Consider the following 57,671-nt stretch of genomic DNA (forward strand, 5'->3'; position numbering starts at 1 on the left):
GTGGCCCGCGCGAGGCGGCGGCCTTGCTGGCCGGGCTCGACGGACGGTTCGTGCTGCCCGGACCTTCGGGCGCGCCGACGCGCGGCCGACCCGACGTGCTGCCGACCGGGCGCAATTTCTTTTCGGTCGATACCCGCGCGGTGCCGACCGCTGTCGCCTGGGATCTGGGGCAGCGATCGGCGCAATTGCTGGTCGACGATTATCTCCAGCGCGAGGGCAACTATCCCCGCGCCATCGCCCTGTCCGCCTGGGGCACGGCGAACATGCGCACCGGCGGCGATGATATTGCGCAGGCACTGGCGCTGATGGGGGTGCGACCGCGCTGGGAATGGAGTTCGGGGCGGGTCGTCGGGTTCGAGATGATGACGCTCGCCGAGTTGGGGCGGCCGCGCGTCGACGTGACATTGCGCGTCTCCGGCTTCTTCCGCGATGCCTTTCCCGAACAGATCGACCTGATCGACAGCGCCGCCCGCGCGGTGATGGCGCTCGATGAACCGGACGAGGATAATCCCGCCGCCGCCCGGCATCGCGCCGAACAGGCGGCGCTGGTGGCGGATGGTGCCGATGCGGCGGAGGCCGCGCGCCGCGCCGGTGCCCGTGTGTTCGGATCGAAACCCGGCGCCTATGGCGCGGGACTGCAGGCGATGATCGACGAGAAGATCTGGCACAGCCGCGCCGATCTGGCGAACGTCTATCTCGACTGGGGCGGCTATGCCTATGGCGCGGGGGTGGAGGGGGACAGCGAACGCAGCCTGTTCGCCACCCGCCTGGCCCAGGCCGACGCGGTCGTCCAGAATCAGGATAATCGCGAGCATGACCTGCTCGACAGCGACGATTATTATCAGTTCGAGGGCGGCATCGCCGCCGCCATCGAACATCTGAAGGGCACAAGGCCGCTCAGCTATCATAATGACCATAGCCGCCCGGAGCGGCCGGTGATCCGCACGTTGGAGGATGAGATCGGCCGCATCGTCCGCGCCCGCGTCACCAACCCCAAATGGATCGCCGGCGTCATGCGCCATGGCTATAAGGGCGCGTTCGAGATCGCCGCCTCGGTCGACTATCTCTTCGCCTTCGCCGCCACCACCCATGCGGTGCGCGACCATCATTTCGACGCCGTCCACGCCGCCTTCATCGAGGATGAAGCCGTGCGCGCCTTCATGGCCGACGCCAATCCCGCTGCCCTGCGCGAGACCGCTGCCCGGCTGGCCGAGGCGCTGGAACGCGGCCTGTGGAAACCCAGATCGAACAGCGCGGGCATGCTGCTCGCCGAGCTTGCAGGAGAGTGACGATGGTCGAACGCACCGACGAACAGCATGCGGAAAAGATGAAGAAGAAGCAGGCCGCCCATGACAAGATCATGGCGACCAAGACCCAGGAAAAGGGCCTGCTGATCGTCCATACCGGCAAGGGCAAGGGCAAGACCACGGCGGCGCTGGGCATGGTCGTCCGGATGATCGGCCATGGCAAGAAGGTCGGCGTGGTCCAGTTCGTGAAGGGCGCGATGACCACCGGCGAGAAGGCGGTGTTCGATGCCTTTCCCGAGCAGGTCGAGTTCAAGCCGATGGGCGAGGGCTTTACCTGGAACACCCAGGATCGCAGCCGCGACATCGCGCTCGCGCGTGAGGCGTGGGACGAGGTGAAGCGCATGGTCGCCGACCCCGACTATGCCCTGGTGCTGGCCGATGAACTCAACATCGTGCTGCGCTACGATTATCTGCCGCTGGACGAGGTGCTGGCGGTGCTGACCGGCAGGGACGCGATGAAGCATGTCGTCGTCACCGGCCGCAATGCGCCCGAGGCGCTGATCGAGGCGGCCGATCTGGTCACCGAAATGACCATGATCAAGCATCCCTTCCGCAGCGGGGTGAAGGCGCAGGCCGGCATCGAATATTGATGCAGGCCTTCGATCCCGATTTCTGCGTGACGCTGACGGAGCTGCTGACCTGGCGCCGCGACGTGCGCCATTTCCGCACCGATCCGCTGGACGAGGCGATGGTGCTGGAGCTGCTGACGCTGGCGCAACTGGCGCCGTCGGTCGGCAACAGCCAGCCCTGGCGCTTCGTCCGGGTGCGGACGCCACCCCTGCGCGCGGCATTGGCCGATCATGTCGATGCCGAGCGGGAGCGGGCCACCAGCCAGATCACCGACGCGACCCGACATGATGCCTATCGCGCGCTGAAGCTGCACGGGCTGGGCGAGGCGCCGGAGATCATCGCCGTCTTCTGCGATGATGCGACATCGGCCGGCGCGGGGCTGGGCGCTGCGACCATGCCGCAGACCCGGCTCCATTCGGTGATGCTGGCGATCCACACGCTGTGGCTGGCCGCGCGGGCGCGTGGGCTGGCGCTCGGCTGGGTATCGATCCTCGACCCGGCCTTCGTCGCGCGGACGCTGGCGGTGCCCGACGACTGGACCTTCGCTGCCCTGCTGTGCCTGGGCTATCCCGAAGCCGTCGCCGACACGCCCGAACTGGACCGGCTGGGCTGGCAGGCCCGGCTCGATCCGCTGGCGCAGATCAGCGAGCGCTGACCATTTATTGCGGGGCGACCTCGAACATATCCTCGATGCCCGGCTCCTGCGGCATGTCGTCGCGTTCGGTCGCCTGGCGCGCCCACATGGTGGCGTAGAGACCGTCGGCGCGGACCAGATCGGCATGGCGGCCGCGCTCGACGATGCGGCCCGCGTCCAGCACGATGATCTCGTCGGCATCGACCACGGTCGACAGGCGATGGGCCACGACCAATGTCGTGCGCTTGCGGCTGATGTCGCGCAGCACGGTCTGGATTTCGGTCTCGGTGCGACTGTCGAGGGCGCTGGTGGCTTCGTCCAGCACCAGCACCGGCGGGTCTTTCAGCAGGGTGCGGGCGATGGCGACGCGTTGCTTCTCGCCGCCCGACAGCTTGAGGCCGCGTTCGCCGACGCGGGTGTCATAGCCCTGCGGCAGGCTCATGATGAAATCATGGATCGATGCCGCCTTGGCTGCGGCCTCGATTTCATCCTGACTCGCGCCTTCGCGGCCATAGCCGATATTATAGCCGACCGTGTCGTTGAACAGGACCATGTCCTGCGGCACGATGCCGATCGCGGCGCGCAGCGAGGCCTGCGTCACGGCGGATATGTCCTGCCCGTCGATCGACACGGTACCGCCCTGAATATCGTAGAAACGGAACAGGATACGGGCGATGGTCGACTTGCCCGCGCCCGACGGGCCGACGATGGCGAGCGTCTTGCCCGCCGGCACCGCGAAGCTGACGCCATGGAGGATCTCGCGCTCGGGATCATAGCCGAAGCGGACAGCATCGAAGCGAACCGCGCCGCCCGCCACCTGCAGCGCCGGGGCGCCGGGCGCGTCGGCCACCTCCGTCTCGGTATCGATCAGCTTGTACATCGCCTCCATGTCGATCAGGCCCTGGCGGATGGTGCGATAGACCATGCCGAGCAGGTCGAGCGGGCGGAACAGCTGCGACAACAGCGTATTCACCAGCACCACGTCGCCGGTCGAGAATTGCCCCCGGCTCCAGCCCCAGACGGTATAGGCCATCGCCCCGCCCATCATCAGGTTGGTGATCAGCGACTGGCCGATATTGAGCCAGGCGAGGCTGTTTTCCGACTTTACCGCCGCCTTGGCATAGCGGCGCATGGCGGTGCCGTAGCGCCGCGCCTCGCGCTCCTCCGCGCCGAAATATTTGACCGTCTCGAAATTGAGCAGGCTGTCGACGGCATGGGCGACGGCGCTGGTGTCCATGTCCACCATGTCGCGGCGTAGCTGGTTGCGCCATTCGGTGACGAGCCGGGTGAACCAGATATAGAGGGCGACCATGGCCAGCGTCGCGGCGACCAGGCCGGGGCCGAACTTCACCAGGAAGATGGCGCAGACGGCGAGCAGTTCCAGCACCGTCGGCGCGATGTTGAACAGCAGGAAATAGAGCATCGTGTCGATACTCTTGGTGCCGCGCTCGACGATCTTGGTGACGGCGCCGGTGCGCCGGTCGAGATGGAAGCGCAGCGACAGGCGGTGGAGATGGACGAAGACGTCGTCGGCTAGGCGTCGGCCCGCTTCCTGCCCGACCTTCTCGAAAATGGCGTTGCGCAGATTGTCGAACAACACGCCGCCAAAGCGCGCGCCGGCATAGGCGACGACCAGCGCCATGGCGAGGCCGGCGGCCGGCTCCAGCCCCGGCGCCATCCGGTCGATCGCGCCCTTATAGGCGAAGGGCATGGCGAGGGTGACGATTTTGGCCAGCGCGACCAGCGCCAGCGCCACCGCGACCCGGCGGCGCAGCGCCGGCGCATCGGCCGGCCAGAGATAGGGGATGAAGCGCCGCAGCGTGGCCCAGGCGGGCGGAAGGGGCGTGGAATCGGGCGTGGCTGGGGGCATTTGTCGCTATTTAGGGCATGACGGGCGGCAATCCAGTGGCGCGGGCATCCGGCCGGCCACGCAAAAGTGTCCCTTGTTGGAGATCATCCGCTTAACTTCGCACATTTCCCGCACATTCTGACATTTTCTTGCGCCCCGCCGATCCTATCGAAAAGTCGGGAACCGGGTGGCAAGGATAGCAAAGCGGGCTGCTGTAGGACAGCATCTTGCCCCGATGCGGCGCCCATGGCAGGCTTCGCCTCCGTCATCCTTCCCCGACAAGGAGCACGGCATGGAACCCTTTAGTGTGGCGCTGGCCCCCGAACGACTGTGGCAGGCGATCAATCCCCTGACTTGGACGCAGAGCGGTGGCCAGGTCGGCCTCATCAATATCGCGCTCGGCCAGACGGCACGTCCCGACATAGAGCGCACGGTGCTGAACGAGGTCGGCAGCTATGGCCGGCAGATCGGCCGGATCGGCGACGCGCTCGAAGTGCTGATCCGCCATTTCGAGACCAGGGATCTGCCACAGGCGGAGCGTGATGCGCTGACGATCCTGATGGGCCAGCTGGCCGAGGTCCGCAAGGTCAAGGCGCGCGAACGGGAGGGGTGATAGGGGGTGGGAACAAGGCATAGCCCCTCCCTCCCAGGGAGGGGTTGGGGTGGGTTGCGAGCGTAGCGAGCTTCTGCCCTATCGACCGTAGACCGCCGCTACGCGGCGCACCCACCCCCAGCCCCTCCCTGGAAGGGAGGGGAGTAGGGAACAGCCGCTTCTGCTCGAAGCCTGCCAATCCCCACAGGCGTCATCCTGACGACAGTCAGGATCCATTCTGCACTGCGCCAGATAGGGATTGCTGAATGGATTCCGGATCAAGTCCGGGATGACGACGAGGGAGAGGGCAGCATTGGGCCGTCAGCCATCAATGACGGGAGATAGTCGCTTCCGCTCATCCCCAGCAATGTCGCGCCGGACGCGACCCGATCGCGCGCGCGGCCGTCATCGCCCACCGCTTTCCTATTCGCCCTGTCTCTGGTCTACCCTTGGCGATGCGACAGCGCGTTCCTTCGTCACCCCGTCTTCTCCATCCGGCGCCTGCCCGGCGCGTAACCGGTGCGTGGGTGTGGCGTCGGCGGCGCGCGGCGGGGGCGATCCGGGCGCGGTGCGCGGACCCGCCCCCTGTTGGAGGTGACGCGTCATGGATGCGCGACCGGCGCGTCGCAGGGGCAAAGCCGGCGCAAAAGGCCCTAAAAGCCCGTTTACACTGTGAACTTCGGGAGAGGCGTCTTCTATCGGCCCTGGCGCAGGATCGCCGGCGCCTCCCGCCAGGTGCCCGGCGCGATGTCGTCGATCGTCCAGTCGCCGATGCGCCAGCGGACCAGGCGCAGGGTCGGCAGGCCGACCGCCGCGGTCATGCGCCGAACCTGCCGATTGCGCCCTTCGCGAATGGTGAGGCGCAGCCAGCAATCGGGCACGCTCTTGCGAAACCGCACCGGCGGGTCGCGCGGCCACAGCGCGGGATCGTCGATCCGCTCGACCTCCGCCGGCAGGGTCATGCCGTCCTTCAGCTGCACGCCGCGCCGCAGCGCCGCCAGCGGCGCGTCGTCGGGGTCGCCCTCCACCTGCGCCAGATAGGTTTTGGGCATCTTGAAGCGCGGGTCGGCGATGCGCGCCTGCAACCGGCCATCATCGGTCAGCAGCAGCAGCCCTTCGCTGTCGAGGTCGAGCCGGCCGGCGGGATAGACGCCGGGCTGGTCGACATAATCGGCCAGGGTCGGGCGCGGCGGGCCGGTGCGCTCGTCGCTGAACTGGCACAGCACGCCATAGGGCTTGTTGAGGAGGATCAGTCGTCCCACGCGTCGTCCTCCTCATCCTCGAACGCGATGCTGCCCTGATTATGGAGCAGCACCAGCAGGGCGATCGCCGCATCGTCGTCGGCCAGCGCCGGATCAAGCTCCAGCGCCTCGTCCGCGCACAATTGCTCCGCCAGCACCGCGCTGGCACCGATGCAGTCATGCGACGCGCCATCGACGAACAGCATGATGGCCTCTTCCGCCCGGACGAAGGCGAAGCGGCTGGCCGGATTGCGGCGCAGGGACGCGCCTTCCGCCACCAGCGCCTGCATGGATGCGGCGTCGATCGCTTCTTCGGGTGCCCAGTCGATCTCGGGATATTTGCGGGTGCTGCTATATTCGCCGAACCAGCGGGCAAAGCCGGCGGGATCGGCCAATTGCTCCAGCACCATCGCCTGCAACCGGGCCAGCGCGGCCGGCGCGATCTCGCCGGGATTGGCCTGGCGCGCCAAGGCGGGGTCGGCATAGCGATCATCCTCGCCCAGCCCTTCGAGCAGCCGGTCGGTCCAGCCCTCGATCAGTTCGCTGCGCGCCGGCGCACGGAAGCCGACCGAATAGGTCATGCAATCATCGCCCACCGCGACGCCATCATGGGCGATGCCGGGCGGGACATAGAGGATGTCGCCGGGTTCCAGCACCCATTCGTCGGTCGCGTCGAATTCGGCCAGCAGGCGCAGATCGGCATGGGGGCGCAGCGGGCTGTTATCGTCGCACATCTGGCCGATGCGCCAGCGGCGGCGGCCCGCGCCCTGGATCAGGAAGACGTCATATTGGTCGAAATGCGGGCCGACGCCGCCGCCGTCGCTGGCATAGCTGACCATGACATCGTCGATCCGCCAGTCGGGGATGAAGCGGAACGGGGCGATCAGCGCCGCGACATCGGGCACCTGATGATCCACCGCCTGCACCAGTAGGGTCCAGGGGCTGGTGCCGAGCGCGGCGAAGCGATCTTCGGCCAGCGGCCCCTGTTCCATTTTCCAGTCGCCGTCCGCCTGCACCACCAGCCGCGACTCGACGCCCTCCTCGCAGGCGAGGCCCGCCAGTTCCTCGGGCGCCAGCGGGTTGGTCCATTGCGCCCAGGGATTGCGGATCAGCAGCGGTTTTTGCTGCCAATAGTCGCGCAGGAACAGGTCGATATCGAAATCATGCAGATGCATCGGGGTCTCGCCGGGAAGGGGCGGCGCGCGGGGCGCGCCTGCCATCGGCCCGAACCCTTGCCCCTGTGCCCTGCCAATGTCAAAGCGGATGGGACCGGATCGGCAGGAGGGGCGGGCATGGCCAGGCTGTTGGGGGCGATAATGGCGGGCGGACGCGCGACCCGCTTCGGCAGCGACAAGGCAGCGGCGCTGCTCGACGGGCGGCGGCTGATCGACCATGCGATCGATGCGCTGTCCCCCCATGTCGCCGCGATCGCAATCTGTGGCCGGGCCGAGGAAGGACATCTGAGCCTGCCCGACCGGCCGGGGCCGGACATGGGGCCGCTGGGCGGCCTCAACGCCGCGCTGCATCATGCGCAGGCCCATGGCTTTGACGGCGTGCTGACCAGCGGCTGCGACATGCCCTTCTATCCGGCCGATCTGCCCGCGCTGCTGATCGGCGAGCGGGCCGCGATCCTCGATGGCCAGCAACTGCTCGGCTGGTGGCCGGCGGCGCTGGCGCCCGAACTGGACGCGCATCTGGCGGAGGATAACAACCGGTCGATCCGGGGCTGGCTGGCGCGGATCGATGCGCGCACCGTGACGCTGCCGGGGTTGGTCCTGCCCAACATCAACCGGCCCGATGATCTGGCCGCGATCCGGCGCGATCGGGGGTAGCGCTCCCATTTTTTGCGGCGGGGTGCGAAAAACACTTGTCCCCCCGCGCCATCCTGCCATTGTCCAGCGCGTCGGATGCGGGGAACGGGGATTCCCATGCACCGGACAGGGGCAAGGAGGGGTGCATGGATCTGGTCCATGTCGGCGCGGCGTTGGCGGTGCAGATGGTCGTCATTCTTGGCGCCTGTCGCCTGTCCGGCGGGCTGGTCGGCCGGTTCCTGCGCCAGCCACGGGTGATCGGCGACATGATCGCGGGCATCCTGCTTGGTCCCTCGCTGCTTGGCTGGCTGGCGCCGCAGGCCCAGGCGCTGCTCTTCCCGATCGAGACTCGGCCGCTGCTGCAATTTGTCGCGCAGGCCGGCATCGGCCTCTACATGTTCCTGGTCGGCCTCGGCTTTCGCCGCGCGCATTTCCATCTTCAGGCGGGCAGCGCCGTTGCGGTTTCGTTGTGCGGCATCATCGCGCCCTTTCTGGGCGCGGTGGCGCTGACGCCCTGGCTGTCGGCCATGGGGCTGTTCGGGCCGACGGTCACGCCGTTCGAGGCGACCCTGTTCATCGGCGTCGCCATTTCCATCACCGCCTTTCCCGTGCTGGCGCGGATCATCCGCGAACGGGGGCTGGGCGGCACGCCGCTGGCCGCGCTGGCGCTGTCGGCCGGGGCGATCGACGATGCGATCGCCTGGTCGATCCTGGCGATCCTGCTCGCCTGCATCGGCGCGGACGGAATGATCGCGGTCCGGGCGCTGGGCGGCGGCGGGCTGTTCGCGATCGTCATGCTGTTCCTGGGCAGCCGGCTGCTGGCGCCGCTCGCTCGCTGGGCGGAGCGGGAAGGGCGGGTCACGCCGGCCATGTTGCTGGTCGTGCTGCTGCTGTTCGGCGGTTGCGCCTGGGCGATGGACATGGCCGGACTGCATGCCGTGTTCGGCGGCTTCCTGCTGGGGGTGGCGATGCCGCGCGGCATCCTGTCGCAGGGGCTGGCCCGCAGGCTGGAACCGATGACCATCGGCCTCCTCGTGCCGATCTTCTTCACCGTTTCCGGCCTCAATACGCAGGTGACGATGGTCAGCAGCCTGTCGCTGGCGCTGGTTGCGCTGGCGATCCTGGCGGCATCGATCCTGGCCAAGGGGGGCGCCTGCTGGGCGGCGGCGCGGCTGACCGGGCAGGACAATGTCACCGCGCTCGCCGTCGGCGCGCTGATGAATGCGCGCGGGCTGATGGAATTGCTGGTCATCAATATCGGCCTGCAGCGCGGCATTATCGGGCCGGAACTGTTCGCGATGCTGGCGCTGATGACGATCGTGACGACGATGATGACGGTTCCGGCGATCGACCGGCTGGCACGCCGGAAGGGGCTGGGCGGCCCGATCGCCGACGGGCCGGACGATGACCCCACCGCGCGCGCCGTCGCCACGCCCGGTGCTGCCTGACCGATGCGGCGCCCCATCCTGTTTTCCCTTCCGCTGGAATGACCGACATGCATGCAGATTTTCCGACGTCCGACCGGGTGGTGAAGCGGGTTGTCGTCGCCGGCGGCGGCACTGCCGGCTGGGTGACGGCGACCGCGCTGGTCCGCCATCTGGGGCCGCTGATCGACATCATACTGATCGAATCCGACGCGATCGGCACCATCGGCGTGGGCGAATCCACCGTGCCGACCTTCCGCGGCTTCCACCAGTTGATGAAGATCCGCGAAGACCGCTTCATGGCCGAGGCGCAGGCGACGGTGAAGCTGGGCATCGAGTTCAAGAATTGGGGGCAGATCGGCGACCGCTATATCCACCCGTTCGGCACGATCGGGCTGCAATGGAGCTGGATGGCCGATTTTCACCATTTCTGGCTGTATGCCAGGGCGCAGGGCTTTGGCGGCGAGCTGGGCGAATATTGCCTGGAATGGGTGGCGGGCGAGGCCAATCGCATGTCGCTCAGCAGTTCGGTCGCGCCCAGCTATGCCTATCATATCGACGCGGCGCGCTATGCCCGCTTCCTGCGCAGCCTGGCCGAGCCGGCGGGGGTGAAGCGGGTCGAAGGCAAGATCCGCAATGTCGAACTGGCGCCCGAGAGCGGCCATATCGCGGCGTTGGTGCTGGAATCGGGCACGCGGATCGAGGGTGACCTGTTCATCGACTGCACCGGTTTTCGATCGCTGTTGCTGGGCGAGGCGCTGGGTGTCGGCTTCGAGGATTGGGGCCAGTGGATCCGCACCGACCGGGCGGTCGCGGTCCAGTCCACCTCCGACGGCCCGGCCCAGCCTTATACCTCGGCGATCGCGCATGAGGCGGGCTGGCGTTGGCGCATCCCGCTGCAGCATCGCGACGGCAACGGCTTCGTCTTCACCAGCGATTTCATGTCCGACGACGAGGCGCATGCCCGGCTGCTGGCGGAGATCGAGGGGGAACCGATCGTCGACCCGTGGCTGGTGCGGTTCAAGACCGGTACCCGGACCAGGGCCTGGCACAAGAACTGCGTCGGCCTGGGGCTGGCCGGCGGCTTTATCGAGCCGCTCGAATCGACCAGCATCCACCTGATGATGGCGGCGGTGACGCGGCTGATCGAGGATTTCCCCTTCCACGGGTTCGACGACGCGCTGCTCGACCATTTCAACCGCAAGTCACGGCTGGAGTTCGAGAATATTCGCGACTTCATCATCCTTCACTATCATGTGACCCAGCGCGACGATTCCCCCTTCTGGGATCATTGCCGGACGATGGAGATACCCGACAGCCTGAAGGAAAGGCTGGCGCTGTGGCAGGAAAATGGCCGCGCCTATCAATTGGGGCATGAGCTGTTCCGCGTCGACAGCTGGTCATCGGTGCTGCTGGGTCAGGGCATGCACCCGCGCGGCTATCATCATGTCGCGGCGATGATGCCCGAACCGCAGCTGCGCGAGGAACTGGCGCGGATGCGCAAGGACATTGCCGGGGTCGTGGCGGAGATGCCCAGTCATCGCGAATTCCTGCGCCGCTATTGTCCCGCAGAATTGGTCTAGTCAAAAAATGCGCATCGGTAGAATATTTTTTGCAATGCACAATAAAACATAAAAAACCATTATTTTCAGTAAAATATAAATCTGTAAATCAAACCCTTAGGGACTTTAACCGATTATAGCATCATAATTGACAACGCTGGCCATTAGGCTAGCATGAACGTCCAATAAGGATCGATGTGGGCGAGCTGTTAAAAAAGGGAGGATTCTGAAATGGGCTTACCATATTCCAGATTCATGCGTTGCGCGTCTCTGATAGCGCTAACGTATAGCGTTACACCAACGGTGGCGCAGGCGCAGGACGCTGCCGTCCAGAATGCCGAAGCCGACATCATCGTCACCGGCGTGCGCGCCAGCCTTGATCGCGCGATCGACATCAAGCGCAATTCGAGCGGTGTGGTCGATGCCATTTCGGCCGAAGATATCGGCAAGTTCCCCGACACCAACCTGGCGGAATCGCTGCAGCGTATCACCGGCGTGTCGATCGACCGCGTCAATGGCGAAGGCTCGCAGGTCACGGTCCGCGGCTTTGGCGGCGGCTTCAACCTGGTGACGCTGAACGGGCGCGCGCTGCCATCGGCCAATGTCACCTCCGTCGGCGGCGACCAGAATGCCGATTATTCGTCGGGCACCAGCCGCTCCTTCGACTTCGGCAATCTGGCGTCGGAAGGCGTCAGCACGCTGGAAGTCTACAAGACCGGTCGCGCGGCGATCCCGTCGGGCGGCATCGGCGCGTCGATCAACGTCGTCACCCGCAAGCCGCTCGACGCGCGCGAGGCGGGCTTCAGCGGCACGATCGGCGTCAAGGCGCTCTATGACACCAGCGTCGAAAAGAGTCTGAGCGACCCGGCCAAGATCACGCCCGAAGCATCGGGCCTGCTGAGCTGGCGCGACGAGAATGAAGTGTTCGGCGTGTCGATCTTCGGCAGCTATCAGAAGCGCAATTTCTCGACCCGCGGCGCGACCGTCAACAACTGGAACATCCGCCGTTACAGCCAGTTCGCCGATCCGGCCAACGGCTTCGTCAACGCCAATACCCAGATCAGCAACGCGCCCACCGACCCGAATACTTTGGTGTCGGTGCCCAATGACAGCAGCTATTATTATTCGCAGGGCTCGCGCGAACGCATCAACGGATCGGCGGTCATGCAATTCCGCCCGACCGAGACGCTGACCTTCACCGCCGACGCACTGTTCGCCCAGAACAAGCAGCGGGAACAGCGCGCCAGCCAGGGCAACTGGTTCAACCGGCCCTTCGCCCAGGTGGAGTTTGACGGCAATCCGGTGGTCGCCACGACCAGCTATCTGCAGGAGAATATCGCCGGCGTGAAGGACGCGGCCTTCGAACAGGCCGAACGCGGCGTGCGCAACCGGCTGCAGGATTATGGCCTGAACGCCAAGTGGGAGATCAACGACCGCGTCACTCTGTCGATCGACGGCCATACTGGCCTGGCGCAAAGCTCGCCCGACAATCCCAATGGCGTCAGCTCGACGCTGGTGGGCCTGGGCGCGCCGATCGTGGCGTCGCAGTCGGCCGATTTCAGCGGCGTCATCCCGGTCCAGTCGATCACCATAAACGATGCCCTGCGCGGCAATGGAAATGGCGTGCTGGATCTGGGTGATCTGGGGTCGCAGATGGGCCGCACCGTGTCCTCGGCGCAGCGCCAGCGGCTCAACGAGATCCGCGCCGACCTGGGCTGGGAACTGGATGATGGCGGCAGCCGCTTCGATGTCGGCGCCAATTACCGCACGTCCAAGATGCGCCAGACCCGCACCCAGACGCAGCAGACACTGGGCGACTGGGGCATCAGCAATGTCGGCGATATCGCATCGGTCGCGCCGGGTGTGCTGCAGGAATATTGCCTGGTCTGCAAGTTCGACAATTTCGATGCCAAGGGTCAGGGCGCGACGCTGACCGCCTTCCAAGGCAGCGCCGTCGATCTCTATAATGCGCTGTCGCCTTATTATGCCCAGCGCGGCAACGCCATCGGCATCACCCAGCAGGAAGATAACCGGGTCAAGGAGGATATCTGGTCCGCTTATGGCCAGTTGACCTGGAAGGGCGAACTGGCGGGCCGTCCGGCATCGCTGGTGGTCGGCGCACGTTACGAACGGACCAAGGTGCGTTCGACATCGCTGGTGGCGGTGCCACAGGCGATCAACTGGGTATCGGATAACGACTTCACCCTGGTGGTGTCGGATGAGGTCCAGCCGGTTTCGGACAGCGGCAATTACAACAACTTCCTGCCCGCGATGGACTTCCAGATCGAGCTGGCGAAGAATTTCATCGGTCGCTTCTCATTCAGCAAGACCATTGCCCGGCCCGATTATGGCAATCTGTTCGTGGCAAGCTCGGTCGGCACCCCGCCGCGGCCGATCGCGCTCGGTGGCTTTGCCACTGGCTCGACCGGCAATGCCCGCCTGTCGCCGCTGATTTCCGACAACCTCGATCTGTCGTTCGAATGGTATTACAAGCCATCGAGCTATATTTCGGCGGGCGTGTTCGAAAAGCGGGTGCAGAATTTCGTCGGCACCGGCCAGACGACGCGCAACCTGTTCGGGCTGCGCGACGTCAGTTCGGGCGCGGCGGGATCGCGATCGGGCACCGCACTGGCTGAACTCAAGCGGCTGGGTGCGGACCCGAGCGACGTCAACCTGTTCACGATGACGGCATTGCTGCAGCAGCAGGGCAATATCGATGCCGCGTCGCAGCAGTTCCAGGCGAACTATTCGAACGGCGCGCTCAGCCAGGCCTTCATCGACCAGGTGCTGACCGAAGTCGACCTGACGCCGGACGCCAATGACCCGCTCTACGATTTCGAGGTCACGCAGCCGATCAACAACCGGCAGGGCAAGATCTGGGGCTTCGAACTCGCCGCCCAGCATTTCTTCGGCAATACCGGTTTCGGTGTGTCGGCGGCCTATACGCTGGTCCGGGGTGACGTGGGCATCGATGTCGGCGCCGATCCGAGCGAGGACCAGTTCGCGCTGGTCGGCCTGTCGGATACCGCCAACGCCACGCTGATCTATGACAAGAACGGCCTGTCGGCCCGTCTCGCCTATAACTGGCGCGACAAGTTCCTGCAGTCGGCCAATCGTGGCGGCGGCGATCGCAACCCGGTGTTCGTGCGCCCGTTCGGTCAGCTCGATCTCAACATCAGCTGGGATGTGTCGGAACAGTTTGCCGTCTCGTTCGAGGCGATCAACCTGACCGAGAGCGACATCCGCACCTATGGCCGCGACAAGAGCAACCTGTGGTATGCGCAGGAGCTGGACCGTCGCTTCCTGCTGGGTGGGCGCTTCCGCTTCTAAGGGGGTGAGCCCGGGGCCGTCCTGCCGGGCGGCCCCGACTTTCACGATTGCGTCGGGCGGACTGCATCGGGGCGGGCCTCGCAAAGGGCTTTTCCTGCGCCGCCGACGCCCTACTATGGCCGCCCGTTCATGCGGCACGCCGGATATTCCATGACCAGCACGATGATACTCGATCCCATCACCCATGCCGCGCTTCGGGTCGCACCGGGCAATGGCGCCGCCTTCGGGGATGCCGTCAACCAGACCCTGATCTTCCCGACCGAGATCGACGCGATCCAGCGGGAATATCCGATCCTGATCCAGCGCGATGCTCAGGGCATCTGGCAGCTCACTGCGCTGCTGGGGTTCGATCGCGACGAAAATCTGTTTCTCGACGCCGGGGGCTGGACCGCACGCTATGTGCCCGCCATCCATCGGCGCGGCCCTTTCCTGATCGGCATGCAGCAGCGCGACGGCGAAGATCATCCGGTGATCCATGTCGACCTGGACGATCCGCGCGTCGGCGCGGCGGGCGAAGCGTTGTTCCTGCCCCATGGCGGCAACGCGCCCTATCTGGACCATGTCGCCGATGCGCTGCGCACCATCCATGAAGGCCATGGCCTGAGCGCGCCGATGTTCACCGCGTTCGAACAGGCCGGGCTGCTGGCGCCGATCGCACTGGACATCGCGATCGATGACGCGCAGCGCTATGACATTGCCGGTCGCTTCACCATCGATGCCGATCGGCTGGAGGCGCTGGATGGTCCGACGCTGCAGGCGCTGCATCAGGCGGGCCTGTTGCAACTGGCCTATGCGATCCGTTCCTCGCTCGCCAATATCGAGGATCTGATCCTGCGCAAGCGGGCGCGGCAGGCGGCGTGACGCTGCGCCAGACCCGGCGGATTGCCGCCAGCGACCTGACGCCTGGCTGGCTCGACGATCTGATGGCGGCGCAGAGGCCGGTTGTGATCGGCGGACTGGTCGATAACTGGCCACTGGTCGCGGCCGGGCGACTGTCGGCGCAGGCGGCGATGGACCGATTGCTGGCCAATTATGGTGGCGCGCCGGTCACCGGCTATGTCGGGGCGCGGGGTGCCGGGGGCCGCTTCTTCTACAATGATGAACTGACCGGCTTCAATTTCGATCGCGGACAGGCGCCGCTGCCCCATTATCTCGATAGGATTCGGGCGGATCCAGGTGGCGACGGACCGGCCATCTATATCGGGTCGACCGATGTCGACCGCTATTTCCCCGGCCTGCGCGCCGACCATGACCTGCCCGGCCTGTTCGGTGCGGCAGTGCCGACCGTCAGCCTGTGGATCGGCAACCGCACGGTCGCCGCGACCCATTATGACAGCTCGCACAACCTGGCCTGTTGCCTGGTCGGGCGGCGGCGCTTCACTTTGTTTCCGCCCGATCAGGTGGGCAATCTCTATCCCGGTCCGCTGTCGCCGACGCCCGGCGGCCAGGTGGTCAGCATGGTCGATCCGGCCGCGCCCGATCTGGCCCGTTATCCGCGCTTTGCGCAGGCATTGGCGGCCGGCGAGGTAGCCGAACTGGAGCCGGGCGACGCGCTCTTCTACCCGGCGCTCTGGTGGCATCAGGTCGAGGCGCGCGACGGCTTCAACATCATGATGAACTATTGGTGGGACGCCGTCCCCGACTTCATCGACACGCCGATGGCGACGCTGCTGCACGGGCTGCTCAGCATCCGCGAGCGGCCGGAGCCCGAGCGCATGGCCTGGCGCGCGCTGTTCGACCATTATCTGTTCGGACCAGCGCAGGATGCGCGCGACCATCTGCCCGACCATGCGCAGGGGCCGTTGGCGCCGCTGACGCCGCTGGAGGCGCGACGCCTGCGGGCGATGGTGATGCAGCGCCTCAACCGCTGAAAGGGCGGCGCCAATCGAGCGTTGCACGCGATTTATGATAACGCTATCAATTGCGCAAATCGCAAGGAGAGGATGATATGACGATCAAGCGCGGAATGTGCCTATACGCATGGCCGCTGGCCCTGGGACTGGCGCTCGCCGCCTGCCAGCAGGCGCCGGAACAGAAGGGCGAACAGAAGGCTGAACAGCCGGCCGACAATGCCGCGGGCGGCAAGCGCGATGCGTCCGAATATCTGTCCCAGCCGCTGGTCAGCGACATCTACACCGCCGACCCGTCCGCCCATGTGTGGAACGGCAAGATCTATGTCTATCCCAGCCACGACATTGACGGGCCGACGCCCGAGGATGACCTGGGCAGCCATTTCGAGATGCGCGACTATCATGTCCTGTCGATGGACAAGATCGGCGGGCCGGTGACGGTTGGGCCGGTGGCGCTGGACGTGAAGGATGTGCCCTGGGCCGACAAGCAGATGTGGGCGCCCGACGCGGCCTACAAGAATGGCACCTATTATCTCTACTTCCCGGCCAAGGACAAGGAAGGCGCCTTCCGCATCGGCGTCGCCACGTCCAAGGATCCGATGGGGCCGTTCAAGGCGCAGCCGCAACCGATCAAGGGCAGCTATTCGATCGATCCGGCCGTCTTCACCGACGCCGACGGGCAGAGCTATATCTATTTCGGCGGCATCTGGGGCGGCCAGTTGCAGCGCAATATCGGCGGGAAATATGATCCGGACGGGTCGAAGACCGACCTGAAACAGGATGACAAGCCGGCGATCGCGCCGCGCGTCGCCAGGCTGAACGGCGACATGCTGGAATTTGCCGAAACCCCGCGCGAGATCCAGATCCTGGACGACAAGGGCAAGCCGCTGCTGGGCGGCGACCATGATCGCCGCTTCTTCGAGGCGTCATGGATGCACAAGCATGATGGCAAATATTATTTCAGCTATTCGACCGGCGACACCCATTATCTGGTCTATGCCGTCGGCGATTCCCCTTATGGCCCCTTCACCTACAAGGGCCGCATCCTGGAGCCGGTAGAAGGCTGGACCACCCATCATTCGATCGTCGAATGGGGCGGCAAGTCCTGGCTCTTCTATGCCGACAGCCAGTTGTCGGGGCAGACCCGCCTGCGCAACGTCAAGGTGACGGAACTGCGCTACAATGCCGATGGCAGCATCCAGACGATCAATCCGCTGCTGCCCAAGAAGGGCGCTGCGCACTGAGGATTGAGGGAAGCGCGGCGATCATGTCGCGCTTCCCCTTTCATGTCATGCGCCGGGCAGCGCGGTCCATTTGGCGTCGCCCGCCGCATTGGCGATGACGGTTTCGACGAAGCCCATGGTTTGCAGACCGTCGCCGACCGACGGGAACCAGGCTTCGCCGCCCCGGATGCGCGTGGCGAAAGCGCGATAGAGATTGGCGAACGCCTCGATATAGCCTTCGGGATGGCCGCTGGGCGTGCGCAGCAGCGGCAGGGTCGAGGGTAGCAGGCCCGGTCCGGCCGCGCGCAGCACTTCGGCCGGCCGATCGAGCCAGCGCAGGGTCAGTGTATTGGGTTCCATCTGCGCCCATTCCAGCCCGCCATGTTCGCCATGGATGCGCAGCTTCAGCCCATTTTCGTCGCCGGCCGCGACCTGCGTGGCCTTGAGGATGCCGCGCGCGCCATTGTCGAGCCGCAGCAGCACATTGACATCGTCGTCGAGCCGCCGTCCCTCGACATGGATGCTGAGGTCGGCGCAGATTTCGCTGACGCGCAGGCCCGGCACATGTTCGGCCAGATGAAAGGCATGGGTGCCGATGTCGCCCAGGCAGCCGCCCAGGCCCGCACGGGCCGGATCGGTGCGCCATTCGGCCTGCTTGTTGCCGTCGCGGTCGATCGCCTGGCTGAGCCAGCCTTGTGAATATTCGACCTGCACCAGCCTGATCCTGCCGAGGTCGCCACGCGCGACACGCGCCCGCGCCTCCTCCACCAGAGGATAGCCGCTATAGGTGAAGGCGAGGCCGAAATGCCGGCCCGAGCGTTCGGCAGCGGCCGCGATCTGGCGCGCTTCGGCCAGATCGAGCGCCATCGGCTTTTCGCAGAAGACATGGAAGCCCGCGTCAAGCGCGGCGATCGCCATCGGCGCATGGAGATGATTGGGCGTCACGATCGACAGGGCATCGATCCGCTCATCCGCCGGCAGCGCCTGTTCGCCCGCCAGCAGCGCGTCGAGCGAATCATAGGTGCGCGCCGGATCGATTCCCAGCGCCTCGCCTGAACGCCGGTTGCGATCCGTGTCGCCGCTGAAGGCACCGGCCACCAGTCGCCAATCACCATCCAGTGCCGCGGCAGCGCGGTGGATCGCGCCGATAAAGGCGCCTTCGCCACCGCCGACCATGCCCAGACGCAACGCTTTTCCCGCCATCCTCTTCTCCTTCGTAATTAGTCGACAGACCGTTCATTCTGCCTCTTGATCTTCCGATCATATTGGAACAGTTTACCGGTAAATAAAAGCCACAGACAAGACGGAGAGTCGAGGGTGCACAGGGTAATCGGCTTCGGCCTGGTAGCGCTCGCAACGGGCGCAGTGATGATCCCCGCCATATCGAGCCAGGCGCAGACCGCACCAGCGGCACCGCCGGCCTTCAACGCCTGCCGTGCCTGTCACAGCGTGCAGCCCGGCGGCAAGAGCGGCCTTGGCCCCAATCTGGTCGGCGTCGTCGGCCGCACCGCCGGCACCCTGGCCGGCTTCAACTATTCCCCCGCGCTCAAGGCGTCGAAGCTGAAATGGGACGAGAAGGCGCTGGACGAATATCTGGCATCGCCGACCAAGAAGGTGCCCGGCAGCCGCATGCCCATTTCCACGCCCGATCCGGCCAAGCGCGCCGCGATCATCACCTATCTCAAGAGCGTGAAATGACGGCGGCGAAGGGCGCGATGCGCGGCCCGGCCATCTTCCTGGCGCAGTTCATGGGCGGTGCCGCCCCGTTCGATAATCTGGACAATGCCGCGCGCTGGATGGCGCAGGCGGGCTATAAGGGCATTCAGGTGCCCAGCAACGATCCGCGCTGCATGGACCTCAAGCTGGCGGCGGAAAGCCAGGATTATTGCGACGATCTGATCGGCCGCTGCCGCGAGGCCGGGGTCGAGATTTCGGAGCTGTCGACCCATTTGCAGGGCCAGTTGGTCGCGGTCCACCCGGCCTATGACGCGGCATTCGATGCGTTCGCGCCGGCCGAACTGCGCGGCAAGCCGGCCGAGCGGCAGGCCTGGGCGGTCGAGCAGCTGAAGCTGGCGGCCGTGGCCAGCCGGCGACTGGGGCTGAAGGCGCATGCGACCTTCTCCGGCGCTCTGGCCTGGCCCTTCGTCTATCCCTGGCCGCAGCGGCCGGCGGGTCTGGTGGAAGAGGCGTTCGCCGAACTGGGGAAGCGCTGGCGCCCGATCCTGGACGCGTTCGATGAACAGGGGATCGACCTCTGCTACGAACTGCATCCGGGCGAGGATCTGCATGACGGCCTGACCTTCGAGCGATTCCTGGATGCGGTCGGCGGCCACAAGCGCGCCAATATCCTCTATGATCCCAGCCATTTCGTGCTGCAGGCGATGGACTATCTGCAGTTCATCGACATCTATCATGAACTCATCAGGATGTTCCACGTCAAGGATGCGGAGTTCAACCCGACCGGTCGTGCGGGCGTCTATGGCGGCTATGCCGACTGGGTCGACCGGCCCGGCCGCTTCCGCTCGCTGGGCGACGGCCAGGTCGACTTCACCGGCATATTCTCGCGCCTGACCCAATATGGCTATGACGGCTGGGCCGTGCTGGAATGGGAATGCTGCCTGAAACATCCCGAGGATGGCGCACGCGAAGGCGCCCCCTTCATCGAGGCGCACATGATCCGCCGGCCCGAACGGGCCTTCGACGATTTCGCAGGGGGCGGTGATCCCGCCAACAACCGGCGCTGGCTGGGGCTCAGCTGACGCCGCAACCGACGATAGACACATGTCCCGACCGGAAGGCCGGCGGGACCAAAGGGAGAGGAGCCGACATGACGGCGATTAACCGGCACAGACTTTTCTGGCTGAGCGTCCTGGCGCTGTTCACCGCCTCGATGAGCGCATCGCTCCGCGCGGCGGTGGCGAGCAGCCTGAAGGCGGAATGGATCGACCCGATCGCCCCGATCGCGGCCGGCGAGATGATCGGCGCGGCGCTGGGATCGGCCTTCCTGGGCTTTTCCATCACCGTCTTCGTCGTCAGCGCCTTTCTCGACACGATCGGCATCCGCCGCGTGCTGATCGGCTGCGGCATCGCCTTCCTGATCGGCACGACGCTGATCGTGGGCGCGGGCAGCATGGCCACCGGCATGACCGTCTATCACCTCGTATGGCTGGGCATGCTGCTGTCGGGCATCGGCTGGGGCTTCGCCGAAGCGTCGATCAATCCGCTGACCGCCCGCCTCTATCCCGAGGATACGACCCATCGCCTGAACGTGCTGCACGCCTGGTATCCCGGCGGGCTGATCGTCGGCGGCCTTGCCGGCGTGTTCCTCGCTTCGGCGCTGCCCTGGCAGGCGATCATGGCGCTGGCCTATATCCCGGCCATCGGCGTCGTTTTGATCGCGTCCACCACCCGCTTCCCCGCGCCGCCTGCCACCGCCGGCAGCCGGGCGATGAAGGACATGATGCTGGAAGTGGTCCGCCGCCCCAGCTTCTTCATCTGGTTCGGCGCGATGTTCCTCACCGCCTCGTCCGAACTGGCGCCGGGCCAGTGGCTCGACGTCGCGCTCAGCAACCGGGTCGGCATGCGCGGCATTTTGCTGCTGGTCTATGTCAGCGCGCTGATGTTCGTGTTCCGCCATTTTGCCGGACGGATCGCCGGCCGCCTGTCCAACCCCGGCCTGCTCTGGGTATCGAGCCTGCTCGCCGCGATCGGCCTGTTCATGCTGTCGCAGGCGCAGTCGCCCGCCTCCGCCATCCTCGCCTCCACCGTCTGGGGCCTGGGCGTATGCGCGATGTGGCCGACGATGCTGGCGTCGGTGGCCGAACGTTATCCGCGCGGCGACGCCTGGGCGCTGGGGCTGGTGGGCTCGGCCGGCGCGCTTGCCAGCTTCTTCGTGCTGCCGCGGCTGGGCGAGATGTTCGACCAGGCCAAGGTGGAACTGGCCGGCGGGCCGGAGGCCTTCACCCGCCTGACCGGACCGGCGCTGCGCGCGGTGGAGGATGCGGCGGCGTCGCAATCCTTCGCCCGCCTCGCCTTCGTGCCGCTGATCCTGCTGGTCGTGTTCGGGCTGATCTGGCTGTCCGACCGGCGCGCCGGTCGCCGGGCGGAGGCCGTGGCATGAAGCTGTCGCGCAGAAACCTGATCGCCGCCGGCGTCGCCGCAGCCGCCAGCCCCGCCATCGCCGCTGCGGCCGGCAAGGGATCCTCCAATGCCGCCCGCTTCTCGCTCGGCTACGCCCCGCATGAAGGCAGCTTCGCCAGCCGGGGCGGGTTGCTGGAGCAGATCGCCTATGCCGCCGACCAGGGCTTTCGCGCCTGGGAGGATAATGAGGCCCGCAAGCGTCCGATCGAGCAGCAGGAGGCCATGGCCAGGGCGCTGGCGCAGCGCGGCATGACCATGGGCGTGTTCGTCGCCAGCATGCCCAAATGGGCGGAGTTCCGTCCGCTGCTCGGCAGCAATGACGATGCCGAGCGCGAAGCCTTCCTGGCCGACGTCCGCACGTCCGTGGAGGTCGCCAAGCGCCTCAACGCGAAACATGCGACCGTCGTCACCGGCTTCATGGACCGCAAGGTGCCGCAGGATATCCAGACCGGCCGGATCATCGATTGCATGCGCCGCGCCGGCGACATCGTCGCGCCGCACGGCCTGACGCTGGTGATGGAGCCGCTCAATACGCGGATCAACCATCCCGGCGTCTATATGCAGTCGATCGCCCAGGGCTATGCGGTGGCGCGCGGCGCCAACAGTCCGGGCGTCAAGATATTGGCGGACCTCTATCATGAGCAGATCCAGTCCGGGAACCTGATCCCGACGCTGGAGGCCTGCTGGGCGGAGGTCGGCTATATTCAGTTCGGCGACAATCCCGGCCGCAAGGAACCGGGCACCGGCGAGATCAACTACGCCAATATCGTCCGCTGGCTGCGGGGCCGCAATTATGGCGGCGTGATCGGCATGGAACATGGCAATTCGCTGGCCGGACGCGAGGGCGAGGACCGGCTGGTAGCCGCCTATCGCGCCATCGACCAAATATAGGATGAGAGGAGGACGAGGATGAAAATCATCCCGACTGGCTTTGCAGGGACGAGTATCGCGCTGGCCACGGCTCTGCTGGTGGGCACAGCGGCGCAGGCGCAAGACAAGCCTGGCAAGCTGGGTTTCAAGGATACGCCGATCCTGCCCGGCGGCAACTGGCACGTCCATGATCCCGATCGCCCCGCCCCCACCGTCGTTACCCCGGCGGCACAGGCCGGCGGCGCACCGTCCGACGCAACCATCCTCTTCGACGGCAAGTCGCTCGACGCATGGCGCGGCGAGCGTGGCCCCTGGACGCTGGAAAAGGGGATCATGACCATCCCGCCCCGCAGCCAGAGCGGCGGCGAGAACAACCTGATATCGAAGCAGGAATTTGGCGACGTCCAGCTGCATCTGGAATTTCGTTCGCCCAATCCGCCGACCAAAAGCTCGCAGGATCGCGGCAATAGCGGCATCTGGTTCATGCAGCGCTACGAAGTGCAGATCCTGGATGGCTATCAGAACCCAACCTATGCCGACGGCACGGTCGGCGCGGTCTATGCCTGGAAGCCACCACTGGTGAACCCCTCGCGCCAGCCGGGCGAATGGCAGAGCTATGACATCATCTTCGAACGGCCGCGCTTTGCCGCCGATGGCAGCCTGGTCCGGCCGGCCTATGTCACCGCCCTGCTGAACGGCGTGCTGGTGCAGAATCATCAGGCGATGCTGGGCACCACCAAATGGCGGTCGATCGCCCAATATCAGGCCCATGGGGACAAGGCGCCGATCCAGTTGCAGGATCATGACAGCCCCGTGTCCTTCCGCAACATCTGGGTCCGGCCGCTGCCGGACGAAGCCATCGCACAGGATCTGAAGGGAGCAGGACAATGATGGACCGCAGACATGCGCTGGCGGGCATGGTCGCCATGTTCGGCGCCGGGCTGTTCGCACCGCTGGCGCGCGCCGCCGGGGTGATGCCGGCCGCCGGCGTGATCGACCAGGGCGCGCCCAGCCTGCAACTGTTCACGCCCGATCAGCGGGCGCTGATGACCGCGCTGTGTGAACGCATATTGCCGGCGACCGACACGCCCGGCGCGATCGAGGCTGGCGTCCCCGCCTATATCGAGAAATTGCTGGCGGACTGGTCGGTGGCGGAGGATCGCGATCCGATCATCGCCGGCCTTGCCGAAATCGATGCGCGCAGCTGGCAGGATTACAAGATCCCCGCGACCAAGGCATCGGCGGCGCAGCATGACGCGCTGCTGACCCTGGCGATGAACGACCAGATCCCCAAGGGCGAGGAGTTTTTCGAGGCGTTCCGCCAGATGGTGATCGTGGGCTATTACACGTCCGAGATCGGGATCACCCAGGAACGCGAATATCTGCCGGTGCCGGGCGAATATAACGGCGCCTTCCCCTATTCCCAGGTCAACAAGGTCTATTCCGCATGAACCTCAACCGTCGTTCCATGATGCTGGGCGCCGGCGGCCTGGCCGCCCTCGCCGCCTCTCCCTTCGCCGCGCAGGCCGCCAAGGCCTCCGGCAAGATCGCCAGCGTAGGCCTGCAGCTCTACACCGTGCGCGAGCTGTTCGCCGCCGATCCGGTCGCCACCTTGGAGAAGGTCGCCAAGGTCGGCTATCGCGAGGTCGAATTTGGCGGTGGCGGCTATGACGCCATGGACCACAAGCTGCTGCGCAGCACGATGGACCGGCTGGGCCTCACCTGCCCGTCGCTGCACATCGGCTATGACGCGCTGCTCGACAAGTTCGATGCCAGCGTGGCCATGGCGAAGACGCTGGGCGCGGGCACCGTCGTCCTGCCCTATATGGTCGACAAATATCGCAATGCGGAGGCGTGGAAGGCCGCGCTGGTCAACATCAACCGCTTCGGTGCGCAGCTCAAGGCCGCGGGCCTGGGCTTTGCCTATCATAATCATGATTTCGAATTCACCACCAAGCCGGACGGCGTCAGCCTGTTCGACCAGCTGGTGAAGGCGTGCGACCCAGACCTCGTGAAGATCGAACTGGATCTCTACTGGGCGATCTATGCCGGGCAGGATCCGCAGGCGCTGATCCGCAGCCTGGCCGGCCGCATCTATTCCTATCATGTGAAGGATATGCGCGCGGACCGCAGCATGACCTCGGTCGGCAGCGGCACGGTCGATTTCGCCGCGATCTTCAAGCTCAACGCCATCGCCGGCGTCCAGCATTTCTATGTCGAGAATGACCAGGCGCCCGCGCCCTATATTCCCGATATCACCAAGAGCTTCCAGACGCTGCGCGCGCTGCGCTTCTGACCACTAGCCTGCCTCAAGACAGAAAACTCCAGGAGAGGACATCATGGCTTCGACAGACAGGTACGATGCGATCGTCATCGGTTCGGGCATCAGCGGCGGTTGGGCCGCCAAGGAATTGACGGAAAAGGGGCTGCGGGTGCTGATGCTCGACCGCGGCCATATGGTCGAACATGGCGAGGATTATACCTATGACGGCAAGCCCGCCTATGAGGTGCCCGCCCGCAACATCATGCCCGACCCGCTCAAGCAGAGCGATTATTTCATCGCCCAGCATGGCTATGTCGCACCCAGCAACCAGGCCTTTTACAATAATGACCGCCTGAACCCCTATGATTATGGCGCTGGCAGCAAATTCTACTGGATCCGCCCCGCGGCGGTCGGCGGCAAGTCGCTGATCTGGGGTCGCTGGAGCTTCCGCTGGAGCCCGGCCGATTTCGAGGCGAACAAGCGCGAGGGCATCGGTGGCGACTGGCCGATCCGCTATGAGGATCTGGTCCCTTGGTACAGCTATGTCGAAAAATATATCGGCGTATCGGGATCGCGCGAGAATCTGGCCTATCTGCCCGACAGCGAGTTCCAGCCGCCGATGCCGATGAACATCGCGGAAAAATGGATGAAGCAGCGGCTGGAAACGCAGTTCCCCGGCCGCAAGATGATCAATGCGCGCCTGTCCAACATGACAGAGGACAAGCCCGAGCAGAACCGCACCAAATGCCAACTGCGCAACCAGTGCGGCAATGGCTGCTCCTTCGGCGCCTATTTCTCGACCCAGGCGGTCACGCTGCCGGCTGCGCGGGCGACCGGGCGGCTGACCTTGCGGTCCGACGCGGTCGTCACCCATCTCGATTATGATCCGGCGACCAAGAAGGTCAGCGGCGTGCGCTTCGTCGATGCCAAGACCGGACAGGCCGAAACCGTGACCGCGCGGCTTGTGTTCCTGTGCGCGTCGGCACTGGCCTCGACCCAGATCCTGATGAACTCGCGCCCGGCGGGCAGCGGCAAGAGCCATTTCGACAGCAGCGGGACGCTGGGCCGCTATGTCATGGACCATATCTTCCGCGTCGGCGTGAAGGGCGACATCCCCGGCATGGAGGAGTTCATCGAATATGGCCGCCGCCCCGGCGCCATCTATGTCCCGCGCTTCCGCAACAATGGCGACAGCGAAGATGTCGGCTTCAAGCGCGGCTATGGCTATCAGGGCGGCGCCTATCGCGAGCCGTCCAAGCCGGTCGGCTTCGGCGCGTCGATGAAGCAGGGCATGCGCAAATATGGCGGCTGGAAATTCCAGATGGGCGCCTTTGGCGAATGCCTGCCCTATGAGGATAATTATGTCGCGCTGAGCCCCGACAAGACCGACCGGTTCGGCATGCCGCTGATGCAGTTCAACGTCACCTTCCGCGACAATGAGATGCGGATGATGGCGGACGCGCGCGAACAGGGCGAAAAGATGCTGCGTGCGGCGGGCCTGACCAACGTCACCAGTTCGGTCCGCGAACATGTGCCGGGCGACGCCATCCATGAAATGGGCGGCGCCCGCATGGGTGCCGATCCGCGCGCATCGGTGCTCAACCAGTGGAGCCAGGCGCATGATGCCAGCAATCTGTTCGTCACCGACGGCGCGCAGATGGCGTCCATCTCCTGCGTCAATCCGTCGCTGACCTTCATGGCGCTGACCGCCCGCGCGGTCGACCATGCGGTCAAGGAAATGAAGGCAGGCCGGGTCTGACAGGGGCGCCCCACTCCCGACGCTGTGCTGCGCCGCAAAACCGGCTATCAGGGGCCATGAGGATGAGCTTCTGATGGCCCGACGGCGGGAAAATGGCGTGACGATCCGCGCCGTGGCAGAACGGGCCGGCGTGTCGGCGATGACGGTATCCAACGTCATCAACGGCGCCGGCCGCGCCAGCGCGACCACGGTCGCGACGGTGCAGGCGGCGATCGCGGAACTGGGTTATGTGCCCAATCTGGCCGCCCGGCGCCTGGCCAAGGCGCGGGCGACGACGGTGGGCCTCATCTACAGCAACCGGCGCACGCCCTTTCTCGATGCCGTTCTGGTCGGATCGCTGAGCGCGACCAATGCCAATGGGCTGCAACTGATCCTGCGCGACGGCGATGGCGTGACGCTGGACGAGGCCGAACGCATCGCCCAGGAACTGGTGCGCAGCGGCGCCGATGCACTGCTGCTGATCCCGCCCTTTGCCGAGCAGTTGAGCGGATCGGCGATATTGCCGGCGCTCGGCGTGCCCTTCGCCGCGATCGCCACCGGCACGCCGCTGTCGGGCATATCGACGGTGCGGATCGACAATCAGGCGGCGATGGAGGCGCTGACCCGGCGTGTCATCGCCGATGGCCATCGCCGCATCGCCTATGTCGCCGGTCCCGATCATTACAGCGTGGTCGCCGCCCGGCTCGACGGCTTCTACGCCGCCCTCCAGGACGCTGGCCTGCGCGTGGACGATAGCCTGATCGTCGAGCACAGCGCGTTCGACCATGCATCCGGCATGGCGGCGGCGCAGGCGCTGCTCGCCCGGCCCGACCGGCCGACCGCGATCCTGTGCAGCAGCGACGATCTGGCGGCGGGCGTCATCGCCCAGGCCGGACAGATGGGGCTGACCCTGCCCCATGATCTGAGCGTCACCGGGTTCGACGACACCATCCTCGCCTCGCGCGTCTGGCCGCCGCTGACCGTGATCCGCCAGCCGGTCGAGGACATGGCCTTTCGCGCCACCCAATGCCTGATCGGTGCGCTCGGCAAGGGCGGGATGCGCGTCAGCGACGAGATATTCGACCATCAACTGGTGCAGCGCGCGTCGATCGCGCCAGCCAGCACTTAGGGCTTCACCGGGTGGCGCGGATCGCCGCCCTTTCAGCGACAGGGGACAGAGCATCATGGAAACGAGCAGAAGGGAATTGGCGGCGATGATGGCATTGGGCGGCGCAGGCATGGCCCTGTCCTCGACACAGGCCTCGGCACAGGCCGCGACCCCGGTTCAGGCGAAGCTGGTCCATCATGTCTTCTTCTGGCTGAAGCGGCCGGGCAACCAGGCCGATCGCGACCAGTTGATCGCCGGCCTGCGCACGCTGCGCGCTATCCCGGTGATCCGCGACCTGCAGATCGGCGTGCCCGCCAGCACCGAAAAGCGCGATGTGGTCGATTCCTCCTTCGATGTGTCGGAACTGATGGTCTTCGACAATGCGGTCGACCAGAAAGTCTATCAGGACCACGAAATCCATCAGGCCTTCGTCAAATCCTGCGAGCATCTGTGGGCGAAGGTCGTGGTCTACGACATGCAGGTCGTGCCGGATCGCTGAGCCGGGCATCGCAAGGCGGCCCGACCCGCGCTAGGGTCAATCGACATTTAGCCCTGACGGCCTGCAAATGGCGGCCTTCCGCGCTTCCGGTGCTCACGTACTTTAAGTACGCTGCGCTCCGGATCGCGGAAAACCACCATTTTCGTCACGTCATCATCTGAATGTCGATCGCCCCTAGGGTCGCTCATCAGCCTGAACGAGAGAAGATCATGATTCTGCCGGATATTCTTGCCCCAACCTATGTCCAGATGCTGGGCGCTTTGTCGGCCTGGCTGGCCAAGGCCGAGGCCGGGACGCAGGATGGCATGGCGCAAACATTGCCGGGCGCGCGGCTGGCGCCGGACATGTTCCCGCTGTCGACCCAGATCCGCTTCGCCTGCGTCCAGGCGCAGGAGGGCATGTACCGGTTGCGCGGCGAAGCCTTCCCGCCGCTGGTCGGGCAATTGCTCGATGAAGGCCGCAACGCGGGCGAGCATCCCGGATCGATCGCCGATGCGCAGGCGAGAATAGCCGAGACGATTGCGATCGTGGAAAGCCTTGCGGCGGAAGCGCCGCCCATCGATCCGGCTGCGCCGATCGCCCATGCACTGCCGCAGGGCATGATCTTCGACCTCACCGCCGGCCAATTTGTCCGCGACTGGGCGTTGCCGCAATTCTACTTCCACATCATGACCGCCTACGCGATCCTGCGGGCGCAGGGCGTGGACCTGGGCAAGGTCGATTATGTGGCCCACATGTTCCCCTATTTGCGGTCCGGCACCCTGCCTGCGCAATGAGGTGAAATAGCGGCGGCGGCGCATGCTGTGGTTCATGGCGATGGAGCCGCGTCGTGGCCCGTTTTGAGCATATCGGCCCGCCGCCAAGCCTATGTCTCGGCAGACAGGGCATGGATCGGCAGCAGGGCCGCGCCGAAGGTGATCGGCGATCCATGCAGGTTCGATATTCTGACCGGCGGGCGGCGATGATGGACCGTGGTGACGAGGTCCGCCTGATGCAGGCGATCGGCCAGCCCCTGCAGGATGGTCGATGGTAAGGTGCCGGCTAGCACGATCGCCCCTGGATCGAGCCAGGCGAAGGCCGTGTTGCTGACCATCTGCAATTGCTCGGCCGCCCGGTCCAGCCAGATGTCGATCGTCGGTGCCTGGTCGGCAGCATGGAAATCAATGTCCGCGACCGAGGATAGGTCGCAACCATTGCTGCGGAGCATCGCCAGCAGATCCAGCGGGCTGGGACGCGGCAGATGCCCTGGAAACAGGCAGCCAATCTCGCCCGCCACGCCATATTGACCGCGCATCAGGCGCCCGTCGACAATGACGCCGGCGCCAATGCCGAAGCCCAGCAGCAGCACGACGATCGTGCCGAAATCGCGCAGCAGGCCACCCAGATAATATTCGGCGATCGCTGCGGCATTGGCGTCATTCTCGATCCACAGCGGCCAGCCCATTTCGGCGGACAATATGTCGCGCAGGGGCGCGTCCCTCCAGTTGGGCAGGACGTCGACGACGCTCCACCGATCGCCGGCCGGCGACAGGGATGGTCCCGGCACCGCGACGCCCAAGCCCAGCATGCGGCGTCCCAGCAGGCCGTGCCGGTCCACCAGTTCATGCGTCATGCGCCGCACCTTGCGGGCAAAACCCTGGGGATCGATCGGCGCAACGGCCTCATGATGGGTGGCGATGGTGGCGCCGGTGAAATCGACCAGGGCGATGTCGATGAAGCCCTTGTGCGCCGTCGCGCCGACCGCATAGCCGCCATGGCCGGCCAGGCGCAGGGGGATGGCCGGGCGCCCGCGGCCCTGTGCTTCCGCGCCAGGCACTTCCTCCACCAGATTGAGCCCGATCAGGTCGCGCGACAGGCGGGTGAGGGCGGTCCCGCTGATTTCCAGCGCGGATGCCAGCGCGGAACGGGACAGTGGCCCCGACTTGCGCAGCATCTGGAGGATGCGACGCTGGTCCTTGTCCAGGGTGGGAAATAGCATGATCGATCCCGCTATCGGTGAAAAGCGACGACCGGTTATGGGGATTTATTTATTTTCACAACAATAATTAAAAATGTCATATCGTACGGCCAGAGGCGCCCCGACCAATTCAGAGGGGACGCATCATGCTCAAGACTTTCCTTGCCTCCGGCACGGCGCTTGCCGCGCTTTGCACCATCACCACGCCCGCCCTGGCGCAGGCCGCCGCCGACGCTGCGCCCGCCGCCGAAGCGGCTGCCGATGCCGGCAACGGCCCCAACGACATCATCGTCACCGGCTCCACCCGCGCCCAGCGCCGCTTCGACGTATCCTATGCGATCAACACCATCTCGGCCGAGGATGTGGAGAAGATCGCGCCTGTCAATTTCGCCGACCTGATCGGCCAGCTGCCCGGTTTCCAGACCGAAATCACCGGCGGCGAGGTGCAGAATATCTACCGCATCCGCGGCCTGCCCAATGATGGCGGCTTCGTCAGCTTCCAGCAGGACGGCCTGCCGCTGTTCCATGAGAATGACGGCGTCTTCTTCCGCGGCGATGCGATCCTTAAACAGGATCTGATGACCGACCATGTGGAGGTCGTGCGCGGCGGCCCGGCCCCGGTCTATGCCAGCTATTCGGGCGCAATCATCAACGCCATCACCGTGACCGGCAGCGACGAAGCGCGCGGCAAGGCGCAGGTCACGCTCGGCGACACCGGCCTCTATCGCCTCGACGCCTATCAGGCCGGCCCGCTCGGCAACGACACCTATTATGCGATCGGCGGCTTCATCCGCTATCATGACGGCTATCGCGACAATGGCTTCGCCAATGACAAGGGCGGCCAGCTGCGCGCCAATATCAAGCATGATTTCGACAATGGCTCGATCAAGCTGAACCTCAACTATGTGAACGACCACAACGTCTTCTATCTGCCGATCCCGATCTCCGACCCGCGCGATCCCAGCGTCTCGCTCGACAAATATATCGACTATTTCGACGGCACGATGAATTCGCCGGCGCTGCGCCACGTGAACCTCAAATATCGCGACGGCACCGGCCAGATCCAGAGCCGCACCGGCGACCTGTCGGATGGCCGCCATATGCAGATGGTCAATTTCGGCGCGCAATATGATGGCGATTTCGACGGCTGGCTGGTCTCGGCCAAGGCCGGCTATACCCAGGGCAAGCTCGATTTCAGCGCCTTCTACTCGACCACCAACCCGGCTGACGGCAACGCCTTTGCCGCCGGCTATCTCGCCCGCGCCACGACGGCTTTCGGCGCGGTCGACCATTTCGGCTATACGCTGGCCGGCACCAACACCGTCTATGATCCCTATGCGGCGTCGGGCCTGGTGATGCAGGGCCAGTATCGCGACATCCACTCGAAATTCTATTCGGCCCAGGCCAATCTGTCGGTCGCCAAGAAGTTCGAGACCGGCTTTGGCACCCATGACCTCAAGCTCGGCCTCTATGGCAGCTTCTATGGCGAGGACAGCCGCACCCTCTATCAGAATTACCTGATCGAAGTGGCCGGCAAGCCGCGCACGCTGGACCTGGTCGCCTATAATGCCGCCGGCGCGGAAATCGGCCGCGTCACCGACAATGGCGTGCTCAACTATGCCGCGACCCTCAACCAGGGCGACAGCGACGCCAAGATGTTCGCCGTCTTCGCCAACGACACCTGGGAAATCGTGCCGGGCCTGCGCATCGACGCCGGCATCCGTCACGAACGCTACAGCTACAAGGGCTGGGCCGCGCTGACCGAGGCGGCCAATCTGGGCGACTCCAGCACCCTGGCGGACGACAGCACCCGCGCCTTCACCGGCGTGATCCTCAACCAGAAACTGAAGCCCAACGTCACCAACTGGACGGTCGGCGCCAATTACGACTTCTCCAGCCATGTCGGCATCTATGGCCGCGCATCGCACCTGGAGACGCCGCCCAACATCCAGACGGTGATGAGCATCAACCCGACCATCATCACGACCAAGGCCGACCAGTTCGAGGCCGGCCTCAAGCTCGCCTTCGGCCGCTCCTATCTCTACGTCACCGGCTTCTACACCAATTTCGATCCGTTGAACGCCAGCTTCCTGGCCTATGATCCGACCACGGGCCGCAACGATGTCAACGTGCCCTTCATCGGCGAGGCCCAGGTGAAGGGCGTCGAATTCGATGGCAAGCTGGCGCTGACCAACTGGTTCTCGCTCAACGGCGCGCTCACCATCAGCGATCCCAAATACAAGAATTTCGAAAGCTCGACCGGCGCCGATCCGGAACAGGCCGAAGGCAACCAGATCGTCCGCCAGCCCAAGGTCTACGGCAATATCCGTCCCAGCTTCGACTTCCAGACGGGCGACACCGACGTGTCGGTCTATGGGCGCTACACCTATATGGGCAAGCGCTATGTCGACCTCTACAACAACACCGCGCTGCCGGCCTATGGTACGATCGGCGCCGGCATCACCGCGCGCCATGGCAGCTGGCAGGCACAGATTGTGGGCGACAATCTGTTCAACGCCCATGGCCTGACCGAAGGCAATACCCGTACCGACTCGCTGAGCGGTCAGGGCAGTGCCGAGGCGATCTATGGTCGCCCGATCTTCGGCCGCAACTTCCGCCTCGTCATCAGCAAGTCCTGGTGATGGCCCGCCGCCTCGGCCGCGTTGCGGCGTCGTTGATGACGATGGCGGCGGTGGCGATCACGCCCGCCCCGGCTCTGGCCGGGGCGGCGCGCGACGCCGTGACGGAGGCGCTGTCGCGGCGCCTCTTTCCCGTGCTGGACGCCCTTGGACACGATCCGGCCGCCCTTGCCGCCTTCCGCGCCCGGCCGGACATGGATGCGCTGCTCCATGCCCGCGAAGATCGCCGCACGGCATGTGCCGGCGATGTCGATTGCGTGGCACAGGCCCATATCTGGACCCCGACCGAAATCGCCCTGATGGTGCAGGCTGCGCTGTCGCTGCGTGACGTGCCGGTCGCGGACGATGGTGCCGGTGCGCAGATCCGCCGCGAGGTGGAGGGGATCAACGCCATCCTGCGCAGTTATGCGCTGGGGCAGGTGCCCGCCTATCCCGATATCGACGGCGCCGGCACGATCGACCCGCGCGAGCGCCAGGTCCGGCTGCGCGCCGCCGCCTGGATCGCGCAGACGCCGCGCAAGGGATCGGCCCAGGCGCTGGATTCCAGCATCGACTATGCCCTTGCGCTGCTCGACGTCAGCGACCGCACCGACGCGATCGGCTTCGAACCGCTGACCGGCGGCCCCAACGCCCCCGCCATGGCGCGGGCCAAAAATATCGACTGGAAACGCTATCGCTACAGCGCGCTGATCGTCACCGGCGTCGGCCCGGAAGTCGACGGCATGCCGCTGAGCCCGTTTGGGAAATATCATCTGCGTCTTGCCGCCAACCGCTTTGCCGATGGCGATGCACCCTTCCTCATCCTGACCGGCGGCCGCGCTCATCCGCGCGCGACCCGCTTTGCCGAGGCGCAGGAGATGCGCCAGGCGCTGATCGAGCGCTATGGCGTGCCGGCCGATGCCATCATCATCGAGCCCTATGCCCGGCACACTACCACCAATTTGCGCAACGCCACCCGCCTGCTGATGGCGATGGCGGCGCCGCTGGACAAGGATACGCTGATCGTCTGCAATCCGGGGCAGAGCGCGATGATCGAAAATCCCCTGTTCGTGCAGCGCAACGACAAGGAACTGGGCTATCAGCCCGGTGCCATCGGCGCGCGCCTGACCCCCACCGAATTGCTGTTTCGCCCGTCGCGGCTGTCCGCGCGGGTCGATCCGCGCGATCCGCTCGACCCCTGAAGGGAGGCATGATGACACGTAAACTGACCTTGGCCCTGGCGCTCGGTGCGCTGGCGTTCAGCCCCGGCGCCGCCATGGCCTGGGGCGGCACCGCCCATGAAGTGATCGATCGCGCCGCGCTCGATGCCATCCCGCAGGACGGTCCCGTCTTCCTCAAGGCCTATACCGACTATATCGCTGCCTCCGCCTCGCTGCCCGACAGCTGGCGCGGGGATTCGGAGAATTTCTCCAAGATGGAGGAAGACCCCAATCATGGCTGGTTCCGCGAGCAGTTCCGCTTCGTGAAGCCGATCCCGCGCTCGCGCTACGAATTCATCCTGGCGCTCTACAAGCGCTATGAGACGATCAAGGACAGCGATCCGGCAACGGCCGCGCGCACCAATGTCCGCTGGACCGGCACTTTGCCCTATGCGGCGATCGAGGCTTACGACCGGCTCGTCGTCTGCATGCGCCATGTCCGCAAGGCGCAGGCCGAAGGGGGCGACATATCCGTCCCGGCGCAGCATTGCGCCTTCCAGACGATCCGCCTTGGCCATTATATCGGCGACGGCGCCCAGCCGCTGCATGACTCGATCCATTCGGACGGCTGGCGCGGCGACAATCCCGGCGGTTACACCCGCGATCGCAGTATCCACGGCCGCTTCGAAAGCCAGTTCGTCGATGGCATGAAGCTGACCGTGGCGGATATCGCGCCGCGCCTCGGTGCGCCCGGTCATCGCGACGGCGACATGTTCGACGCGATCCTCGCCTTCCTGGATCAGGCCGGCGATCGGATGGAATATGTCTATCAGCTCGAAAAGCGGGACGGCTTTGCCGATTTCGCCGACAAGGATGTGCGCGCCCTCGTCTATGAACGGACCGCTGCCGGCGCTGCCATGCTGCGGGACATGCTCTGCCGCGCCTGGGCGGAAAGCGCCAGTCCGCCGGCCAGGGTCGTGCCCGCGCCGCTCGATTTCTCCAATCCGCGCTTCAACCCGGAAACCGGATCAGCGCCGGACTGATTGCGTGCTTCCCGCCGTGCCAGTGCTGCGAGCAGCCGGGCATGGCGGGCATGGCCAAGGTCGAAGCGCCGCATCAGCAGGATCGCGCAAAGGCTGCCAAGGGCAGGAATGCCCAGCCCCAGGCCGAGCATGCCGGCCTGGACTGCCGCAGTCTGTGCCTGCCCCGGCACATAGCCCAGCAGGCCAAGTGTCCAGCCGCTCAGACTTGAGAAGGCGGCACCGCTTGCCTTGACCACGACGAGATAGAAGGCGAACAGGCCTGTCTCGAAGCGCCTGCCATGGCGCCATTCCACCACATCGACGGCATCGGCCAGCAGCCCCCATGGCAGCATGAACATGCTGGCGAGGCCGACGCCGACCACCGCCCCACAGATGGCCAGGGCAGGTGGCCAGGACAGGCAGGCGGCGAAACCCGCCAGCCCGATGATGCTGACCCCATGTCCCATGGCGAGAAGGGCGCTCTTGCTGAATCGTCTGGTCATCGCGGTCCACAGGATCACGCCGGCGAATTGGCCGATCGTCACGGCCAGCAGCAAGGTTGCGACAAGATCGGGGCGGCGGACGACATAGCTGCCGATATAGAGCAGGGAGCGCCCGAATGCCGGTGCGGCAAATCCGGTGAGCAGGGCCAGAAGAGCCAGTGCCCCGACCATCGGGTCGCGAAACGGGATGTCGATGCCGTCCTGCCTTGCGCTTTGCCGGGCGGTGCGGGCCGCACCACCGCTTGGCTCGCCGCCGCAGGTCCATGCGCACAGGATCATCGTCAGGGCAAAGATGGCGCCCGTCGCCGCGCCGGTGAGCGCCAGCCGATCGAAGGACCGGGTATTGCCCGCATCTTGCACCAGCGGCGTCAACAAGGTCGCGACAATCAGCGCGCTCGCCGTACTGAACAGCAATCGATAGCCCGAAACACGGCCCCGCGCGCTGCTGTCGCTGGTCACCTGCGCCATCAGCGCATTGTGCGGCACGTCGATGATGGCATAGGCGCCCCGGAATATCAGCAAGGCCATGGCCAGCATCCATAGCTGTCGGGCGCCAAGCAAGGGCATGGCATAGAGCAGGGCGAAGGCGATCGCGCAGGGTGTCGCTGCGACCGCCACCATCCAGCGATAGCCCTTGCCGACATGCCGCAGGCGGATCGTCAGCCGCGCCGCCAGCAGATCGAAGATCAGGTCGCCGCACAGCGCGGCGAGCATCAGCCATCCCGCCGTCGTCGCGCCAAGGTTCAGCACGTCGCTCAGCAGGAACAATATCGTCAGATCTGCGCCGCTGAAAACCAGTGCCTTGCCGAAATTGCCGGAGGCATAGGCCAGCAAGCGGCCATCGTCCCGTGTCCAGATCACCTCGATCGCCCCTGATGGTCATGACCGCACGGGGAATTGCGGAATGCGTCGCGCCTAGAAGCGCATTCTTTCATTTGTGCGACAAAGGCGTTGGGAATGGGGCTGGTGGCTTATCGCCATTAGCAGCCCTGGACCACGCGACAGGGCGGGCCACAGGCGGATCAGGGCCGCGTGGCCGCAGAAGGAAAGCGTATAAGACAACGCGGCCTTGCTGCCCCCGAAGGGTGATTATCGCATCGATTTCTGGGAAAACTGGAGCGGGCGAAGGGATTCGAACCCTCGACCCCAACCTTGGCAATTCGCCCGAAGCATATTTTCTGTGTTTTTCGATTCTACCCTAAAACAGCAAAAAGCACGCATTTCTGCCGTTTGTTTGCGATCGAGATTCGTCAGTGTTATCCTGCCCTACGCCCGGATTTGACCTCCAGGACTTATAAAATAAGCAAAATCAGGTCGAAATCCGGAAAAAGTAAGCAGATTTTTGGGTCATTTGGCAGGCGACTGAAATCATGGCGAAAATCACAAAAACGCTCATCGAAGCTCAGAAACCTTCGAAAGATGGGGTCAAAGGTTCGAATCATCTTCTGTGGGACAGCGAGCTGCGTGGCTTCGGTGTTTCTATCGGCCAGAGCCGGCGAAGTTTCGTCGTTCAGTACCGTTTGCCGAACGGACAGAGCCGTAGAAAGGTGATCGGTCGGTTCGGGTTGATGACTGTGGAGGAAGCTAGGCGGCAGGCTCGCATCATTCTTGGCGATGTCGCCAATGGGCGAGACCCTGTCGAGGATGCCCGGTCGAGCGGGCAGGGCTATACTGTAGACCAGATTTGTGACTGGTACCTTGAGCGAGCCTCAGCCGGCAAAATCATCGGCAGAAGCCGCAAGCCGATCAAGGCATCCACTCTGACGATGGATCGAAGTCGTGTCGATGCCCATATCCGTCCGTTGCTAGGCCACAGAATAATTGCCACATTGAAGCTCGGTGATATCGAAGGCGCCCAAGCCGACATCGCTGCTGGTGCGACCTCCAAGCCCAGGGTGGGCAGTCGTGGGGGAGCCACCAAAGGCGGCGAAGGCGTAGCCTCGCGCTGCATGTCTACGCTTCACTCGATTTTCGAACATGCCGTACGACTTGGCGAAATCGAAAGAAATCCCGCGAGAGGCATTCGCAGAATTGCGAGCACGCCCAAAATGAGGTGGCTCTCTCAGGCTGAGATCAGGAAGCTCGGCATAGCGCTCAGAGAAGCTGAGGCAGATGACGAGCATCCTACCGGGATAGCCGTGATCCGATTGCTGTTGTTGACTGGCTTTCGTCGGCTCGAAGCACTCAGTCTTGAGCGCGACTGGCTCCTTGATGAGGAGAGCGCGATTCACTTCAGGACGACAAAAACGGGGGCGCAACGACGCGTGATAGGTCAGCCTGCTCTCCAGCTTCTTTCGGCGCAGGCCGATTCGGGTTCGCGATATTTCTTCCCAGCCGATTGGGGAGATGGCCACTTCATCGGCATAGTGCGGGTCTTGGATAGAATTTGCCATCGAGCAGGACTCGAAGGCGTGACACCGCATGTCTTGCGCCACACTTTCGCAAGTGTCGCAGGCGGGCTTGGCTACTCCGAACTCACGATTGCGGCACTGCTGGGACACGCGTCCCGCGGCGTCACGCAGCGCTACATCCATATCGATGAGCCGCTGCGCGCCGCCGCAACGGCGGTAGCCGAGTATATCGATGAACTTTTGCGAGGGTGCAGATGATCGCCCTCCACCATCATGACATGGAGATGAGCCCCTTATACGAGGTCGGCCGTTTTTCAGCGAAGCCTCTCCGTCAGAGCGATGGCTCTTTTTCGCTACCAGACGTTATCAGCCTGCAACTAATCCGAAGAATGTGATGGTGGCCTCTTCGTGCCGAGGAGGCGAGCCGGATCATCCCAGGCGGTGAGACATATGGAAGAGGCAGATGCCCAGATGCGCGATGCTCTGGTCCCGCAAAGTGCAGCCCTATTCAGCGGGAGGAGGGAAACCGCCCAGTTAGCATCCCCAATCATCAATCGCTCTTCGATTGCCTTCGTTTGTGCTTCGACGCGCGGAGCAGCGGCCCTCGACGCGAGCTCGCTCAGGGCACGGCCCAGGAAAGCGCAGGACTGTGGCGGCGACAATATCCCCGATGCCACTCTAACAGCACAGATGATCCAGGCCTGGCAGGCTGGCAAAGTCGACCGGGCTCGAAATGAATTTCATTCTTGCCGCCTCCACATTCGCATCGATCACAGGACGCGCGAACAATGAAGCGCGCGATAATCCTTGCCGTTTCTCTCCTCGCCGCATGCGATATATTGCCTCGCGATCCGGCCGGCACATCGAAGCGGATTGCTGAGCAACGAACCTTCACGGTCGCACTCGCCGATCCAACTGTGCACGAAGCCGCACAAGTCCGGACGCTGGTACATGAAATTGAGCGGCGAACCGGCGCGAAGGCACAATGGCGGCCAGGCGCAGGCGAGGCACTTTTCCAGCAGCTTGACGACGGTACGCTTGACCTGGTGATCGGACGTTTTTCGGCCGAGAGCCCTTGGGCAATGGATGTGGCATTTGGTCCGCCTCTCTCGACGACAGGAACGAAAGACGCGCCGCTGCAACTAAAGGCGGCCATGCGCAACGGCGAGAACCGGTGGATCATGACAGTCGAGCGTGCGAGCCGCGCGGTTTCGCAGGAGGCGCGCGACGAATGAGCGATACAAGTCTTCCCGATGAGCTGCGCGAGACGATGGCGCGGGCGGTGCGCCTGGAATATTGGAACATCTTCTGGACTCTAACCATCATCGTGACGATGGGCCTAGTGCTTGGTCAGAGCCAGACGATGAAGACCGCGTGGATAGAGGACACGCTGGGCCTGGTTCCGCCTGTCATGTTCCTGATCGCCGCGCATATGGAGCGTCGCGCCCATCGATCGCGCCGCTTTCCTTTCGGTTTCGAGCGGGTCAACGGCCTTGGTTTCTTTGTGGCGGCTGTTGCACTGACTGCCGTCGGCGCGCTGCTTCTCTACAATGCGATGATGGCGCTGGGCTCGCAGGAGCACGCGACCGTCGGATCGATCGTCATTCTGGGGCATGATATCTGGTTGGGATGGCTGATGATCGCCGCCCAGTTCTACTCCCTCATCCCGCCGCTCTTCATCGGCCGGAAGGAACTTCCGCTGGCGCAGGCTCTCAACGACAAGCTGCTGCATACCGACGCACTCATGAACAAGGCTAATTGGCTGACCGGGGCGGCGGGGCTCGCCGGTGTCATTGGTCTGGGGCTTGGCTGGTGGTGGGCTGACGCGTTGGCAGCAGCAATCATTTCGCTCGATGTCCTTAATGACGGTATCAAGGCGTTGCGCTCTTCCACGGCAGAACTGGTCGATGGTGCGCCGAGGGCGCTTTCCAGCACTGATCTTTCGGATGATGCGCAAAGCCTGTGTGATCGCCTCAGCGCTGAATTTCCCGGTGCCACGATACGGCTGCGGGAAACCGGCCGCCTTATTCGCGCCGAAGTGCATGACACGCATCCACCGGGCGAATGCCGTCACCCGCGCCATTATTGGCCGGAGGGTGAGGACAGGGCGTGGCGGTTGGCACAGGTGAGCTTCATCCCGCCTGTTGGACGCGAGGAAGGAAATTAGGCCGGCGGTGTTTGTCGCACAGCATCCGCCTGCTTTTCCGGCCGGATGTAAATGGACGTCAGATCGGGGACGCAAGCCTTCATTTCGCGTTCAATATCCTCAATCAGACGCTCTGCATCTCCCATCGGCAGATCGTCGACGAAATCAGCACTGATCGCTACGAAAACGGCATCAGGCGCGGTATGGATCGTACGGACATGATTGACCGCACTGATCTGCGACCGCTTGGCGAGAATGGTCCATAGAACCGAAATGATCGCCGGGTCGGCGCTTTCGCCGATCAACAGACCCTTGGCTTCGCGCGCAAGCAGAATAGCGACCCCAGCCAGAATGAGACCGATGGCAATCGATGCAAAACCGTCAATCCGTGGATTTGCGAAATAATGGCTGGCCCAGACGCCGATGCCTGCAATGGCGAGGCCGATCAGCGCAGCGCTGTCCTCGAACAGGACAATGAACCCGGCGGGATCCTTGGATCGGCGGATCGATTGCCACCAACTGCTGGCACCGCGCTTGCCGTTGAATTCGCGCACCGCAATGAACCAGCTTGTTCCTTCAAGCAGCACAGCAACACCCAGCACCACATAATTGATCGTCGGATCACGCAAGGGCTCAGGTTCGGCGATGTGCAACCAGCCCTCGTAGACCGAAACGCCCGCGCCGACGGCAAAGATCAGGATCGCGACGACGAAGGCCCAGAAATAGAGTTCGCGGCCATAGCCGAAGGGATGGGTGGCGTCGGCGGGACGTCTGGCCTTTGCCTGACCATAGAGCAGCAGAACCTGATTTCCGCTGTCGACCAGCGAGTGGACACCCTCGGTCAGCATGGAAGAAGAGCCACTGATCGCCGCCGCCACGAACTTGGCGACCGCTATCCCGACATTGGCGAAAAGCGCGCCATAGAGGACGATATTCTCGCGGATTTGGCGTGACAGACCGGCCATCGCGTTCAGCCTGGATAAGGGCTGGACTGAAGCAGGCTTGCGAGATGCGCGGCATTGCCGGCGACCATTTTCGCCGTCTTCATTACCGCCTCCGGCGTCTCGCCGAGATCCTTGAAATCGACCGCCCCCATCGCTTCGCCGACCCAATAGCAGGCCGCAACAGCGGGGATCGTCCAGCCCACATCGTTCAAAGCCTGGAACAGCTGAGCGGAGCAGAAATGGGCGCCATCTTCATTACCCACGATTGCTGCGACAGCGACCTTCCCATAGCTCGGCATCCGACCCTCATCGTCGGTCTCGGAAAGGAAGGCATCCATCCGTTCCAGGACGCGTTTGGCGATGCTGCTGATCTGCCCCATCCAGATCGGTCCTCCGAAGATCACAATGTCATGAGCGAGTATCTTCTCGCGCAGTCCAGGCCACGCATCGCCATCCCCTTCGTCGGAGCTAACGCCTGGCCTGATGTCAAGGGCTGCAACCCGGACCGTTTCGCTGACCGTCACATCATTCTTGCTGAAGGCCCTCGTCAACACGGCGATCATCGCGTCGGTCGAACTCTCCTGGCGGGAGTCCGCCTTGAGCGTGCAGTTAAGCGCCAGCGCCTTGAGCGGCATGTGTCATCTCCTTGAGGGGCCAGGATCAGCAGAACGCGCCCATCCCTTCTTCGCGGAAAGAACACCTGGGCGCGTAATGGGTTCTGCGGATCGAGGGAGAATTGGCTGAGCAATGCCTCTGCTGTGCAACTTCCGCGTGCGCGGAAGTTCAGCGACATCCCCCGATCAGGTGCCGGGGCCAGATGGTTGCAACATGAAGATGAGTGATTTGCCTTGCCACCCCATGGGAATGGCGAAGCTGCGCTGTCGGCTTTCTGTTTGAGGCTATCACGGAACCAACTTGCCGATTGCACGCTCTCATCGCGGAGGTCGCACATGGCTGCACGCGCATTTTGGCAGGGCCAGATCAAGCTGGCACTGGTGTCCATCCCGGTCGAAGTGTATCCCGCGACCAAATCGGGCGCGGCGGTCAGCTTTCGTCAGATTCACGAGCCCACCGGCAAACCCATCCATTATGAAAAGGTCGTGAGCGGCGTGGGGCCCGTCGACCGAGAGGAGATCCTCAAGGGGTTCGAGCTTTCAAAAGGCAATTATGTGCTGCTCGAACAGGAGGAAATCGAAGCGGTCAAGATTGAGAGCCGCAAGACCCTCGACCTCGTCCAGTTCGTCGAGGCCGATGCGATCGACGTTCTTTATTATGAGAAGCCTTATTTCGTCGTACCCGCCGATGACCTCGCAGAAGAGGCCTATGCGGTGCTGCGGGATGCGCTGCGAAAGGCAAAGAAGGTCGGACTTGGCCAATTGTCGGTCCGTGGACGGGAGCAACTGGTGTCGATCAAACCCTGTGGACGGGGGCTGGTCATGGAAGTTCTGCGCTATGCTGACGAGGTAACCAAGGCGCAGACATATTTCCGAGGTTTGCCTGCCGATACGGCGGATGAGGACATGCTCGATCTTGCTACCAGCATCATCGACAAGCGAACGGCGCCCTTCAAGCCGGAAGAGTTTCGCGATCGCTATGTCGATGCGCTCCATCGCCTGATCGAAAAGAAGAAAAAGTCCAAGGGGAAGCGGATAATAGAAGAGGTGGACGATGAGCCGGCGCGCAAGGGCGGCAATGTCATCGACCTGATGGCGGCGCTCAAGAAGTCAGCAGGAGAAACGGCTCGCACCCCAGCGACGAAGAAGAGGTCGAAAAGCGGATCGGCGACTGGCAATATGCGTGCGCCTGCAGCCAAGCGCAAAAGCGCGTGATGACGCTGAATCCCGATACCCCGCTCCACCTTATCGACGGGCCGGTCCTGCTGCGCCTGAGCATTGCTGCTCTGCTCGGCCTGCTTTTGGGGCTCGACCGACAGATACGCGGCCATGCAGCGGGGCTACGCACCCATGGCCTCATCTGCTTCACCAGCGCCCTCATGACTGTCTGCGCAATCGCGCTGCACAATCAGTTGCAAGGCGAGGGAAATATAGATCCCCTGCGGGTCTTCGAAGCTTCTGCCGCATTTTCGGGCATCATAGCGACTGGCCTCATTATATTCAGCAAGGGTGAGATCAAGAATCTGACCACGGCAGCCCATATCTGGCTGGCGTCGATGATCGGAATCGCTTCCGGCGCTGCCCTCTGGCCCCTAGTCGCCAGTGCCACTCTCGTCGCGATCCTTATGCTCAGCCTGCTGGGCTTTGTGGAACGGCGCTGGCTCGCGTCCGAGGAGCGACAGGGCGAATGAGCCGGATCAATCCCCTTGCCTCCTATAATGCCAAACGGGACTTCAATCGCACCAGCGAGCCTGAAGGCAAGATGGCAAAGAAGGGCGGCAACAGTTTCGTTGTCCAGAAACATGCCGCCACAAGGCTGCACTGGGACTTCCGGCTGGAAGTCGATGGCGTGCTCAAGAGCTGGGCCGTCACCAAGGGGCCGAGCCTGGATCCCGATGACAAGCGGCTTGCTGTCCGCACCGAAGATCATCCTCTGAGCTATGGCAGTTTCGAGGGTAATATTCCCAAGGGCGAATATGGCGGCGGCAGTGTGATGCTCTGGGACCGCGGTTGGTGGGAACCGATCCCGGGAAAGAGCGCGAAGGATATAGAGGATGGCCATCTCCATTTCATCCTGCATGGCGAACGGATGAAGGGGGAATGGCTGCTGGTGCGGATGAAGGGGCGCGCGGGCGAAAAGCGCGAGAATTGGCTGCTCCGCAAGATTGAGGATGGCGAAGCCCGCCGGAATGGCGATCTGGTCGAGCGCGCGCTGACAAGTGTTCTGACTGACCGATCCATGGCGCAAATCGCCGGGGACATCGCCGGCACGCAGTCATTGAAAGGCGCAAGGGGCAAGACATTCACGGATAGGATGCAGGCGGCAAACGCGCATAATGCAAAGATCGGCAGGACGAAGGTGAAGGCGATCGCCAGAACGGAGGCTATGCCGCGCTTCATCAAGCCGCAGCTTGCAACTTTGGTCGACCATGTACCGGTCGGCAACGAATGGCTGCACGAGATCAAATATGACGGATATCGCGCGCTCGTTGCAGCCAGTGGCGAAGCGATAAAAATATATACGCGCAGCGGCCTGGACTGGACGGACAAATTTGGTGCTTTGGCCGGAGCCATAAAAGCGCTCGACCTCCCGCCTGCCTTGATCGACGGCGAGATCATCGCCTTTGACGCTGACGGCAATCCCAGTTTTTCGGCGCTGCAGGCGGTGTTGAAACGGGGCCATGGCGCGGAGCGAGCCGACACGCCGTTCCATTTCTTCGCTTTTGATCTTCTTTCCATTGACGGCATGGATTTGAAGTCTCTCCCCGCAATCGAGCGAAAGGAGCGGCTCGAAGCCTTATTGGCGGATGCGGAACAACCGATCCACGTTGCCGATCACCTGATCGGCTCGGGCGAGAAGCTCTACCGATCGCTTTGTCAGACCGGGCAGGAAGGCATTATCGCAAAGCGCGTCGATGCGCCCTATCGCAGCGGACGGACACGCGCCTGGGTGAAGGTCAAATGCACTCGTCGGCAGGAATTCGTGATCGTCGGCTGGACCCGTAGCAAGGTAAAAGGGCGTGCCTTCTCCTCCCTGCTACTGGCGCAGCATGAAGGCGGTGAACTGGTCTATAAGGGCAAGGTCGGCACTGGTTTCGATGCCGCCACAATGACCGACCTGGCCGAGGCCATGAGTCCGATTGCGACCGGCACGTCGCAGATCATCATTTCCGCCGCCCAAGCGCGCGGCGTCCAATGGGTCAAACCCAAGCTCGTTGCGGAAGTCGGTTTTGCCGAGTTCACAAGGGAGGGTCTCGTGCGACATGGCAGTTTTCTGGGGCTACGAAGCGACAAGTTGGCAAAGACAATCAAGCCCGAAAAAGCGGCCCCAACGCCTCCTTCGGCCACAGCCATCAAGATCAGCAATCGCGCGCGCGTGATTTTCCCGGAGAGCGGGCAGACCAAAGGGGAGTTGGCCGATTATTACGCGCGGATCGCCCCGCTGATGCTACCTTTCGCCGCCAATCGGCCGATCAGTCTTGTGCGATGCCCCCAGGGCCGTGCGAAGAAATGCTTTTTCCAGAAACATGACAGCGGCGCCTTTGGCGACCATGTCCGCCATGTTGCGATCCGCGAGAAAGACGGCGGCTTGGAAGATTATCTCTATGTCGACGATGCCGATGGCCTGATCGCCTGCGTCCAGATGGGTACGATCGAATTTCACGGCTGGGCGAGCCGTGCCGATGCCATCGAGAAGCCCGATCGCATGATCTTCGATCTTGATCCCGACGAGGGCATGGATTTTGCACGGGTGCGTGAAGCGGCAAAGGATATTCGCGATCATCTACGCGACATCGGTCTGATCTCCTTCGCCATGCTGTCGGGAGGGAAGGGGGTCCATGTCGTCGTCCCCCTCAGCCCCACCCACGACTGGGACGCACATAAGGATTTCGCTGCCCGTTTCGCCCAGGCCTTGAGCGCGGCAGAACCCGATCGCTTTGTTGCCACGATGAGCAAGGCCAAGCGCAAGGATCGCATATTCATCGACTGGCTGCGCAATCAGCGCGGCAGCACCGCCATCCTTCCCTACTCGGCGCGCGCGCGTGCCGGCGCGCCCGTAGCCATACCGGTCGACTGGGACGAATTGAACGATTTGCAGGACGCCCATCCCTTCGACATTGGAGATGCCGAAATATTGGGGGAGCGCGCAACGAAGCTCAAAGGCTGGGGCTTCGCTGCGCAGACCCTGCCGGATCTATGATTCGCTTCGGGCACCATGAACCCCGCCATGCGTTGATGGGAGAAGATCAGCATGAAAGGATCATAATGCCCCATCACAAGGAGCGTCCTGCCCGCAAAGCCACCAGTCGCCTTGCGCTCTACCTCGTCTTCGCATTCATCGTTGCAGCCATACTGGCTTTCATCTGGGTCAACATGCACGCCTGACCGGGCGATAGCCCCTTAGTCCGAACCGGACTGCGCCACGGTCCGTGCCAGTTCATCGATCTTATCGACCGGGATACGTCTTGCTATCATCGCCATGGTATCCGGCGGCAGGCGCGCGTCGATGACATTATCGTCTTGCTGCCAAAGCCGCAGGCGCGCAGCAAGATAGCCTGGCTTCTGTCCGGCAAGAATGGGCGCCGCCTTGCCGACTGCATGACAATTGCTGCAGGCGGGCAGGGGCTGACCGAAACGATCCACCCCCGGTGAACTGCGTGTGGTGGCAACATTCGCCAGCCCGGGCATCGCAGAGAAATAGGTCGCCAGCCTCGCCATGTCCTCGCGCCCGGTCGTTGCCAGCGCCGTCTGCATGACCGCACTGCTGCGCTTCCCCGACACATATTGGCGCATGCTGGCGACCAGATAGGCCGCGCTCTGCCCAGCCAGGACCGGAATATCGGATTGCTCCCTCCCCCGACCATCCACGCCATGGCAGCTTGTGCAAGCCGACAAGGTTGCCGGAGCAACGCCGGGCAGACGTCCCTCCTCGCCAGCCTGGGTCAGCGCTTGATATTGCGCCGCCGTCATATGCGGCAAGCGCCGGACGAAAGCGGTCATGCGCCTTACTTCGTCCGGTCGATCAGCCGCCGCCCAGGCCGGCATGCCGGTGAATTTGACGCCATGCCGGATGATCCAGAATAATTCGCGATCCCGCCATTCCCCCGCCGTCCGGGCAAGATCAGGCGCCGGCGGGGTTGCCTGCTGCATCACGGGTGATGGCCGTACACCCGGCGCGCCATGACAGACCTGGCAGGCCTGACGGAAATGCCCTGCTGCACTGACCAGGCCCTCATCGTCGAGCGGGTCGGGCGGTGCGTCCAGCCAGGCATGAGTCCGCACGGAATTGCGCATCGTCCAGTGAAGGAACCAGTCGGTAATACGCCAATGGCCCGACGACGCGGAAATCTGCATGGCCCCGGACCAGGCGAACAGCATCCCAAGAACCCCAAGTACGAGCAACGCGACAATTGCGCGCTTCAAGCTGATGCGAAGGATCATGCCGCCCCCCTCTGGCGAAGGAGGCTCGCCAACAGGACAAGACCACCGATGAAATAGCTGGCCCCGCCGACCAGCAGCATGAGGACACCAGCCAGTTGCTGGTCGATCAGCGGGTCCATGCCGGCCAGATGATGATGATCCGCCGCCGCATAGAGAGGCCTTGGCGCGAGGCCGATCAGGACACCAAGCAGGGTCATGTGCATCGATGTCAGCAACAGGGCACTTATGCCAGCGGCCCGATGATCGGCGCGGAGCACCGATGACCAAAGCAGCAGACCTGCGCCAAGGAAACAGAGCTGCTCGAGCCCGAGCAATGGGAGGGAGGTCATTGTCGCCGCGCGAAGGGCCGGCAGGTGCCAGAGCCAGACTGTGACAAGTTCCACCAGCATCATCGCCATCGGACTTGTGAGGCCGGGCCAGAGACGCGCAGGATCAAGCCGCCCTTGAGACAGGCCAATGGCAAGAAAAGGCGCTGCAATCGCCACGGCAATCATATGCCCCCCCATATGGCCAGTCATGCCAAGCGGCATGCCAGCGAGGAGCCAGCCGATCGGTACCAGCGCGAGGCCGGCGGCAAGTGCGGCGCGTTTCATCGGCAGTCTCGCAGGAAGATGACCGGAAGTGCCGTGAACAGCACGCCGACGAAGCTCAGCCCTGCCAGGAGCAAGGTCGACTTGGCCAGGAAACGGAGCCGGTCGATCCGGGTCGAGTCCTCATGGGGCGGCGGATTGCCCGGCAGGCGGGCCTGCGCCCAGGCGATCCATCCCGAAAGTCCGATCATCAGCAGCGCAAGCATCGTGCCGATGACGAACAGCAGCGGAAAACTGGCAAAGCGCCCGGCCTTGGCACAGGAGATGGCCGCCCAAAGATAGGAGGCGAGGAAATGCCCCGCCCAGATCGCTGGTGGAATGATGAGCGTCCAGAGCGTGACCTTGAGCCGCTCATGCCATTTGCCTCGCTCGCTCATGTGACCTGCGGGAACAGGCCGATCGTCGCATAGGTGACGATCGCGGTTAGCGCATAGAAATGCATGTAGACGGTGACGTTGCGCAGATCCGCGTCATGCACCGGGTCCATGCGCCCGGCGAGACTGCGCGCGAGTGCATAGCCCTGCATGATGGCAGCAACGCCCGCATGGGCCGCGGCCCAGATGGCGAGCGTCCACACGATTGCAGGATAGCTGTGCGCCTGCGGGTCCATGCCATGCGTCCAGGGGCCGGCCAGCCCTGCCCCGATCCCGGCAAGGCTGAGTAGCAGCGCGACCAAGAGGCAGAGCCGTGCCATGTCGACATGCTTGCGGGCATGCACCTCCCGCGCGCCGAGCGTCAGCAGCCAGCTTGCGATGCCCAAGAACAATGCGAGCATGGGCCAGGCCATGCCGGGACCGTCCGCCAGAGCGACCGGCGGGAAATCGGCATGGCGGGTCCAGAAGAAGAAATAGCCAAAGATGAGCCCGGAAAAAGCCGTCGCATCGGCCATCATCGTGATGAACATCGCCCACCAGCCTGGCGCAGAGGGCCCGGAGAGATAGAGCGGCAGCTCAAGGCCGTGGCCGATCGGTTTGCACGGCTTTTCGGGAATTTCGGCCGTCCCGGTCCAGAGCCACCACAGCGCCATGGCGAGTGTGGCAACGCCACTGACGAGCGCAGCCCAGTAGAGATGATAGGTGGTGAGGATGAAGACCCCGCCGAGCGCGACCGCCGTCAGCATGGGCTTGATGCTAGGGGTTCCCAGGCGGATCACTGCCAGTGGCCGGGCATCAAGGACGCTCGTAACGATCGTCTCGCGTCGCCCTTCCTCTGCATCGGGCAGGAAGAAGCGGCCCTCATCCACCTTGCGCACGAAATCTGTCTGGTCCCAGATTGGATAGCGGCTCTCGATCAATGGCACCGACCTTATGCCCCAGTCCTCGTCCTCGGGATGGGCGAGCCACTCCAGCGTGCCCGCATTCCAGGGATTGCGGACGGCCCGAACACGGCGCGGCGAGAGGCTAAGATCGACGCATATCACCGCCACCCCCGCGGCAAACAGCCAGGCCCCCAGGGTGGAAGCCATGTTGAGCCCGCCCAGCCCCAGTTCGGCCGGATAGGTAAAGACGCGCCGCGGCATGCCCATGAGCCCGGAAAGATGCATCGGGAAGAAGGTCAGGTTGGCACCGACGAACAGCATCCAGAAAGCGATCCGGCCAAGCCGGTCGGACAGTTTCTTGCCCGTCACCAACGGCCAATAATAATATAGGCCGGCGAAAAGCGGCATCAACGTGCCGCCGATCAGCACGTAATGGAGATGGGCGACGACGAAATAGCTGTCATGCGCCTGCCAGTCGAACGGTGCCACCGCCACCATGACGCCGGTAAGGCCGCCAATCACGAAAATGGCGAGGCTGCCGGTCGCATAGAGAAGGGGTGTGGACCAGGTGACCCGGCCTGCCCACAGCGTTGCTATGAACACGAAGATCTGGACGCCGGTCGGAATGGCCACGGCTTCGGAGGCGGCCGAGAAGAAGGCCAGGCTGATCTTCGGCAGCCCGGTGGTGAACATGTGGTGGACCCACAGGCCGAAGGACAGGAATGCGGTACCCACAGCGGCCAGCACGATCCACGGATAGCCCAGGAGATGGCGGTTGGCGAAGGTCGGCACCAGCATCGCGAACAGCGCGATCGAGGGCAGGAATATGATGTAGACTTCGGGATGACCGAAGATCCAGAACAGATGCTGCCACAGGAGCGGATCCCCGCCCCGGCGCGCATCGAAGAAGGGCCAGTCGAGCAGCCTTTCCATTTCGAACAATATGTCGCCGGCGATGAGCGGCGGAAAGGCAAAGAGGATCATCACCGCCACAACCAGTATGTACCAGGCATATAGCGGCATGAGATTGAGCCGCATGCCCGGCGGTCGACATTTGAGCACGCCGACGATCAGTTCGACTGCGGCGGCGACCGACGACACCTCGATGAAGGAAAGACCGAGCATCCAGATATCGGCTCCGAGCCCCGACAGGTCTGTGCGGGTGGTCAGCGGAGGATACATGAACCAGCCGCCGTCAGGGGCGGCATTGAAGAAGATCGATCCCCCGACGAACAGCCCGCCAATCAGGAAGGACCAGTAGCCAAAGGCCGACAGGCGGGGAAATGGCAGGTCGCGCGCGCCCAGCAATTGCGGCAGCAGGATGATCGACACCGCCTCGAACATCGGCACGGCGAAGAGAAACATCATCATCGAGCCGTGCAGGGTGAAGAGCTGGTTGAAGGTACCAGGCCCAACCAGATCATTGTCGGGCACGGCAAGCTGGGTGCGCATGATGAGCGCGAGCACGCCGGCAAAGAGCATGAAGCCAAAGGCGGTCAGCACATACCAGACGCCGACGCGATTATTGTTGCAGTCGGTCCAGCGCAGGAAGATCCCCCTGGGCGGCGCCCACACCGCGCGCAGCCTTTCTTCCTGCGCCGCGCGTAGCGCCGGGTCATCCTGATCGTGGAGGCTCATTTCAGCCCCTCGAGATAATGGGCAATGGCAATGGCCTCCTGCTCGGACAGCTGGGGATAGGCTGGCATGCGCGCGCCTGGCTTTGCGATCTGGGGCGCTCGGATGAAGGCGGCGATATTGGCGGTGGTCGGTGGCAATATCCCGGCCCCCAGCGTCCGCCTCTGTCCAAAACGGCTAAGGTCAGGCCCGATCGCCGCATCATGCGCGGTTCCCCGGATGGCATGGCAGGCGCCGCAGCCATGCGCATCGAAGAGAGACTGGCCCCTCGATGGGACCAGGCCCTTGCCGGCCCAGCGCGCGCCCGCCAGCCATGCGTCGAAATCCGCTGGGTTCATGGCAATCACGTCGAAGGCCATCAGCGCGTGCGACAGGCCGCAAAACTCCGCGCAAACGCCCCGGAAGCGGCCGGCCTTTTCGGCGCGCACGACCAGCCTGTTGGTCCGTCCGGGGATCATGTCCATCTTGCCGGCAAGACCGGGAATCCAGAAACTGTGGATCACGTCCTGCGCGCCGAGTTCAAGGATCACCGTCCGGCCCACGGGAATGCGGATTTCATTGGCAGAAACAAGTCCGGGCCCCGCGCGTGATGCCCCATAAGCGACCCGCCACCAGAATTGCTCGCCCTCGACCCGAATGGTGAGGTCGCCAGGCGCCGTGTCGCGCGGGCGCATGGCAGGCAAAGCGTAGAGAAGCAGCGCGCCAAGGATCAGGGCCGGGCCGATGGCGCCCAGCCACAAGATGATCCGCATGCCGCCACGATGGCTGAGCGCCCCTTCCGGAGCGCGAAGCGCGCGAACATAGATGAGGACCATGACCGTCACGATGATCGCCGCACCGATGGTCAACAGGATCGCCATCTCGCGCACCTGCCGTGCTTCGGCGCCGAAGACATGGAGGGCCGACTGATGCGCATTGCAGGCGCCAAGGCCGAGCAGTAAAATGGTCCAGAGCCATGGATTGCGCATTGCGCCCGCGTCACCCCTTTTGCGCTGCATCCTATGTGCAGCGTCTTTCGTGCCAACACGCGAAGCGGCATCCGGTTCAAACATTTCTGTTTCGTAACAAGTGGATGAATTGCCGGTGTCGGCGAAACCAAAAGCCAGCCGGCGCATTGGCGAGGGATCCTTCTTCCTTCGACAAGGAGACCTGTCTTGCCCAGCGCCCCGCCGCGCACCCGGCCCCTGCTCCATCCGCTTCACGGCCTGCTGCTCGCCTGGCCGGTCGCCCTGTTTCCCGCTGCCCTGCTGTCGGACATCACCTATCTCAACAGCGCGGAAATGCAGTGGAGCAATTTTTCGGCCTGGCTGATCACCGGCGCACTGATTGGCGGCGGCCTGGTACTGCTATGGGCCTTTATCGCGCTGGCGCGCGCCAAAGGGCCGGCACGTCGGCAGCATGGCCTTTATCTGCTGCTGTTGGCGCTGATGTGGGCCTGCGGGCTCACAAACGCCTTCCAGCATAGCCGCGACGGCTGGAGTTCGGTCGGGACCATCGGCCTCATCCTTTCCCTCCTCAGCAGCCTGGCTGCCCTTGCCGCGGGCTGGACGGCCTTCGCGAGCTATCGGGAGGTTCGGCCATGACCGTGCGTGCCTTCATTCTGGGCGCCAGTCTCCTGGCGCTTGCCGCCTGCGGGCGTAGCCAGCCTGGCCTTGACCAGACCGGCGACCGGCCGGACCTGCCCGATCAGCGCCAGACATTGCTGCCGCCGATGAAAATCGCGACGCCCGCAGGCTGGGGCAATGAAAAGCCGACGGCACCGGCCGGCTTTAGCGTGACGGCCTTTGCCACGGAGCTCGCCATTCCGCGCCAGATGCTGGTGCTGCCCAATGGCGACATTCTGGTGGCGGAAGGTTCAGGGGGATCGGCCCCCGCCCTGCGGCCCAAGGATGTCATCGCGACCCAGATCAAGGCCATGGGGAAGACATCGGTAAAGGGTGGCAATCGCATCACCCTGCTGCGCGATGCCGATGGCGATGGCCGCGCCGAATTGCGCAGTACGCTCATCACCGGGTTGAATGCGCCCTATGGCCTCGCCCTGGTCGAGGGCCAGCTCTATGTCGCGACACAGGACGCGCTGCTGCGCTTTCCCTATCGCGAGGGCGAGACGCGCATCACCACGCCCGGCGTCGAGGTGACCAAATTGCCCTCGCGCATCAATCATCACTGGACCAAATCGCTGGCAGCTGGCCCGGACGGATCGAAACTCTATGTCGGTATCGGCTCCAACAGCAATGTCGGCGAACGCGGCATGGCGGTGGAGGAAGATCGTGCCGTCATCTGGGAGGTTGATCGCCAGTCCGGCATGCATCGCACCTATGCCTCGGGCATCCGCAATCCGACAGCCCTTGCAGTTGAGCCGCAGACGCGCCGGCTCTGGGCCGTGGTGAACGAACGCGATGAGCTCGGACCGCAACTGGTGCCCGATTATATGACTGCGGTTCGTCCCGGGGCCTTTTACGGCTGGCCCTACAGCTATTGGGGACAGAATGTCGATCCGCGGGTGCGTCCGCAGCAGCCCGATCTGGTGCGACGCGCGATCCGGCCCGATTATGCCCTGGGATCCCATGTCGCGGCACTCGGTATCAGCTTTGCAACAAGCCCCGGTCTTGGCCCCACCTATGCGCAGGGCGCCTTCGTCGGGGAGCATGGCAGCTGGAACAGGCAGGATCTGGCCGGCTACAAGGTGGTCTTCATTCCCTTCGCCAATGGGCGGCCGACCGGCAAGCCCCAGGACTTCCTGACCGGGTTCGTCAAGGATGGACATGCGCGCGGACGACCGGTGGGCGTGAGCTATGATCCGGTCCATGGCGCGCTCCTGGTCGCCGATGATCTATCCAACAGCGTCTGGCGGATAGCCCCAATCCGTCACTGACATCAGGAAAAGGGGCAAGGAGAGAGAAAATGGAGAAACGACAGGAAGACGGCGAGACGGTGACCCATCTCTCGAAAGTCGAGGCACGCAGCGGATCGCGTACCACCGTGACCCGGTCCATATTGGTAACAAGCCTCGCGCTCGTCATTGCGGCTCTGCTCATCGTGGTTGCGATCGGCTATTTCAGGGCCGACAAGACCGGCGCGGATGAGGTTAACAGCGATAACCGCGCAGGATCGGCCGCCCCCAGGACTGAAGCCGTCGAGTAATAGCGGCAATATCAGGTTAAATGCGCCAAGTGGATGGAAAGAACGCCGTCGTGCGCGGTGACAGGATGGCGAAGTCCGTCTATCCCCGAGTCATGGCCTCCATTTTTTCTCCGGCGCCCACGCACGCGGATTCGCTCAGAACACGGATAGCCTCTTTCCCGTGGGAGAAAACGGCACTGGGAGCCAAGGCCGGCTGGCCAATTTCGCTGCGGACCACGGTCGAGCTCTCGCTCGCCTCGGATTTTCCGATGTTCATCATGTGGGGGGAGGCGCAGATATTCCTCTACAATGATGCCTATGCGCCCTTTTTGGGAGCTCGTCACCCCGCAGCACTTGGCCAATCGATGTGCGATGTCTGGCCCGAGATCTGGTCCGAGCTCTCGCCCCTGCTCGATAGAGCCCTTGGCGGCGAGACGGTTTCGGTCGAGGACATGCACCTCGTCATGACCCGCAATGGTGATGCCGAGGATACATGGTGGACCTTCTGCTACAGTCCGTTGTGCGACGACGCAGGCGATATCGTCGGCGTTCTCGATATCGCGGTGGATGTGACGCAGAAGTCTACGGACGCCCGCAGGATCGAGGAAAAACGGGCAAGGCTGGAGAAAAGCGAAGCGCGTTTCAGCGCATTGGTAAGCGCGACCTCCGACGCAATCTATCAGATGAGCGCCGACTGGCAGGAAATGCGCCACCTCGACGGACGTGGTTTCCTCGTCGACACGCAAGCACCATCTGTTCGCTGGCTTGAACTCTATGTTCCAACGGATGACCATTCCATCGTGATGGACGCGATCGCCCGCGCCATCGAAGCCAGGGCGCCCTTCATGCTGGAGCATCGCGTACGTCAGGCTGATGGCACCATCGGCTGGACAGCGTCCCGCGCCGTCCCCATCCTCGACGATGACGGCAATATCCTTGAGTGGTTCGGCACGGCCACCGATGTAACGGCCTCGCATCTTTCGCGCGAAGCTCTGGCCACAAGCCGGGAAAAGCTGGAACTCGCGACACGCGCGGCCCGCCTTGGTCAGTTCGACTATTGGCCGCAGACCGGACAGCTTGAATGGGACGATCGCTGTCGTGCCCTTTTTGGCCTGCATCCCGGTGCCCCCGTCAGCTATGAAACCGCCTTTCTGGCGGGCCTGCATCCCGAGGATCGCGAAGGGGCCGACGCAGCGGTGCGCGCCGCGCTCGATCCGGCCGGCACCTGCATTTTCGACACCGAGTATCGGACCGTCGGGATCGAGGATGGGATCGAGCGGCATATCCATGCCCAGGGCCTGGTAATGTTCGAGGGGCAGGACCCAATCCGTCTTATCGGTACCGTGCAGGACGTCACCGCCGATCGCCAGGCGCAGGCCAGTTTGCGGGAGGTCGAGGAGCGGCTGCGTCTTGCTGGACGGGCTACCAATGATGCGGTGTGGGACTGGAATTTCCGCGACGATCATGTGACCTGGAACATCGCGCTTGAGCATGCCTATGGGCACAGGCTCGAAGATGTCGAACCGACCGGCGGGTGGTGGCTGGACCATATCCACCCGGATGACCGGCAGCGGATCAATGACAGCATTCACGCGGTGATCGATGGCGAAGGGACTGACTGGACCGACGAATATCGCTTTGCCCGCAGCGACGGCAGCTATGCCGATGTCCTCGATCGCGGCTATGTTCTGCGTACGCCTGCCGGCGAGCCGCTGCGTATGGTCGGGGCGATGCAGGACATGTCCGCCCGCAAGGCTGTCGAGCGCCAGCTTGAGGAGGATCGTCGCAGGCTCATCGAGGAGGTCGAGACCAAGACGGCCGAGCGCGACAAGGCTGAGGACGCCCTGCGCCAGTCGCAGAAGATGGAAGCGGTCGGCCAACTGACTGGTGGCCTAGCCCATGATTTCAACAATCTGCTCACGGGCATTTCCGGCGCCCTGGAAATGATGCAGATACGTATCGCGCAGGGCCGGGTCGGCGAAATCGACAAATATTCCGTCGCCGCCCAGGGCGCCGTGCGCCGCGCCGCTGCGCTCACCCACCGCCTGCTCGCCTTCTCCCGCAGGCAGACGCTTGATCCCAAACCGGTCAATTCCAACCGGCTGATCTTCGATCTGGAAGAGCTGATCCGGCGCACGGTGGGACCACAGATAGAGGTCGAGACCGTCGGCAAGGCCGGTATCTGGACAACCCTGGTCGATCCCAATCAGCTTGAAAATGCGCTGCTCAACCTCTGCATCAATGCGCGCGATGCGATGCCAGATGGCGGGCGCATCACGATCGAGACCGCAAACAAATGGCTGGACGACGCAGCAGCGCGCGAGCGCGATCTGGAACCGGGCCAATATGTCTCGATCTGCGTGACAGACACCGGCACGGGCATGACGCCAGAGGTGATTTCCCGCGCCTTCGATCCCTTTTTCACGACCAAGCCGCTGGGCGAAGGCACTGGCCTTGGCCTATCGATGATCTATGGATTCGCACGTCAGTCCGGCGGCCATGTGCGGATCTATAGCGAGGTCGGGACGGGTACGACCATGTGCCTCTATCTGCCCCGCCACTTCATGGAAGACGAGGAAAGCGAGGACGCGTCAGTCATTCCATCGCTGAGTGAGCAGGCGGCCAGCAATGAACCACGACGCGGTACGATCCTGGTGGTCGATGATGAACCCACGGTTCGGCTCCTCGTTGTCGAGATAGCGCAGGAACTGGGCTATGATGTGCAGGAAGCGATGGACGGCCCAGGCGCCATGCGGCTGTTGCAAAATGGCGTGGCAATCGACCTGCTGATCACGGATGTGGGCTTGCCCGGCGGGATGAACGGTCGACAGGTTGCCGATGCCGCACTCAGCCTCCTGCCGGATCTCAAGGTCCTGTTCATTACCGGCTATGCTGAAAATGCCGTCATCGGCAATGGCCAGCTCGCGCCCAATATGGCGCTCGTCACCAAGCCGTTCGCGATGGACGCATTGGCAAAGCGGATTGGCGATATGCTGCCCTGATCCCGCGAGGCGGCAATCGACCGAGCACTGCGCCGCCTCCAATATCAAGAGATCGTCAATCTTGCGGTACGACCGGCGGTCGGCCTGACAAGATTTTGCGGCTGAGTTTCAGGCAAGGCTTCAGGCCGCGACGGATCATGTACGGGGTCTTCCGCGTTCATGGGGCAAGCAAAAAGGACAGAGATGATGCTTGCCAACGCCCGCCGTGAAATCCTGACCCGCCCGATCTTCTCCCTCGTCGAGGCAGCCCTGCCCGCCCTTTCCGCTACGGAGAGCGAAGCGATCGAGGCGGGCAACAGCTGGTGGGACGCGGCCCTCTTTACCGGCAATCCGGATTGGGATCAGCTTCTTGCCGTACCGCCCGCCCGGCTGACCGACGCGGAGCAGGCCTTCATGAATGGTCCCGTCGAACAGCTGTGCGGCATGATCGACGACTGGCGCATGACTTGGCAAACGCACGACTTGTCGCAGGAAGCCTGGGACTATCTCAAGCAGGAAAAATTCTTCGGCATCATCATTCCCGAGGAATATGGCGGCCTTGGTTTTTCCAATTTCGCCCATAGCGAGATTGTCCGCAAGATCGCGACCCGTTCCGTATCTGCCGCGGTCACTGCGATGGTCCCCAACAGTCTGGGGCCGGGCGAACTCATCCTGCGCTTTGGAACCAAAGAACAACAGCACCACTGGCTGCCGCGGCTGGCTGATGGTCGCGAGATTCCCGCTTTCGGCCTGACCAGCCCGGAAGCCGGCTCCGATGCGGCGGCGATGGTCGACGAAGGCGTCATCTGCAAGGGTCAGTGGGACGGCGAGGAGGTGATCGGCATCCGCCTCAACTGGCGCAAGCGCTATATCACCCTGGGTCCGGTCGCGACATTGCTGGGCCTCGCCTTCAAGCTGCGCGATCCCGACCATCTGCTGGGCGGGCAGGACGAGATCGGCATCACCGTCGCGCTGGTCCCCACCGACCTTCCCGGCGTGTCGATCGGGCGCAGGCATATCCCCTCGATGCAGAGTTTCCAGAACGGCCCCAATGAGGGCCATGACGTGTTCATCCCGCTCGACAACATCATCGGCGGCCCGGATCGCGTCGGCCAGGGCTGGAAAATGCTCATGAGCGCACTGGCGGCCGGCCGGGGCATTTCCCTGCCTTCCCTGTCTGCAGCCGCCGGCGCTTTTGCGGCTCATACGACCGGCGCCTATGCGCGGGTGCGCTCCCAGTTCAACCTGCCGATCGGCAAGTTCGAGGGGATACAGGAGCGGCTGGCGCGGATCGCGGCCAATGCCTATCTGCTCGA

General features: G+C 63.9%; 48 protein-coding genes and 1 pseudogene (2 of these 49 only partly in view). 36 read left to right on the forward strand and 13 right to left on the reverse strand.

Going from position 1 to position 57,671, the window contains the following annotated elements:
* The 3 genes in view from cobN to bluB are tightly spaced (at most 2 nt apart) and all read left to right on the forward strand, a layout consistent with a single transcriptional unit that may run on beyond the window.
* Window positions 1-1,289, forward strand: partial view of a cobaltochelatase subunit CobN gene (gene cobN, locus E5554_RS04630; protein WP_136186094.1) — the 3' end only. It extends 2,431 nt beyond the left edge of the window; 1,289 of the gene's 3,720 nt are visible here — the last part of the coding sequence; the start codon falls outside the window, past its left edge; it ends in the stop codon at window positions 1,287-1,289.
* Window positions 1,290-1,291: 2 nt separating this feature from the next.
* A complete protein-coding gene (gene cobO, locus E5554_RS04635; RefSeq protein ID WP_136186095.1) occupies window positions 1,292-1,897 on the forward strand; it encodes a cob(I)yrinic acid a,c-diamide adenosyltransferase in 606 nt (201 codons plus the stop codon).
* Complete coding sequence (gene bluB / locus E5554_RS04640; protein WP_136186096.1) at window positions 1,897-2,532, forward strand: 5,6-dimethylbenzimidazole synthase; 636 nt, start codon at window positions 1,897-1,899, stop codon at window positions 2,530-2,532. Before cobO ends, bluB begins: the two co-directional genes overlap by 1 nt.
* 4 nt (window positions 2,533-2,536) lie before the next feature.
* Here the strand turns inward: bluB and E5554_RS04645 are convergent, their stop codons facing one another.
* On the reverse strand, window positions 2,537-4,381 hold the full coding sequence (locus E5554_RS04645) for an ABC transporter ATP-binding protein/permease (protein ID WP_136186097.1): 1,845 nt from the start codon (window positions 4,379-4,381) through the stop codon (window positions 2,537-2,539).
* Window positions 4,382-4,652: 271 nt separating this feature from the next.
* Between E5554_RS04645 and E5554_RS04650 the strand changes: the two genes are divergently transcribed.
* Window positions 4,653-4,973 (forward strand): hypothetical protein, encoded by a 321-nt coding sequence (locus E5554_RS04650; RefSeq protein ID WP_037519480.1) that lies wholly within the window; start codon window positions 4,653-4,655, stop codon window positions 4,971-4,973.
* A 674-nt stretch (window positions 4,974-5,647) separates the two neighbouring features.
* On the opposite strand, the gene E5554_RS04660 is transcribed toward E5554_RS04650, so the two are convergent.
* Both E5554_RS04660 and E5554_RS04665 read right to left on the reverse strand, forming a co-directional pair.
* Window positions 5,648-6,214 carry a pseudouridine synthase gene (locus E5554_RS04660; protein ID WP_136186098.1) on the reverse strand — a complete coding sequence of 189 codons (567 nt, stop codon included), beginning with the start codon at window positions 6,212-6,214 and terminating at the stop codon, window positions 5,648-5,650.
* Window positions 6,202-7,413 carry a cupin domain-containing protein gene (locus tag E5554_RS04665; protein WP_136186099.1) on the reverse strand — a complete coding sequence of 404 codons (1,212 nt, stop codon included), beginning with the start codon at window positions 7,411-7,413 and terminating at the stop codon, window positions 6,202-6,204. Before E5554_RS04665 ends, E5554_RS04660 begins: the two co-directional genes overlap by 13 nt.
* A gap of 72 nt (window positions 7,414-7,485) precedes the next feature.
* Between E5554_RS04665 and E5554_RS04670 the strand changes: the two genes are divergently transcribed.
* The 7 genes from E5554_RS04670 (at window position 7,486) to E5554_RS04700 (ending at window position 17,414) form a co-directional block, all read left to right on the forward strand.
* Window positions 7,486-8,025, forward strand: a complete 540-nt coding sequence (locus tag E5554_RS04670) for a molybdenum cofactor guanylyltransferase (RefSeq protein ID WP_136186100.1) — start codon at window positions 7,486-7,488, stop codon at window positions 8,023-8,025.
* Between the two features lie 125 nt (window positions 8,026-8,150).
* Window positions 8,151-9,452 (forward strand): cation:proton antiporter, encoded by a 1,302-nt coding sequence (locus tag E5554_RS04675; RefSeq protein WP_136186101.1) that lies wholly within the window; start codon window positions 8,151-8,153, stop codon window positions 9,450-9,452.
* 47 nt (window positions 9,453-9,499) lie between these two features.
* Entirely contained in the window at window positions 9,500-11,011 is a 1,512-nt protein-coding gene (locus tag E5554_RS04680; protein ID WP_136188254.1) for a tryptophan halogenase family protein, read from the forward strand.
* A gap of 282 nt (window positions 11,012-11,293) precedes the next feature.
* Window positions 11,294-14,320, forward strand: coding sequence for a TonB-dependent receptor (locus E5554_RS04685; RefSeq protein WP_122129920.1), 3,027 nt, complete (start codon window positions 11,294-11,296; stop codon window positions 14,318-14,320).
* A gap of 150 nt (window positions 14,321-14,470) precedes the next feature.
* Window positions 14,471-15,181, forward strand: a complete 711-nt coding sequence (locus E5554_RS04690) for a SapC family protein (protein WP_136186102.1) — start codon at window positions 14,471-14,473, stop codon at window positions 15,179-15,181.
* Complete coding sequence (locus E5554_RS04695; RefSeq protein ID WP_136186103.1) at window positions 15,178-16,191, forward strand: cupin-like domain-containing protein; 1,014 nt, start codon at window positions 15,178-15,180, stop codon at window positions 16,189-16,191. The genes E5554_RS04690 and E5554_RS04695 overlap by 4 nt, the downstream gene beginning before the upstream one ends.
* 77 nt (window positions 16,192-16,268) lie before the next feature.
* Window positions 16,269-17,414: a glycoside hydrolase family 43 protein gene (locus E5554_RS04700; protein ID WP_136186104.1), complete on the forward strand. Its 1,146-nt coding sequence runs from the start codon at window positions 16,269-16,271 to the stop codon at window positions 17,412-17,414.
* Window positions 17,415-17,459: 45 nt separating this feature from the next.
* Here E5554_RS04700 and E5554_RS04705 read toward each other — a convergent pair whose 3' ends face one another.
* Window positions 17,460-18,596: a Gfo/Idh/MocA family oxidoreductase gene (locus tag E5554_RS04705; protein ID WP_136186105.1), complete on the reverse strand. Its 1,137-nt coding sequence runs from the start codon at window positions 18,594-18,596 to the stop codon at window positions 17,460-17,462.
* A 126-nt stretch (window positions 18,597-18,722) separates the two neighbouring features.
* Between E5554_RS04705 and E5554_RS04710 the strand changes: the two genes are divergently transcribed.
* The 11 genes from E5554_RS04710 (at window position 18,723) to E5554_RS04760 (ending at window position 28,787) form a co-directional block, all read left to right on the forward strand.
* The gene (locus tag E5554_RS04710; RefSeq protein ID WP_136188255.1) at window positions 18,723-19,091 is read left to right on the forward strand and encodes a c-type cytochrome; all 369 of its coding nucleotides are present in this window, start codon (window positions 18,723-18,725) and stop codon (window positions 19,089-19,091) included.
* Window positions 19,088-20,152, forward strand: a complete 1,065-nt coding sequence (locus E5554_RS04715) for a sugar phosphate isomerase/epimerase (RefSeq protein WP_136186106.1) — start codon at window positions 19,088-19,090, stop codon at window positions 20,150-20,152. Before E5554_RS04710 ends, E5554_RS04715 begins: the two co-directional genes overlap by 4 nt.
* A 68-nt stretch (window positions 20,153-20,220) precedes the next feature.
* The gene (locus E5554_RS04720) at window positions 20,221-21,513 is read left to right on the forward strand and encodes an MFS transporter (RefSeq protein WP_004209522.1); all 1,293 of its coding nucleotides are present in this window, start codon (window positions 20,221-20,223) and stop codon (window positions 21,511-21,513) included.
* Window positions 21,510-22,424: a TIM barrel protein gene (locus E5554_RS04725; RefSeq protein ID WP_136186107.1), complete on the forward strand. Its 915-nt coding sequence runs from the start codon at window positions 21,510-21,512 to the stop codon at window positions 22,422-22,424. The genes E5554_RS04720 and E5554_RS04725 overlap by 4 nt, the downstream gene beginning before the upstream one ends.
* Before the next feature lie 18 nt (window positions 22,425-22,442).
* Window positions 22,443-23,294: a DUF1080 domain-containing protein gene (locus E5554_RS04730; RefSeq protein ID WP_136186108.1), complete on the forward strand. Its 852-nt coding sequence runs from the start codon at window positions 22,443-22,445 to the stop codon at window positions 23,292-23,294.
* Window positions 23,291-23,854 (forward strand): gluconate 2-dehydrogenase subunit 3 family protein, encoded by a 564-nt coding sequence (locus E5554_RS04735; RefSeq protein WP_004209525.1) that lies wholly within the window; start codon window positions 23,291-23,293, stop codon window positions 23,852-23,854. Before E5554_RS04730 ends, E5554_RS04735 begins: the two co-directional genes overlap by 4 nt.
* Window positions 23,851-24,699: a sugar phosphate isomerase/epimerase gene (locus tag E5554_RS04740; RefSeq protein WP_136186109.1), complete on the forward strand. Its 849-nt coding sequence runs from the start codon at window positions 23,851-23,853 to the stop codon at window positions 24,697-24,699. The genes E5554_RS04735 and E5554_RS04740 overlap by 4 nt, the downstream gene beginning before the upstream one ends.
* A 43-nt stretch (window positions 24,700-24,742) precedes the next feature.
* Window positions 24,743-26,425 carry a GMC family oxidoreductase gene (locus tag E5554_RS04745; protein WP_136186110.1) on the forward strand — a complete coding sequence of 561 codons (1,683 nt, stop codon included), beginning with the start codon at window positions 24,743-24,745 and terminating at the stop codon, window positions 26,423-26,425.
* A 73-nt stretch (window positions 26,426-26,498) separates the two neighbouring features.
* Entirely contained in the window at window positions 26,499-27,533 is a 1,035-nt protein-coding gene (locus E5554_RS04750; protein ID WP_136186111.1) for a LacI family DNA-binding transcriptional regulator, read from the forward strand.
* A gap of 85 nt (window positions 27,534-27,618) precedes the next feature.
* Window positions 27,619-28,011, forward strand: a complete 393-nt coding sequence (locus tag E5554_RS04755) for a Dabb family protein (RefSeq protein WP_136188256.1) — start codon at window positions 27,619-27,621, stop codon at window positions 28,009-28,011.
* Window positions 28,012-28,220: 209 nt separating this feature from the next.
* Window positions 28,221-28,787 carry a DUF1993 domain-containing protein gene (locus E5554_RS04760; RefSeq protein ID WP_136186112.1) on the forward strand — a complete coding sequence of 189 codons (567 nt, stop codon included), beginning with the start codon at window positions 28,221-28,223 and terminating at the stop codon, window positions 28,785-28,787.
* Window positions 28,788-28,876: 89 nt separating this feature from the next.
* On the opposite strand, the gene E5554_RS04765 is transcribed toward E5554_RS04760, so the two are convergent.
* Window positions 28,877-29,989, reverse strand: coding sequence for an ROK family transcriptional regulator (locus tag E5554_RS04765; RefSeq protein ID WP_004209531.1), 1,113 nt, complete (start codon window positions 29,987-29,989; stop codon window positions 28,877-28,879).
* A 125-nt stretch (window positions 29,990-30,114) separates the two neighbouring features.
* On the opposite strand from E5554_RS04765, the gene E5554_RS04770 reads away from it, so the two are divergent.
* Genes E5554_RS04770 through E5554_RS23525 form a run of 3 tightly spaced genes read left to right on the forward strand, consistent with a single transcriptional unit; the run spans window position 30,115 to window position 34,789 of the window.
* On the forward strand, window positions 30,115-32,610 hold the full coding sequence (locus E5554_RS04770) for a TonB-dependent receptor (protein ID WP_136186113.1): 2,496 nt from the start codon (window positions 30,115-30,117) through the stop codon (window positions 32,608-32,610).
* Window positions 32,610-33,788: a YdcF family protein gene (locus tag E5554_RS04775; protein WP_136186114.1), complete on the forward strand. Its 1,179-nt coding sequence runs from the start codon at window positions 32,610-32,612 to the stop codon at window positions 33,786-33,788. The genes E5554_RS04770 and E5554_RS04775 overlap by 1 nt, the downstream gene beginning before the upstream one ends.
* 8 nt (window positions 33,789-33,796) lie before the next feature.
* The gene (locus E5554_RS23525) at window positions 33,797-34,789 is read left to right on the forward strand and encodes a nuclease (RefSeq protein ID WP_348769747.1); all 993 of its coding nucleotides are present in this window, start codon (window positions 33,797-33,799) and stop codon (window positions 34,787-34,789) included.
* Window positions 34,790-34,905: 116 nt separating this feature from the next.
* Here the strand turns inward: E5554_RS23525 and E5554_RS04780 are convergent.
* Window positions 34,906-36,132: pseudogene (locus E5554_RS04780) on the reverse strand (MFS transporter); the annotation flags it as partial.
* 509 nt (window positions 36,133-36,641) lie between these two features.
* On the opposite strand from E5554_RS04780, the gene E5554_RS04785 reads away from it, so the two are divergent.
* From E5554_RS04785 to E5554_RS04795, 3 genes are all read left to right on the forward strand, one after another.
* Window positions 36,642-37,880 (forward strand): site-specific integrase, encoded by a 1,239-nt coding sequence (locus E5554_RS04785; protein WP_010336385.1) that lies wholly within the window; start codon window positions 36,642-36,644, stop codon window positions 37,878-37,880.
* 530 nt (window positions 37,881-38,410) lie between these two features.
* Window positions 38,411-38,857, forward strand: coding sequence for a hypothetical protein (locus E5554_RS04790; protein ID WP_063141437.1), 447 nt, complete (start codon window positions 38,411-38,413; stop codon window positions 38,855-38,857).
* A complete protein-coding gene (locus E5554_RS04795) occupies window positions 38,854-39,789 on the forward strand; it encodes a cation transporter (RefSeq protein ID WP_136186115.1) in 936 nt (311 codons plus the stop codon). The genes E5554_RS04790 and E5554_RS04795 overlap by 4 nt, the downstream gene beginning before the upstream one ends.
* On the opposite strand, the gene E5554_RS04800 is transcribed toward E5554_RS04795, so the two are convergent.
* Both E5554_RS04800 and E5554_RS04805 read right to left on the reverse strand, forming a co-directional pair.
* Complete coding sequence (locus E5554_RS04800; protein WP_136186116.1) at window positions 39,786-40,733, reverse strand: cation diffusion facilitator family transporter; 948 nt, start codon at window positions 40,731-40,733, stop codon at window positions 39,786-39,788. The two genes, E5554_RS04795 and E5554_RS04800, sit on opposite strands and share 4 nt — an antisense overlap.
* A gap of 5 nt (window positions 40,734-40,738) precedes the next feature.
* Complete coding sequence (locus tag E5554_RS04805) at window positions 40,739-41,347, reverse strand: NAD(P)H-dependent oxidoreductase (protein ID WP_136186117.1); 609 nt, start codon at window positions 41,345-41,347, stop codon at window positions 40,739-40,741.
* Between the two features lie 315 nt (window positions 41,348-41,662).
* Here E5554_RS04805 and E5554_RS04810 point away from each other — a divergent pair, with 315 nt between their 5' ends.
* Genes E5554_RS04810 through ligD form a run of 3 tightly spaced genes read left to right on the forward strand, consistent with a single transcriptional unit; the run spans window position 41,663 to window position 45,527 of the window.
* Window positions 41,663-42,541 (forward strand): Ku protein, encoded by an 879-nt coding sequence (locus E5554_RS04810; RefSeq protein ID WP_136186118.1) that lies wholly within the window; start codon window positions 41,663-41,665, stop codon window positions 42,539-42,541.
* Window positions 42,541-43,017 carry an MgtC/SapB family protein gene (locus E5554_RS04815; RefSeq protein WP_136186119.1) on the forward strand — a complete coding sequence of 159 codons (477 nt, stop codon included), beginning with the start codon at window positions 42,541-42,543 and terminating at the stop codon, window positions 43,015-43,017. Before E5554_RS04810 ends, E5554_RS04815 begins: the two co-directional genes overlap by 1 nt.
* The gene (ligD, locus tag E5554_RS04820; protein ID WP_136186120.1) at window positions 43,014-45,527 is read left to right on the forward strand and encodes a DNA ligase D; all 2,514 of its coding nucleotides are present in this window, start codon (window positions 43,014-43,016) and stop codon (window positions 45,525-45,527) included. The genes E5554_RS04815 and ligD overlap by 4 nt, the downstream gene beginning before the upstream one ends.
* Window positions 45,528-45,727: 200 nt before the next feature.
* Here ligD and E5554_RS04830 read toward each other — a convergent pair whose 3' ends face one another.
* From E5554_RS04830 to E5554_RS04850, 5 genes are read right to left on the reverse strand one after another with little or no spacing between them, the layout of a single operon-like run.
* Window positions 45,728-46,768 carry a c-type cytochrome gene (locus tag E5554_RS04830; protein WP_136186121.1) on the reverse strand — a complete coding sequence of 347 codons (1,041 nt, stop codon included), beginning with the start codon at window positions 46,766-46,768 and terminating at the stop codon, window positions 45,728-45,730.
* Window positions 46,765-47,361 (reverse strand): cytochrome c oxidase assembly protein, encoded by a 597-nt coding sequence (locus tag E5554_RS04835; protein ID WP_136186122.1) that lies wholly within the window; start codon window positions 47,359-47,361, stop codon window positions 46,765-46,767. Before E5554_RS04835 ends, E5554_RS04830 begins: the two co-directional genes overlap by 4 nt.
* Entirely contained in the window at window positions 47,358-47,735 is a 378-nt protein-coding gene (locus E5554_RS04840; RefSeq protein ID WP_125990379.1) for a hypothetical protein, read from the reverse strand. Before E5554_RS04840 ends, E5554_RS04835 begins: the two co-directional genes overlap by 4 nt.
* Complete coding sequence (locus tag E5554_RS04845) at window positions 47,732-50,254, reverse strand: cbb3-type cytochrome c oxidase subunit I (RefSeq protein WP_136186123.1); 2,523 nt, start codon at window positions 50,252-50,254, stop codon at window positions 47,732-47,734. Before E5554_RS04845 ends, E5554_RS04840 begins: the two co-directional genes overlap by 4 nt.
* Entirely contained in the window at window positions 50,251-51,219 is a 969-nt protein-coding gene (locus E5554_RS04850; RefSeq protein WP_136188258.1) for a cytochrome c oxidase subunit II, read from the reverse strand. The genes E5554_RS04845 and E5554_RS04850 overlap by 4 nt, the downstream gene beginning before the upstream one ends.
* 186 nt (window positions 51,220-51,405) lie before the next feature.
* Here E5554_RS04850 and E5554_RS04855 point away from each other — a divergent pair, with 186 nt between their 5' ends.
* The 5 genes from E5554_RS04855 to E5554_RS04875 form a co-directional block, all read left to right on the forward strand.
* Window positions 51,406-51,834 carry a DUF2231 domain-containing protein gene (locus tag E5554_RS04855; RefSeq protein WP_136186124.1) on the forward strand — a complete coding sequence of 143 codons (429 nt, stop codon included), beginning with the start codon at window positions 51,406-51,408 and terminating at the stop codon, window positions 51,832-51,834.
* Window positions 51,831-53,126 carry a sorbosone dehydrogenase family protein gene (locus E5554_RS04860; RefSeq protein WP_136186125.1) on the forward strand — a complete coding sequence of 432 codons (1,296 nt, stop codon included), beginning with the start codon at window positions 51,831-51,833 and terminating at the stop codon, window positions 53,124-53,126. The genes E5554_RS04855 and E5554_RS04860 overlap by 4 nt, the downstream gene beginning before the upstream one ends.
* Window positions 53,127-53,155: 29 nt before the next feature.
* Complete coding sequence (locus E5554_RS04865; RefSeq protein ID WP_136186126.1) at window positions 53,156-53,395, forward strand: hypothetical protein; 240 nt, start codon at window positions 53,156-53,158, stop codon at window positions 53,393-53,395.
* Window positions 53,396-53,415: 20 nt separating this feature from the next.
* The gene (locus tag E5554_RS04870) at window positions 53,416-56,376 is read left to right on the forward strand and encodes a PAS domain-containing protein (RefSeq protein ID WP_136186127.1); all 2,961 of its coding nucleotides are present in this window, start codon (window positions 53,416-53,418) and stop codon (window positions 56,374-56,376) included.
* A gap of 183 nt (window positions 56,377-56,559) precedes the next feature.
* Window positions 56,560-57,671, forward strand: partial view of an acyl-CoA dehydrogenase gene (locus E5554_RS04875; RefSeq protein ID WP_136186128.1) — the 5' portion only. It continues 1,135 nt past the right edge of the window; the window shows 1,112 of its 2,247 coding nt (coding positions 1-1,112); its start codon is at window positions 56,560-56,562; its stop codon lies off the right edge, out of view.

Source organism: Sphingobium sp. PAMC28499 (assembly GCF_004795815.1).
Taxonomy (GTDB): Bacteria; Pseudomonadota; Alphaproteobacteria; order Sphingomonadales; family Sphingomonadaceae; genus Sphingobium; species Sphingobium yanoikuyae.

Excerpts from the sequence above, each read along its gene's own strand:
- E5554_RS23525 (WP_348769747.1), top strand. The coding sequence starts at position 33,797 with ATGATGACACGTAAACTGACCTTGGCCCTGGCGCTCGGTGCGCTGGCG.
- E5554_RS04800 (WP_136186116.1), bottom strand. The coding sequence starts at position 40,733 with ATGGCCGGTCTGTCACGCCAAATCCGCGAGAATATCGTCCTCTATGGC.
- E5554_RS04700 (WP_136186104.1), top strand. The coding sequence starts at position 16,269 with ATGACGATCAAGCGCGGAATGTGCCTATACGCATGGCCGCTGGCCCTG.
- E5554_RS04770 (WP_136186113.1), top strand. The coding sequence starts at position 30,115 with ATGCTCAAGACTTTCCTTGCCTCCGGCACGGCGCTTGCCGCGCTTTGC.
- E5554_RS04815 (WP_136186119.1), top strand. The coding sequence starts at position 42,541 with ATGACGCTGAATCCCGATACCCCGCTCCACCTTATCGACGGGCCGGTC.
- E5554_RS04795 (WP_136186115.1), top strand. The coding sequence starts at position 38,854 with ATGAGCGATACAAGTCTTCCCGATGAGCTGCGCGAGACGATGGCGCGG.
- E5554_RS04785 (WP_010336385.1), top strand. The coding sequence starts at position 36,642 with ATGGCGAAAATCACAAAAACGCTCATCGAAGCTCAGAAACCTTCGAAA.
- E5554_RS04705 (WP_136186105.1), bottom strand. The coding sequence starts at position 18,596 with ATGGCGGGAAAAGCGTTGCGTCTGGGCATGGTCGGCGGTGGCGAAGGC.
- E5554_RS04870 (WP_136186127.1), top strand. The coding sequence starts at position 53,416 with ATGCGCCAAGTGGATGGAAAGAACGCCGTCGTGCGCGGTGACAGGATG.
- E5554_RS04755 (WP_136188256.1), top strand. The coding sequence starts at position 27,619 with ATGATGGCATTGGGCGGCGCAGGCATGGCCCTGTCCTCGACACAGGCC.
- ligD (WP_136186120.1), top strand. The coding sequence starts at position 43,014 with ATGAGCCGGATCAATCCCCTTGCCTCCTATAATGCCAAACGGGACTTC.
- E5554_RS04645 (WP_136186097.1), bottom strand. The coding sequence starts at position 4,381 with ATGCCCCCAGCCACGCCCGATTCCACGCCCCTTCCGCCCGCCTGGGCC.
- E5554_RS04850 (WP_136188258.1), bottom strand. The coding sequence starts at position 51,219 with ATGCGCAATCCATGGCTCTGGACCATTTTACTGCTCGGCCTTGGCGCC.
- E5554_RS04865 (WP_136186126.1), top strand. The coding sequence starts at position 53,156 with ATGGAGAAACGACAGGAAGACGGCGAGACGGTGACCCATCTCTCGAAA.
- E5554_RS04715 (WP_136186106.1), top strand. The coding sequence starts at position 19,088 with ATGACGGCGGCGAAGGGCGCGATGCGCGGCCCGGCCATCTTCCTGGCG.
- E5554_RS04740 (WP_136186109.1), top strand. The coding sequence starts at position 23,851 with ATGAACCTCAACCGTCGTTCCATGATGCTGGGCGCCGGCGGCCTGGCC.
- E5554_RS04690 (WP_136186102.1), top strand. The coding sequence starts at position 14,471 with ATGACCAGCACGATGATACTCGATCCCATCACCCATGCCGCGCTTCGG.
- E5554_RS04750 (WP_136186111.1), top strand. The coding sequence starts at position 26,499 with ATGGCCCGACGGCGGGAAAATGGCGTGACGATCCGCGCCGTGGCAGAA.
- E5554_RS04680 (WP_136188254.1), top strand. The coding sequence starts at position 9,500 with ATGCATGCAGATTTTCCGACGTCCGACCGGGTGGTGAAGCGGGTTGTC.
- E5554_RS04670 (WP_136186100.1), top strand. The coding sequence starts at position 7,486 with ATGGCCAGGCTGTTGGGGGCGATAATGGCGGGCGGACGCGCGACCCGC.
- E5554_RS04790 (WP_063141437.1), top strand. The coding sequence starts at position 38,411 with ATGAAGCGCGCGATAATCCTTGCCGTTTCTCTCCTCGCCGCATGCGAT.
- E5554_RS04845 (WP_136186123.1), bottom strand. The coding sequence starts at position 50,254 with ATGAGCCTCCACGATCAGGATGACCCGGCGCTACGCGCGGCGCAGGAA.
- E5554_RS04725 (WP_136186107.1), top strand. The coding sequence starts at position 21,510 with ATGAAGCTGTCGCGCAGAAACCTGATCGCCGCCGGCGTCGCCGCAGCC.
- E5554_RS04840 (WP_125990379.1), bottom strand. The coding sequence starts at position 47,735 with ATGAGCGAGCGAGGCAAATGGCATGAGCGGCTCAAGGTCACGCTCTGG.
- cobO (WP_136186095.1), top strand. The coding sequence starts at position 1,292 with ATGGTCGAACGCACCGACGAACAGCATGCGGAAAAGATGAAGAAGAAG.
- E5554_RS04835 (WP_136186122.1), bottom strand. The coding sequence starts at position 47,361 with ATGAAACGCGCCGCACTTGCCGCCGGCCTCGCGCTGGTACCGATCGGC.
- E5554_RS04775 (WP_136186114.1), top strand. The coding sequence starts at position 32,610 with ATGGCCCGCCGCCTCGGCCGCGTTGCGGCGTCGTTGATGACGATGGCG.
- E5554_RS04650 (WP_037519480.1), top strand. The coding sequence starts at position 4,653 with ATGGAACCCTTTAGTGTGGCGCTGGCCCCCGAACGACTGTGGCAGGCG.
- E5554_RS04830 (WP_136186121.1), bottom strand. The coding sequence starts at position 46,768 with ATGATCCTTCGCATCAGCTTGAAGCGCGCAATTGTCGCGTTGCTCGTA.
- E5554_RS04675 (WP_136186101.1), top strand. The coding sequence starts at position 8,151 with ATGGATCTGGTCCATGTCGGCGCGGCGTTGGCGGTGCAGATGGTCGTC.
- E5554_RS04760 (WP_136186112.1), top strand. The coding sequence starts at position 28,221 with ATGATTCTGCCGGATATTCTTGCCCCAACCTATGTCCAGATGCTGGGC.
- E5554_RS04765 (WP_004209531.1), bottom strand. The coding sequence starts at position 29,989 with ATGCTATTTCCCACCCTGGACAAGGACCAGCGTCGCATCCTCCAGATG.
- E5554_RS04665 (WP_136186099.1), bottom strand. The coding sequence starts at position 7,413 with ATGGCAGGCGCGCCCCGCGCGCCGCCCCTTCCCGGCGAGACCCCGATG.
- E5554_RS04745 (WP_136186110.1), top strand. The coding sequence starts at position 24,743 with ATGGCTTCGACAGACAGGTACGATGCGATCGTCATCGGTTCGGGCATC.
- E5554_RS04805 (WP_136186117.1), bottom strand. The coding sequence starts at position 41,347 with ATGCCGCTCAAGGCGCTGGCGCTTAACTGCACGCTCAAGGCGGACTCC.
- E5554_RS04720 (WP_004209522.1), top strand. The coding sequence starts at position 20,221 with ATGACGGCGATTAACCGGCACAGACTTTTCTGGCTGAGCGTCCTGGCG.
- bluB (WP_136186096.1), top strand. The coding sequence starts at position 1,897 with ATGCAGGCCTTCGATCCCGATTTCTGCGTGACGCTGACGGAGCTGCTG.
- E5554_RS04810 (WP_136186118.1), top strand. The coding sequence starts at position 41,663 with ATGGCTGCACGCGCATTTTGGCAGGGCCAGATCAAGCTGGCACTGGTG.
- E5554_RS04735 (WP_004209525.1), top strand. The coding sequence starts at position 23,291 with ATGATGGACCGCAGACATGCGCTGGCGGGCATGGTCGCCATGTTCGGC.
- E5554_RS04730 (WP_136186108.1), top strand. The coding sequence starts at position 22,443 with ATGAAAATCATCCCGACTGGCTTTGCAGGGACGAGTATCGCGCTGGCC.
- E5554_RS04860 (WP_136186125.1), top strand. The coding sequence starts at position 51,831 with ATGACCGTGCGTGCCTTCATTCTGGGCGCCAGTCTCCTGGCGCTTGCC.